Origin of the sequence: Streptomyces sp. NPDC046862, assembly GCF_040704615.1 — a bacterium.
In the GTDB taxonomy this organism is placed as follows: Bacteria; Actinomycetota; Actinomycetes; order Streptomycetales; family Streptomycetaceae; genus Streptomyces.
Genome location: NZ_JBEYXP010000070.1, coordinates 1 through 55492 on the forward strand (window position 1 = coordinate 1; position 55492 = coordinate 55492).

Annotated in this window: 32 protein-coding genes, 1 tRNA gene and 1 pseudogene; 26 read left to right on the top strand and 8 right to left on the bottom strand. The window is 71.2% G+C overall.

Annotated features, from left to right (window positions below; all coding sequences use genetic code 11):
* Positions 1–78: 78 nt before the first annotated feature.
* From AB0959_RS46650 to AB0959_RS46660, 3 genes are read right to left on the bottom strand one after another with little or no spacing between them, the layout of a single operon-like run.
* Positions 79–471: a hypothetical protein gene (locus tag AB0959_RS46650; protein WP_366833015.1), complete on the bottom strand. Its 393-nt coding sequence runs from the start codon at positions 469–471 to the stop codon at positions 79–81.
* The gene (locus AB0959_RS46655) at positions 471–899 is read right to left on the bottom strand and encodes an ATP-binding protein (protein WP_366833016.1); all 429 of its coding nucleotides are present in this window, start codon (positions 897–899) and stop codon (positions 471–473) included. Before AB0959_RS46655 ends, AB0959_RS46650 begins: the two co-directional genes overlap by 1 nt.
* A 46-nt stretch (positions 900–945) precedes the next feature.
* Positions 946–1353: an NUDIX hydrolase gene (locus AB0959_RS46660; protein ID WP_366833045.1), complete on the bottom strand. Its 408-nt coding sequence runs from the start codon at positions 1351–1353 to the stop codon at positions 946–948.
* A 107-nt stretch (positions 1354–1460) separates the two neighbouring features.
* On the opposite strand from AB0959_RS46660, the gene AB0959_RS46665 reads away from it, so the two are divergent.
* Positions 1461–2249 carry a GntR family transcriptional regulator gene (locus tag AB0959_RS46665; protein WP_366833017.1) on the top strand — a complete coding sequence of 263 codons (789 nt, stop codon included), beginning with the start codon at positions 1461–1463 and terminating at the stop codon, positions 2247–2249.
* A 25-nt stretch (positions 2250–2274) separates the two neighbouring features.
* Here AB0959_RS46665 and AB0959_RS46670 read toward each other — a convergent pair whose 3' ends face one another.
* The gene (locus AB0959_RS46670; RefSeq protein ID WP_366833018.1) at positions 2275–2643 is read right to left on the bottom strand and encodes a hypothetical protein; all 369 of its coding nucleotides are present in this window, start codon (positions 2641–2643) and stop codon (positions 2275–2277) included.
* 193 nt (positions 2644–2836) lie between these two features.
* On the opposite strand from AB0959_RS46670, the gene AB0959_RS46675 reads away from it, so the two are divergent.
* The 9 genes and pseudogenes from AB0959_RS46675 (at position 2837) to AB0959_RS46715 (ending at position 8771) form a co-directional block, all read left to right on the top strand.
* Positions 2837–3193, top strand: a complete 357-nt coding sequence (locus tag AB0959_RS46675) for a hypothetical protein (protein ID WP_366833019.1) — start codon at positions 2837–2839, stop codon at positions 3191–3193.
* Positions 3193–4570: pseudogene (locus tag AB0959_RS46680) on the top strand (FtsK/SpoIIIE domain-containing protein). The gene AB0959_RS46675 and the pseudogene AB0959_RS46680 overlap by 1 nt, the downstream one beginning before the upstream one ends.
* Positions 4571–4658: 88 nt before the next feature.
* Positions 4659–5300 carry a DUF2637 domain-containing protein gene (locus AB0959_RS46685; protein ID WP_366833020.1) on the top strand — a complete coding sequence of 214 codons (642 nt, stop codon included), beginning with the start codon at positions 4659–4661 and terminating at the stop codon, positions 5298–5300.
* Between the two features lie 11 nt (positions 5301–5311).
* Positions 5312–5503, top strand: a complete 192-nt coding sequence (locus AB0959_RS46690) for a mobile element transfer protein (RefSeq protein ID WP_366833021.1) — start codon at positions 5312–5314, stop codon at positions 5501–5503.
* Between the two features lie 15 nt (positions 5504–5518).
* Entirely contained in the window at positions 5519–5713 is a 195-nt protein-coding gene (locus tag AB0959_RS46695; RefSeq protein WP_366833023.1) for a hypothetical protein, read from the top strand.
* A 25-nt stretch (positions 5714–5738) separates the two neighbouring features.
* Positions 5739–5981 carry a SpdD protein gene (locus AB0959_RS46700; protein WP_366833024.1) on the top strand — a complete coding sequence of 81 codons (243 nt, stop codon included), beginning with the start codon at positions 5739–5741 and terminating at the stop codon, positions 5979–5981.
* Between the two features lie 159 nt (positions 5982–6140).
* Positions 6141–7445, top strand: a complete 1305-nt coding sequence (locus AB0959_RS46705; protein ID WP_366833046.1) for a replication initiator — start codon at positions 6141–6143, stop codon at positions 7443–7445.
* Positions 7438–7620 carry a helix-turn-helix domain-containing protein gene (locus tag AB0959_RS46710; RefSeq protein ID WP_366833025.1) on the top strand — a complete coding sequence of 61 codons (183 nt, stop codon included), beginning with the start codon at positions 7438–7440 and terminating at the stop codon, positions 7618–7620. The genes AB0959_RS46705 and AB0959_RS46710 overlap by 8 nt, the downstream gene beginning before the upstream one ends.
* Positions 7620–8771, top strand: a complete 1152-nt coding sequence (locus AB0959_RS46715) for a site-specific integrase (protein WP_366833026.1) — start codon at positions 7620–7622, stop codon at positions 8769–8771. The genes AB0959_RS46710 and AB0959_RS46715 overlap by 1 nt, the downstream gene beginning before the upstream one ends.
* A 68-nt stretch (positions 8772–8839) precedes the next feature.
* Here the strand turns inward: AB0959_RS46715 and AB0959_RS46720 are convergent.
* A tRNA-Arg gene (locus AB0959_RS46720) sits at positions 8840–8915 on the bottom strand.
* 84 nt (positions 8916–8999) lie between these two features.
* Entirely contained in the window at positions 9000–9755 is a 756-nt protein-coding gene (locus tag AB0959_RS46725; protein WP_366833027.1) for a TetR/AcrR family transcriptional regulator, read from the bottom strand.
* A 446-nt stretch (positions 9756–10201) separates the two neighbouring features.
* Between AB0959_RS46725 and AB0959_RS46730 the strand changes: the two genes are divergently transcribed.
* Positions 10202–11677, top strand: a complete 1476-nt coding sequence (locus tag AB0959_RS46730) for a serine hydrolase domain-containing protein (protein ID WP_366833028.1) — start codon at positions 10202–10204, stop codon at positions 11675–11677.
* Between the two features lie 342 nt (positions 11678–12019).
* Here AB0959_RS46730 and AB0959_RS46735 read toward each other — a convergent pair whose 3' ends face one another.
* Entirely contained in the window at positions 12020–13918 is a 1899-nt protein-coding gene (locus AB0959_RS46735) for an acyl-CoA dehydrogenase (protein ID WP_366833029.1), read from the bottom strand.
* A gap of 321 nt (positions 13919–14239) precedes the next feature.
* Between AB0959_RS46735 and AB0959_RS46740 the strand changes: the two genes are divergently transcribed.
* The 3 genes from AB0959_RS46740 (at position 14240) to AB0959_RS46750 (ending at position 17728) form a co-directional block, all read left to right on the top strand.
* Complete coding sequence (locus AB0959_RS46740) at positions 14240–14932, top strand: ScbR family autoregulator-binding transcription factor (protein ID WP_366833030.1); 693 nt, start codon at positions 14240–14242, stop codon at positions 14930–14932.
* Between the two features lie 761 nt (positions 14933–15693).
* A complete protein-coding gene (locus AB0959_RS46745) occupies positions 15694–16926 on the top strand; it encodes a cytochrome P450 (protein ID WP_366833031.1) in 1233 nt (410 codons plus the stop codon).
* 166 nt (positions 16927–17092) lie between these two features.
* Positions 17093–17728 (top strand): ScbR family autoregulator-binding transcription factor, encoded by a 636-nt coding sequence (locus AB0959_RS46750; RefSeq protein ID WP_366833032.1) that lies wholly within the window; start codon positions 17093–17095, stop codon positions 17726–17728.
* Between the two features lie 398 nt (positions 17729–18126).
* On the opposite strand, the gene AB0959_RS46755 is transcribed toward AB0959_RS46750, so the two are convergent.
* The gene (locus AB0959_RS46755; RefSeq protein ID WP_366833033.1) at positions 18127–18819 is read right to left on the bottom strand and encodes a ScbR family autoregulator-binding transcription factor; all 693 of its coding nucleotides are present in this window, start codon (positions 18817–18819) and stop codon (positions 18127–18129) included.
* A gap of 523 nt (positions 18820–19342) precedes the next feature.
* Here AB0959_RS46755 and AB0959_RS46760 point away from each other — a divergent pair.
* From AB0959_RS46760 to AB0959_RS46815, 12 genes are all read left to right on the top strand, one after another.
* Positions 19343–20497, top strand: a complete 1155-nt coding sequence (locus AB0959_RS46760; protein WP_366833034.1) for a hypothetical protein — start codon at positions 19343–19345, stop codon at positions 20495–20497.
* A gap of 361 nt (positions 20498–20858) precedes the next feature.
* The gene (locus AB0959_RS46765; RefSeq protein WP_366833035.1) at positions 20859–21671 is read left to right on the top strand and encodes an alpha/beta fold hydrolase; all 813 of its coding nucleotides are present in this window, start codon (positions 20859–20861) and stop codon (positions 21669–21671) included.
* A complete protein-coding gene (locus tag AB0959_RS46770) occupies positions 21668–25537 on the top strand; it encodes an SDR family NAD(P)-dependent oxidoreductase (protein ID WP_366833036.1) in 3870 nt (1289 codons plus the stop codon). Before AB0959_RS46765 ends, AB0959_RS46770 begins: the two co-directional genes overlap by 4 nt.
* A 129-nt stretch (positions 25538–25666) precedes the next feature.
* Positions 25667–26743: a condensation domain-containing protein gene (locus AB0959_RS46775; protein ID WP_366833037.1), complete on the top strand. Its 1077-nt coding sequence runs from the start codon at positions 25667–25669 to the stop codon at positions 26741–26743.
* Positions 26744–27232: 489 nt separating this feature from the next.
* The gene (gene glyA / locus AB0959_RS46780; RefSeq protein WP_366833038.1) at positions 27233–28687 is read left to right on the top strand and encodes a serine hydroxymethyltransferase; all 1455 of its coding nucleotides are present in this window, start codon (positions 27233–27235) and stop codon (positions 28685–28687) included.
* Positions 28684–34089, top strand: a complete 5406-nt coding sequence (locus AB0959_RS46785) for an amino acid adenylation domain-containing protein (RefSeq protein WP_366833039.1) — start codon at positions 28684–28686, stop codon at positions 34087–34089. The genes glyA and AB0959_RS46785 overlap by 4 nt, the downstream gene beginning before the upstream one ends.
* A complete protein-coding gene (locus AB0959_RS46790; RefSeq protein ID WP_366833040.1) occupies positions 34086–50357 on the top strand; it encodes an amino acid adenylation domain-containing protein in 16272 nt (5423 codons plus the stop codon). Before AB0959_RS46785 ends, AB0959_RS46790 begins: the two co-directional genes overlap by 4 nt.
* Positions 50358–50372: 15 nt before the next feature.
* Positions 50373–51056: an FMN-binding negative transcriptional regulator gene (locus AB0959_RS46795; protein WP_366833041.1), complete on the top strand. Its 684-nt coding sequence runs from the start codon at positions 50373–50375 to the stop codon at positions 51054–51056.
* 108 nt (positions 51057–51164) lie between these two features.
* On the top strand, positions 51165–52475 hold the full coding sequence (locus tag AB0959_RS46800) for a SidA/IucD/PvdA family monooxygenase (RefSeq protein ID WP_366833042.1): 1311 nt from the start codon (positions 51165–51167) through the stop codon (positions 52473–52475).
* Between the two features lie 73 nt (positions 52476–52548).
* Positions 52549–52761, top strand: coding sequence for an MbtH family protein (locus tag AB0959_RS46805; RefSeq protein WP_152771935.1), 213 nt, complete (start codon positions 52549–52551; stop codon positions 52759–52761).
* Between the two features lie 317 nt (positions 52762–53078).
* Positions 53079–54326 carry a cytochrome P450 gene (locus AB0959_RS46810; RefSeq protein WP_366833043.1) on the top strand — a complete coding sequence of 416 codons (1248 nt, stop codon included), beginning with the start codon at positions 53079–53081 and terminating at the stop codon, positions 54324–54326.
* Positions 54327–54626: 300 nt separating this feature from the next.
* Positions 54627–55112, top strand: coding sequence for an ATP-binding protein (locus tag AB0959_RS46815; RefSeq protein WP_366833044.1), 486 nt, complete (start codon positions 54627–54629; stop codon positions 55110–55112).
* Positions 55113–55492: the final 380 nt, after the last annotated feature.

A 55492-nucleotide genomic window follows, 5' to 3' on the forward strand; every position in this document is an offset into this window, starting at 1 on the left:
CCACACGCCGCAACGACGTGCACAGAAAAGCCGATCACGGCCCCCGTCAACCATCAGCTGGGATCGAACTGTCAAGCATCACCCGGGATCGGACACGGTCTGCTGGGGCTTGAAGTCATGTGCGCAGGCTGGCAGTTCGGCGCCCTGACGGTGTGCGAGTGGCAGGAAGAGCACTGGCCGGATCGTCCACGTGATGCGGGTGTTGTCGTGGCTGATCGTCACGGTGCTTGGCTCGGAGCGTAGGAGGGCCCGCCTCGTGTCCGCGCGGCCTTCGTACAGCCAGGTCCATGCCTCGTCGCAGGCGTCGGCGTCCAGTGCCGGTGTGATGGTCCTGAGTGCGACTGCGACCCACCTGTCTGCCTGGGGCGCCGCGTACGCGTCGAACGATCCGTGGAGGGTCGGCTGCTCGGTCGTGTCGGTGAGGTCTTGGGTCCAGCACTCGCACCAGTAGCCCCAGCGTGGCTTGTCCATCAGCACGGGCGGTCTCCTGGGCGGGTGTTCGCGAAGAGCTCCGCGGTGACCGTGTAGCCGCCGTGGGTGGCGTGGACGACGACTCGGTGGGCGAGTGCGGTGACCATGCTCAGTCCCCGGCCGTGCTCGGCGTCCTGGTCCTGGTGCTCGACCTTGGGGGCGGTGCCGTTGCCGCCGTCGTCAGTGACCGACAGAGCAACCGCCTGCGGGGAGACCGCCAGGGCCAGGTGGAAGCTGCCGCGTTCCATGCCGCTGGCGGTGTGGAGGATCGCGTTCGCGCTGAGCTCGCTCACGATCAGCTCGGCGTCGTCGGCGAGTGGTGATCCGCGCAGGATGTCTCTCGTCCAGCGGCGGGCCCGGCTGACCTCTTCGGGAAATCCTGGGCAAGTGATTCCCCAGACCCGGGCGGTGCTCGTATACTCGTGCATACAAGTTCCTTCGTGCTGGTAGGCCGCCATGTGCAGCGGGTTCGGGCTAGACGAGTTTCACGCCGTTGTGGGCGCGGATGGCCGGCGGGGATGCCGCGTCCAATGCGTCCAGGACGCGGATCGCGTATGCCTCGTCGGCGAGTTCGATGACTTCTTCGCGGGTGGCCCAGCGCAGTGCGCGGGTCTCGTCCCCGGTGGTGGGGGTGCCGTCGGCGGCCTGGCAGCGGAAGACCAGGGAGACGATCAGGCCCTTCATGTTCTTGTAGACGCCGGTCAGGGTCGCTGGAAGTGCGATCTTGATGCCGGTCTCTTCGAGAACTTCGCGCTGGAGGGCCTCGGGGATGGTTTCCTCGCGTTCGAGGACTCCGCCCGGTGGTTCCCAGTGGCCGTTGTCGCGACGTTTGATCAAGAGGGCGCGTTCCTGGTCGTCGACGATGACTCCGGCGACGCTCACGGAGTGCGGACGGTCGGTGCTCACGTTCCTCTGCCCTCTCGGCTGGCTAGGCTCTCCACCGTAGCAACAACGAATGCCCACTCGTCTAGATATCTAAAGGAGTACATGTGTCCTCCCTTTCTTCCGGCCTCCTCGGCGATCTCGACCCCACGAGTGATCGTGCGGTCTTTCGGCAGATCGCTGATCAGCTGCGCGAGGCCATCGACCGTGGGCGGTTCAAGGAGGGCGAAAAGCTGCCCTCGGAGGCTGAGCTCGTCGATCACTACGGGGTTTCCCGTATGACGGTCCGAAACTCCTTCTCCGTCCTCCAAGGGGAAGGGCTCGTGCTTGCCGAGCACGGCAAGGGTGTGTTCGTGCGACCACGGCCGCCTGTGCGGCGACTCGCCTCCGACCGGTTCGCCCGGCGGCACCGGGACCAGGGCAAGTCCGCGTTCATCGTGGAGGCGGACGCTGCGGGAAGTCATCCGCAGGTGGACAGCCTGGAGGTCAAGGAAGAGAAGGCCAGTCAGGATGTCTCCGCGCGGCTCGGGTCCGTTCGGCGGGTGCTGGCTCGTCGGCGGCGGTATCTGCTGGACGGGCGGCCGGTGGAGTTCGCCACCTCGTATCTACCGCTCGACATCGCGCGGGGGACTCCCATCGCCGAGCCCAACCCCGGGCCCGGCGGCATCTACGCCCGGCTGGAAGAACTGGGGCACCGCCTCGACCACTTCGAGGAGGAGATCCGGGCCCGGATGCCCTCGCCCGATGAGGTCAGGACGCTGCGGCTCGCGTCCGGCGTCCCCGTGATCCACCTGATCCGGACGGCGTACGACACCGAGGGGCGGGCCGTGGAGGTGTGCGACACGGTGATGGCTGCGGACGCGTATGTGCTGTCGTACCAGCTCCCGGCGATGTGATCACATGGCCAGGAGAGGGCTGACCTTAGCGAGCTGGCTGGTGCGTGTGCTCGGGGGCGGGTGGCTCGAACATGGAGCTGATGTTGTTCCACATGAAGTCTTCTCGCCAGTCCGATGTGCCGGCTGCCCAGCCGAGCAGCGCTCGGAGCACCTTCTCCTGCGAGACGGTTTGTGTCTGGTAGTGCTCCGCAGCAACGCCGTCCCGGTATTCCAGTTGGTACGTGTTGTTCTCGCGCAACAAGACCTGGATGTACCAGTCACCTGCGAGGTCCTCGTCTTGGCGTTCGAGGACCATGTGCTCGTTGTCGCGTCTCAGGTTGGCGAGCATGGTGCCTATCGCAGGCTTCGAAGGGCGCTTCACGGTGTGACCTCGGGCGTTCGTGGCAATCAGCATGCCCAGATCCTGCCGGACGGGTCTGACAGTCAAGTGCCCCGAGGGCGGTGCGCGGGGACGCTTCCGAACTCGTACACCCCAACAGGGCTACTCGTATAGACGAGTGGGCAAGTGGTGTGGCAAGGTGGTCGTCGTTCCCGGAGGTCGGGTTCGAACGCTGCATCTTGTATAGACGAGTAGATAGGAAGAAGCCTTGCGCACCATCCGTGTGGAGACCTCGGCCGCGACGATCCTGCTGACCGAGGCGCCCGAGCCCAAGGTCCGTGACCGGCAGACCGGCGAGATCGCCAAGGACGCTGTCAGCGGCGAAGCGCTGATGACGATCGGCGTCGTTCACATTGAGGAAGGGGAGTCGTCGCTGTTCAAGGTCACCGTCCCGGAGAGCGGTGTCTCCGAGGGGCTCGCCCTCGGGGCGCCCATTTCGCTGCCGGGGTTGGTTGCCCGGCCGTGGGAGAGCGTGTTCAACGGGCAGCAGCGCCACGGCATCGCCTTCCGCGCCGCCGCCGTCACCCCGGCTGCCTTCCCGGCCGCCATCGGAGCCACGGCCTGATGACCGACCTGACAACGCTCCTGGAGGAAGGTGGTCCTGTCGCCGCGCTCGGCGGCGGGGCTGCCTACGCCCGGGCCAAACACCCGGGCGTTTACTGGTCCACGGTCGGCCTGCCGATATCCACCGCCAGGCTGCTCAGCTCGTACGGCTCGGTCATGGAGGCCTGCGGCCTGACCGTGGCTCCGTCCCGGCTGCGGGTCCTCGCGGTCAAGGCCACCACCCGGCGGGAGGTCCGGCCAGTGCCTCCGCGTCGGGGCGTCATCCGGCCCACCTCGACCGGGCTGCGGCTCCGTCTGCGGCTCGCTCCTGGGCAGGAGCCCGCTGACGTCGCGGCTTCGGCGGAACGGCTGCGGCACGCGTGGGGCGTTCACGCCGTGTACGTCTCGACCGTCAAAGCCGGGTGTGGTGGAGCTGCGGCTGGTCGGCTTCGACGTGCTGCGGCGGGTACGGATGCCCCGCAAGATCGAAACCGGGTTCCTCAAGGTGCCCGTGGCTCTGCGGGAGGGCGCCACGCCCTTCGTACGTGACTACCGCACCATCCCGCACCAACTCACCCTTGGCGCAACGCTGTCCGGCAAGTCCATGTACCTGCGCCACCTGATCGCTGGACTTGCCCGTCAGTCGGTCGCCCTGGTCGGGATCGACTGCAAGCGGGGGGTGGAGCTGGCACCGTTCGCGTCCCGGCTGTCGGCGCTGGCGACCGATCCGGAGCAGGCGGCCGAGCTGCTGCCCGTGCTCGTGAAGGAAATGGAGGACCGCTACGACCTGATCAAGGCCCGACAGGGCATCGCCCCGGACACCCCGGACGAGGAGATCACCTCCGACATCTGGGGACTGCCCGAGAGCGAACGGCCCACTCCCGTCGTGCTGTTCGTCGACGAGGTGGCCGAACTCTTCCTCGTCGCGACGAAGAAGGAAGAAGAGCGGCGGGACGAGATGGTCACCCAGCTCATCCGGCTCGCCCAGCTCGGCCGAGCCGCCGGGATCTACCTGGAGGTGTGCGGGCAGCGCTTCGGTGCCGAGCTCGGCAAGGGTGCCACCATGCTGCGAGCTCAGTTGACCGGCCGGGTCTGCCACCGCGTGAACGATGAAGCCTCCGCCAAGATGGCGCTCGGCGACATCGCACCCGAAGCGGTTGCGGCAGCCTGCGCCATCGCTCCCGAACGGCCTGGCCTGGCTGTCGCCGGTGACACCTCCGGTGGCTGGTCCCGTATCCGGACGCCGTACCTCTCCCTTGGCGACGCCGCCGAGCTCTGCCGCGAGTCCGCACACCTGTTGCCTGACCTGGCCGCGCTCAAGCCCTTCCGGCCCGACGTGCCCGTACGGCCGGTCGAGACCCCGGCCCCGGTCGTCGAGCCGCGCCCGGTGACCGACTGACCCTCGTTCCCGCCCAAGACCGGTCGGCGTGACCGTCTCGCGCCAACTCCCTACCCCTGCCATGCCTGAACCCGGAAGGAGCCGCATCATGCGCGCCCAACTGGCCCGCGTTGACGCGGTGCTCATCCAAGCGGTCATCGCCGCCGCGCTGTCCTTCGCCCACCTCCACGACATCGCCATGGCGGCCGGACAGGACGGGTGGAAAGCCTGGGCCTATCCCGTCTCGGTCGACCTGCTGCTCGTCGCTGCCTGGCGTCGACTGCAGTCCGGGGAGGCGAAAGCGGCCGGGTGGTGCTGGTTCGTCATCGCCCTCGCCGCTTCCCTCGGGGCGAACGTCGCCACCGCCGGCCTTCTCGACCTGGGCGACGTACCGGCCTGGCTGCGCATCCTCGTCGCCGGATGGCCCGCCGTTGCCTTCCTCGGCGGAACGCTCCTCGCCCACTCCGCGCCGACCACGGCTAACCCTGACGCCGAACCCGGTGAGGACATCGACGGCCAGGAGGACGAGCCCGAACCCTTGCCTCCAGAGGAACTGCCCACGCGACCGGCCGTCATTGAGTCGCCGCCCGAGCGACCCGCCATGCCCGTTCCGGCTGCCTTGGTCGAGCACGCCCGCAAGGTTGCCGCCGAGCACCACACCCGCACCGGAACACCCATCGACACCCCGACTCTCCGTGCTCGCCTCGGCGTCCCCGCGCCCATGGCCGAAGCCATCGCCACCCACCTCTGAAGGGAGCACCCGTGACCGCCCATCGCCGCTTCCGCTCCGTCACCCGCATCGGCCCGGTTCAGGTCGGCACGTCCTACGACAGCCGTGGCCGTGAGAAGCACACCGCCGCCTGCACGGCCCCGCGCTGCGGCTTCTCCGCCGACTACGACAGCCGCGCCGCCGCCGAACTGGCCGCCCGTACCCACCGCTGCCCCGTTCGCTGAAGGGACCTGCCCCACATGACCGTCAGCCTGCCCCTCGTCGTCGTCCTCGGCTTCTTCGCCTGGGGAGCGGTCAAGTTCCTCGGCGTCCGTACCTGGATCGTCGTTCTGATCGCGCTCTTCGGCTTCTGGCTCTCGCACACCTTCATGGCCCCCGCCATTGAGTCCGGCACGCGCTCCGGCGTGGACGTCATAAACAGCCAACACGCCTAGACGAGTAGATAAGAAGGGTCCTGCTGTGTTCCTGCCCAAGTACCCCGACAACCCCACCCCGGCGTCCGTGCAAACCCACAGCCCGGCTGATCCGGCGCCCGTGCGGAGCTCTCTGCCGCAGGTCTCCGTCAGTAGTGGAGCGGTCGCGGCCGTCGTCGTGGGTGGTGTCGTCCTCACCGCGCTCCTGGCCGCCGTCGCCGTCTCGGCCATCTCCGTGGCCATCGCCGCCGTGGTCCTGCGCTCCCTCCTGCGCGACCAGCGGCGCTGAACGGCGCCTTACTCCCGGGGCGGCCCGATACCGCCAAGCATCCGCCGCCCCGGGAGCTCTTCCCTCTCGACCGAGCCCAGTCAGAAGGAGACAGCCATCTTCACCGGCACCACCCCGCCCCCGCTCCCGGAACTCGCCAAGCTGGCCCAGCACGGCACCCTGCCGGGTATCCTCCGCCAGCTCTCGGGGCTCGGCGGCTGCACCAACCCCATCCGGCTCGACGGCCACCGCACCGAGTACGACGTCGACACCCGTACTGGCGAGATCGGCCGCGTCCTCCAGCACCTCGACTCCAGCGACCTCCCGAGCGGACAGCTCCTCGTCCGCTGCAACAACCGCCGTACAACCCGCTGCGCGGCCTGCGCGGAGGTCTACCGGCGCGACACCCTCCAGCTGATCACGTCCGGCCTGCGCGGCGGCAAGGGCGTCCCGGAACAGGTGGGCGCACACCCGCGCGTCTTCGCCACCTTCACCGCGCCGAGCTTCGGCCCGGTTCACAACCGCCCCACCGGCCCGGCCGGAACCATCCGCCCGTGCCGCTGCGGCATCCGCCACGACCAGGAGGACGCCCTACTCGGAACACCGCTCGATCCGGACAACTACGACTACGAAGCGGCCGTTCTCTGGAACGCCCACGCCGGTCCGCTCTGGCGGCGTTTCTCGACCTACCTGCGCCGAGAGGTCGCCAAGCGTGCGGGTCTGTCACAGCGACGGTTCCGCGAGCACGCCCGGGTGTCGTTCGCCAAGGTCGCCGAGTACCAGAAGCGCGGCGCCGTCCACTTCCACGCCGTCATTCGCATCGACGGCCCGACCGGTGGTGACACCTCGCCCCCGGCCTGGGCGACCGCCGAGCTGCTCACCGACGCCATCGGCACCGCTGCTGCCAGGGTCCAGGTGGATGGCCCGGTCATCGACGGACGCGCCCACGCCTTCGGCTTCGGCGGTCAGCTCGATGTCCGCACGATCCGCTCGGCCGACTTCAACGGCGGCCAGGAACTCACCGAACGGGCCGTCGCCGCGTACATCGCCAAGTACGCCACCAAGGGCGCCGAGACAGCCACGGGAGCCCTCGACCGACCGCTCAAGTTCGCCGCCGAGCTCGCCCAGCTCGACATCAGCGACCACGCCCGCCGCCTGATCCGAACCGCCTGGGCCCTCGGCGCACGCAAGGAACTGGAAGAGCTCCGGCTCCGGGCCTGGGCTCACATGCTCGGCTTCCGAGGCCACTTCTCCACCAAGTCCCGTCGCTACTCCACCACCCTCGGTGCCCTCCGCGACGCCCGCGCCGAATGGCGCCGCGCCCAAGCGGCTGCCGCAGCAGCAACGGACGAGCGCGCCACCGACACGACGTACGTCCTCGCCCACTGGGTCTTCGCCGGAACCGGCCTGTCCGACACCGAGACCTGGATTGCCGCATCCCTCGAACCCGCCCCTGGAACGGAAGGAGAGCCAACCCATGCATGACGACGAGTTGTTGACCGTGCCCGACGTCATGAAGCGGCTGAAGCTCGGCCGGTCCACGGTCTACGACCTGATCCGCTCTCGTCGCCTGCCCTCGATCACCATCGGTCGGTGCCGTCGCATCCCGGCGCGGGCTGTCCGCGAGTACATCACCCACGAACTGAAGGTGGCTGCCTGATGGCCCAGCAACGCAAGCGGAACCCTAACGGTGCTGGCACCATCACCAAGCGCAAGGACGGCCGCTATCAGTGCGCGGTCTACGTGCTCCAGCCGGACGGTACCCGGGCCCGCAAGTTCGCCTACGGCAAGACCTGGGCCGAGTGCGACATCAAGCGCCGCGAGCTGCTCGCCAAGGTCGACCAGGGCGTGCCCGTACCCACCAAGTCCGCCAAGCTCTCCGAATGGCTGCCGTACTGGCTGGACAACGTCATCAAGCCCGGGCGGAAGCTCAGCACCTTCGACAAGTACGAGGCGCACGTCCGGCTCTACCTCGTGCGTCTGCTCGGCGCCAAGCGGCTGGAATCCCTCGGCGTCGCCGACGTTCGCCGCTTCCTCGTCCGCCTGGAGAAGGAGACCACTGCCGCAACCGCCAAGGAATCGCACCGAGTTCTGCGCTCGGCGCTGTCCTCGGCCTGCCGCGAGGAACTGATCACACGGAACGTGGCCAAGCTCGTCGAGCCACCCCGCACCGACAACCGCGAGCTGACGCCATGGACTCTCGACGAGACGCTCGACTTCCTCGCTGCCTCACGAAGGGACCCGCTCTACGCGGCCTTCGTCCTCGCCATCGCCATGGGCCTCCGACGGGGAGAGATCGTCGGTCTCCGGTGGTCGGACGTCGACCTCGACAACCGCGTCCTCTACGTGCGTCAGCAGATGCAACGGCGCCGTGGGGTCCTGTATGACGACGACCCCAAGAGCCGCCGACGCCGTGCCGTATCTCTGCCCGCCCTCTGCATCGCGCCCCTCCGCTGGCACCGGATGCGGCAGTCCGCTGCACGAGTCAAGGCGGGGGAGCGGTGGCAGGAGTCGGCCTACGTCTTCACCACTCGCACCGGCCGCCCGGTCGAGCCGCGCAACCTGTACCGCTCTTTCACCCGCGTCGCCCAGTCCGCTGGCCTCCGCGTGATCCGGCTGCACGACGCCCGGCACGGCACCGCCACCCTCCTCACGGCGGCCGGAGTCGCGCCCCGCGTGGTGATGGAGATCCTCGGGCACAGTCAGATCAGCATCACGATGGACGTGTACACGCACGTCGTGCAGGACACGCAGCGTGAGGCCATGAGCCACATGGACCGGCTGCTCAGGAGGCGCCCCGGTCGTCAGTGACCGTGCCCGTTGATGTCAAAGGTGGATGTCAAAGGCCCCGGACCATGATCGGTCCGGGGCCTTTTGGCTGGTGCCCCCGGCAGGATTCGAACCTGCGACACCCGCTTTAGGAGAGCGGTGCTCTATCCCCTGAGCTACGAAGGCGGGGTTCGGCTGTGGTGTGGCGGCCGACCTGTGACAGCGTAGCGGATGGGGTGTGGGGTGGTCGCGCGGGTTGAGGATGGACGGTCAGGGGAGGCGGGTCTGGAGGCCGTCGAGGACGCGGTCCAGGCCGTACTGGAAGCCCTCCTCGCGGGCCGCGCGGGGGTCCTTGCCGCGTTGTTCCGCGTAGCCCTCGCGCAGGTGGGGGTAGGACTGGGCCGCCTGTTCCGCGGCCGGCCAGACGCGTTCCATCCACTGCTGTTCGTTCTGTCCGCTGCGGGACAGGACCGTCAGCCAGGCCGCCTCGCTGGTCGCCATGCCCGTGACGTAGGCGATGAGCGTCGCCACGGCCGGGTCGGCCTCGTCCGCGGGGAAGCCCGCCTTGGTGAAGACGCCGAGCATGCCCTCCGCCAGGCGCATCCAGTTCGGGCCCAGGTACGACATGCCCATCTCGCCGAGGACCGAGGCGATCCACGGGTGGCGCAGCATCGTGGCGCGCAGGCTGTGGGCGCAGCGGGACGCGTCCTCGCGCCAGTGTGAGGGGTCCGCGGTCTCGGGCACCTCGATCTCGCCGTAGATCTCGTCCACGGCCAACTCGATGAGCTCGTCCTTGTTGGCCACGTGGCGGTAGAGCGAGGTCGCTCCCGCACCGAGGCGGTTGCCCAGCTTGCGCATGCTGAGGGCGTCGATGCCCTCCGAGTCGAGCAGGCGCAGTGCCTCGGCGACGATCTGTTCCCTGCTGAGCGCCGGCTGCTCCCGTCCGCCCCGTGGACGCGTCCACACGGACGGGATCGCCTGCGGCTGGGAGGGGGGCGTGGGTGTGGGTGTGGATGCGGGTGCCATCTGGGGTTCTCCTCCTCCTCGGCCGTCCGGAGTGGCTGTGTTGACTGAGGGCGACTGGAACGCGTCATGCGGCAGGAGGCGTGAGTCAGGCGTGGTGCGTGGCTGTCATGCGTCCTGCTTGTGCGCGTTTCTCCGCGCGCGTTCGTCTGTCCAGTCGCTGCAGTCGATCACCGGGCGGTGTCCTGTCGCAAGCGTAGCGCACAGCATGCGCATCTGCGTACGGGGCGATAGTGACGCGTACGGTGTTCGCGTTCAGGGAGTGGTGTACGCCCTGCCTGGTCTTCGTCAGGGCGTTGCCGCAAGGTGGCCTACCAGTGCTCTGTCCGTGGCTGAGAGTTGCCTGTTGCGCACGATGCGTTGACATGCGTACAGTGTTCGCGTCTTGAGCACGTTGTACGCAGGGTGCGGTACGGGTGTACCGCACCGCCGTCGCCGATGGAGGGGTCATGCCGCAGATGCAGAAGGAGCTGGAGAACGGGCAGGTCAGCTGGGACGACCAGGGAAACTGGGAGGCCAGCGGCGGTTGGGGTGCCGCGGACTCCAAGAAGAGGAGCTTCTATCGAGGCCACTGGCAGTCCCGGCTCGACCGGTTGCGCGAGGCACATCATGTGCCCGGCGCCTCCCTGGCCGTCCTCGCCCGGGGCCATGTGCACGAGCTGGCCAGCGGCGTGCTGCACCGCGGTACCGGAGTGGAGGCGACCAGCGACTCCGTCTTCCAGCTGGGCTCGCTCGCCAAGATCTACACGGCCAGCCTCGTCATGCAGCTCGTCGACGAAGGCCGGCTCGACCTCGACGCGCCCGTGAAGAACGTCCTGCCCGACTTCGCCGTGGGGGACCCCGAGGCGACCGAGACGATCACCACTCGTCAGCTGCTCTCCCACACCAGCGGGCTCACCTGCGACTTCACCTACGACTCCGGGCGCGGTGACGACTGCCTCGCCCGCTATGTCGAGGCCGCCAAGGACGTCGGGCTCGACTGCCCCACCGGCACGGCGGTCTCGTACAGCAGCCTCGGGTACAACGTGCTCGGCCGCATCGTCGAGGTCCTCACCGGGCTCACGTGGGACGAGGCCCTCAAGGAGCGGCTGCTCACGCCGCTCGGGCTCACGGGAACCATGACCCTGCCCGAGGAGGCGCTCGCGCACCGTACGGCGATGGGGCACCTCGGGGATCTCGGCCAGGAGCCCGATCCGGCGCCCGCCTGGGATCTGATGCCGCGCTCGGCGGGGCCGTACGGGCGGGTGCTGGCGACGGCCGGGGATGTCGTACGACTCGCCCAGATGCACCTCGACGGCGGGCTCGCCGCGGACGGGACACGCCTGCTCACTCCCGCGAGCGTGCGCGCGATGCAGCGGCGCGAGGTCGACGTGCCCGACAAGTGGACCGTCAGCGCGGACGGGTGGGGGCTGGGGTGGACCCTCTACGACTGGTTCGGCACCCCGGGCTTCGGGCACGACGGTGCCTCGATCGGACAGTACGGGTTCCTGCGGGTGGTGCCCGAGGCGGGTGTCGTCCTGGTTCTGCTCACCAACGGTGGTGACGCGCGCCGGCTGTACGAGGACCTGTTCGGAGAGCTGCTGCGCGACCTCGCCGGAGTGCGGATGCCGGAGCCGTTCGGGCCGCCCGCGCAGCCGCCGGTGGTGGACGTCGCGCCGCTGGTCGGCACCTACAAGAGGGAGGGCGTGCTCATCACCGTCACCGAGCGGGACGGCCAGGGGCATCTGGTGTACGAGTTCGTCGACGGGATGAAGGACTTCTCGCCGCCCCTGGAGATGGACCTCGTGCCCGTCGCGCCGAACGTGTTCGCGGGGGCCGGCTCCGGGGCGTACAGCGCCGACTGGATGCCCGTGGTCTTCTCCACGCTCGTCGACGGCACCGGGTGCGTGTACATCGGGATGCGGGCCGCGCCGAAGGTGGCCTGAGCGGGAGTGGGAGCGGAGCGGGAGCGGGGGCGGGACGGGAGCGGGAGCTGACGAGGGCGGTAGACGCAGTGCGGGTGGCACGGGCAGCGGGGTGCGGCACGCGCGGTGGGGAGTGGTGGAGGAAGGAGGGACAGCAACCGGGCAGGGTGACCAGAGTGACGTGAGCGACCAGAGTGACGTGAGCGACGAGAGTGACGTGAGCGACGAGAGTGATGTGAGCGACGAGAGGGTCCGTCCAGGTGTGAGCTGGACGGGCCCTCCCGTCGTTCGACTACCGTCGTTCCGTGCCGGATGGGCGTACCCCGTCCGCCGGTGACCGGCGTCCGGTGCGCCCTGGGTGGCTCAGCACGACGCCCCCACCAGTTCCTCCTCCCTCTCCATGGTGCGGGCGATGGACCCGCCGCTGGCGATCGGGATGGCGGAGAGCATCTCGGCCGGGAAGTCGAAGGCGTCGACCAGGGTCAGCATGTGCGGGGCGAGGTCGGCGACGACCGCGTCCAGGGCCGGCGGCAGGGCACGCACCTGGTCCGGAGTGAGGTGGCCCTCGGCGAGCAGGTCGCCGGTGTGTTCGCGGATCTGGCGCAGGAGGAACAGGCGGCACAGGGAGCGGAGGAGGAAGCGGGCCTGGGGGTCGACGGCCCGTTCGGCGGCGGAGGCGAACGCGTTCGCGGCCTGGAGGCGGGCGTGGGCGGAGACCATCTCCAGGGCGGCGGCCGAGGTGACGTTCCAGCGGCCGACCGGGTCGCCGGACGGGCCCTCGCGCAGGGCCGTACGGGCCCGGGCCTGCCAGATCGACTCGACCTGGGCGAGCAGTCCCTGGAGGAAGGGCAGGTCCGTGAGGTCCCCGGGCGGCAGGGTGTCCGGCTTCGCCGACTGGTGGCCGAAGACCATCTCGGAGGCGGCCTTCACCCAGATCACCAGGTTGTCGCCCTCCGCGGTGATGCCGCCCTCGATGTTCGCCGACAGGTCCGAGATGCCGTTGGCGGGGAACAGGCCCTGCGCGCCGCAGCGTTCGCGGCACTCGGTGGTGATCGCCCGCGCCTGCCAGGTGATCCAGCCCTTGGCGACCGCCGAGAGCCGCTCGACCTCCTCCCGGTCCTCCTCGGTGTGCTCGGCGAACCGGTCCACCACGGTGCGGTGCAGGAACGTCATCGCGTACGCCGTCGCCAGCCCGTCGAGCAGACGGCTGTGGTGGCTGCGGTGAGCGGCGATGGGCATGCGCTCGCCCGACTTGGGGCCCGCGATGAGGCGGCTGTGGGCGTAGCGGACCGCGATGGTGAGTGCGGCGCGGGTCATGCCCAGGGTGCCGGCGCTCATGCACAGCTTGCCCATGGTGACGCGGTTGATCGAGCGCAGGAACCGCTTGCGCTTGTTGCCGAGGCTGCTGGTCAGCGTGCCTTCGTGGTCGAGGCGGCCGTGCTCGGCCTCCAGGAGTGCCTCGCGCGGCAGCCACTTGTGGTCGAAGGAGGTGAGGGAGTGGTCGACCGGGGTGCCGGTGCGCTCCGGAAGCCGGCGGACCTTCACTCCGGGCAGATGACCGGTGTGGTCGCTGAGCGGCGTGAGGAAGAGGAAGACGCCCTGGTCCTCGTTGTCCACGATGAGCCGGGCGGCGACGACCGCGGTCTTCGGGCCGCCGGTCAGGCTGGTGTTGGGCATGAACTTCTGCGCGCCGGGTGTCGGGGTGTGGAGGTAGAAGCCGCCGCTCGTACGGTCGAATATCGCGACGGTCTCCATCGCGGCCACGTCGTTGCCGTGCTCCAGCTCCGTGCACAGAAACGTTCCTGTGCGCTGGAGCGAGGTGAAGGCGGACAGGTCGCGCCCCTCGCGGTCGTGGTCGACGAGGCTGCCGAGGAACAGGTTGTAGTGGATGCTCGCGAGGGTGGTCAGCCCTCCGTCCACCGGTCCGATCCACTCGTGCAGCGCTGCCAGCCGGTGCGGGTCCGCGGCGAAGTGCTCCGGGTCGTCGAGGCATTTGTTGAGGAGGCGCAGCCGGTCGTACGACAGTGAGGCCCGCTCGGTCGGGGACAGGCCCGGCCGGTACGCGAACTCGGGGCCGGAGATCATCCCGCGCCAGGTGCCGTGCGAGCGCTCGCGGCGCGCGCCCTCGAAGAGGAGGTGCGTCAGTTCGCCGGCGACCGGGTGTCCCGTGGCGCAAGGTGCCTGGTCGGACGGGACCTGGTCGGACGGGGCGGTCTGGTCAAGAACTTCCGTCCACAAGGCCTCGGACGTCATCACAGTCATCGAGCTTCCCCCTGGTGTGGGACCGGATAGGTGTGAACCACGGCCATGAATATACGTACCAACCGGTTTTCTTTTCAAGGCCTTTCTCTCATGCAACTCACGTCATTGCCTGTTCTTGGTGGATGATTTGCCCTGTATGGGCGTTTTGGAGGGGCTGAACGGGAGGGTTGAAAAACCGTTCGGCTGGTTTTATTCTGCTGGAGCAGCGACTGAGTGCGCGGGTTTACGTTCCGCGTCACCGCCCTGCGGCAGCGCCGCTGTTAGGGTGCGAACCGTTCGGTCTCTTTTTCCCGCGGCGGCGGGTTGGTACGGAGGGTGCTTGTGGCACGGCAAGAGCGGGCCATCCGGACGCGGCAGGCGATCCTGTACGCCGCGGCCGAGGTGTTCGACGAGGTCGGATACGAGGCGGCGACGATCTCCGACGTACTGAAGAGGTCGGGGGTCACCAAGGGTGCCCTCTACTTCCACTTCACATCCAAGGAGGAGCTCGCCCAGGCGGTCCTGGCCGAGCAGGTCGCCTCACTCCCGCGCGTCCCGGAGCGGGAGCTGAAGCTGCAGCAGTCGCTGGACGAGGCACTGTTGCTGGCGTACCTGCTGAGGAAGGACACCGGTGACCCGATCGTCCAGGGCAGCGTGCGTCTGACGGTGGACCAGGGGTCGCCCAAGGACCACCTCAACCGGCGGGTGCCGATGCAGGCCTGGACCGAGCACACCGAGGCCATCTTCGAAGAGGCCAAGCAGAAGGGCGAGATACTGCCCCACGCCGATGTCGCCGCGCTCGCGAAGCTGTTCGTCGGCGCGTTCACCGGCGTCCAGGTCCTGTCCCGGATCATGACCGGGCGGGCGGACCTGGCCGAGCGGGTGGCCGACCTCTACCGCCACCTGATGCCGTCCGTCGCCGTACCGGGAATCCTGGTCCGCCTGGACTTCTCGCCGCAGCGCGGGCCCCAGGTGTACGAAGAGGCGGTGCGGCAGCGTGAGTTGGAGGCGGCGGTGGCGGGCGCGGGGGAGTGACGCGCGGTAGCTGGACGGGCTTGCGGGAGTGAGGCTGTAGGGGACTTCTGCTGGTGGGGCCCCTGAGGGTGGAGCCTGCCGGTGGTTCGCCGGTCGAGCGCCCTGAGGTCCTCGGGTCGTCCGACCTGAGGTTCGCCGGGGGTTCGCCCCGAGGTCCCTGGTGGTTCGCCGGGGTGCGCCCGGGCCCTCCGGGACATCTCCCGGCGAGCGGAAATCCCTCCGGAAACACCCTCGGTGAACCGACGGGCGCGGCGCGGTGGGAACGCCTCCGGTGGGCCGACCGTTCGCTGGAAGGCGGGCGCGCGCCGGGGCCGTAGGTGAAACGTCACGGCGCGCACCGCTGTACGACTGTACGACGCGGGGAGCGCCTCCGGCGGGACCCGTACGGCGGCCGGGAGTTCCCGACGGGTCGCCGGCCGGTGGTCGGAAGCGCCCATGCTGGGGCCCCGACCGGCGGTCGGAACAGTGACCTTGACGTGCACCGGCCAACAATGCGGGAGGCTTGGCCTCGACGGGCGGCGCCCCGCAGCCGGACAGAGTGACCCTGGCGGATCGCCCGCCGGTGGTCGGAGCGGTGGCCCTTACGGGCGGCTCCGGCCGGCGGTGGTGTGCGCGCCGGGTGTGTGTGGGGGGAGTCGTGGGAGCGGCTTCCAACGGGAGGGGGATCCGCGTCTCCTCTGTGTGCGATGAGTTCCACGTGGGTGCCGTCCGGTGCCCACGCTCAGTGCCGAACGGAATGACCAACCGAACGGAGTGCACGGATGGACATGACTGCGTGCCCGTACGCCCTCGACGTGACCGGGCGTGACCTGGCGGGCGAGACCGCGAAACTGCGGGCGCAGGGACCGGCCGTCGAGGTGGAGTTGCCGGGCGGAGTGTGCGCCTGGGCCGTCGTACGGCAGAAGTACGTCAAGCAACTCCTCACGGACGGGCGGGTGTCGAAGGACGCGAGACGTCACTGGCCCGACTTCGTGGCGGGCCGCATAGGTGAGGACTGGCCGCTGTATCCGTGGGTGGCCAACGAGAACATGCTCTTCGCGTACGGGGAGAGCCACGCGCGGCTGCGCCGGCTGGTCGCGGCCGCCTTCACCGCACGGCGCACGGAGGCCCTGCGGCCCCGCGTGGAGCAGCTCACCGAGCAGCTGCTCGACGAGCTGGCCGCCGTCCCGGACGGTGAACGGGTCGACCTGCGGGCCCGCTTCGCCAAGGTCCTGCCCATGCGGGTGATCTGTGAGCTGTTCGGTGTCGCCGAGGGGGCGCGCGAACCGCTGTGCGCGGACCTGGACGTGGTGTTCGGGACCTCCGTGTCCGGAGAGGAGATGGCCGCCGCGCAGGTGAGGGTCTTCGGGATGCTGGCCGAACTGGTCGCGGAGAAGAGAGCGAGACCCGGCGACGACCTGACGTCCGCGCTGATCGGCGTCCACGACAGCGACGACGGCCGGCTCACCGAGCAGGAACTCCTCGGCACTCTCTACCTGATGATCGCCGCCGGTCAGGAGACCACCTGCACCCTCATCACCAACGCCATCGCCGCCGTGTGCGCCCACCCGGAGCAGCGCGCGCACGTGGTCGAGGGCCGCGCGGACTGGTCGGACGTGGTGTCCGAGACGCTGCGCACGCACGCCCCCGCCGCGTACTCGCCGATGCGGTTCGCCGTCGAGGACATCGACCTGGACGGCACACACATAGAGAAGGGCGACCCGATCCTGGTCTCCTTCGCCGGTGCGGCCTCCGACCCCGGGGCGTACGGGGACGACGTCGGTGTGTTCGACGTGCTGCGGCCCGGCCGGCGGGATGACCTGGGCTTCGGATTCGGGGTCCACCGCTGCCTGGGCGCGCCGCTCGCCAAGCTGGAGGCGACCTCCGCTCTGGCAGCGCTCTTCACCAGATTTCCGGATCTGGAGTCCGTACTTCCGGCGGACGGGTTGGAGCCGATGCCGTCCTTCATCGTGAACGGGCATGCCGCCCTGCCCGTAGTGCTTCAGCCGAACTGACCTGGGTTTTCCGCCAGTTCCTACGGAACCCCACGGTCTTGGGACTGTGGGGTTCCGTTTTTTGGGCACCATGAGGGTCTCGGGGACATCAGTACACCTTCTCCCTAGAAACCGCGTGTGCGGTTTGTTATGCTTCCTCGAACCCCGAGCAGTAACGGAGCGCCCGATGGCCAAGCAGGAACGTGCGGTACGAACGCGCAACGCCTTGATCGAGTCCGCCGCCGAGCTCTTCACCCGGGACGGCTTCGAAGTGGTCTCGCTGTCGACGATCAGTGCCAGAGCCGGGGTCAGCAACGGAGCGCTGCACTTCCACTTCGCCAGCAAGGCCGCCCTCGCCACGGCCGTGCGCGAGGCGGCGGCACAGCACTTCGCGCGCATCACCTCCGCCGATCCGCCGCCGCCGCCGCGGGGCGGGGGGTCGCTGCAGACGCTCGTTGACACGAGCCACGCGCTGCTGCGATGTCTCAGCCGTGACGTCATCCTGCGCGCCGGGTTCGACCTCAGTGACAGCGCGGAGGGGGCCGGCGAGGGCGAGGACCTGTTCGAGCTGTGGAGCGCGTGGGTCGAGGACGCCGTCGCCCGGTCCGCCCGGGAGGGGCTGCTCGCCGACGTGGCGCCCCGGGACCTCGTGACCACGGTGGTCGGCGCGACCGTCGGCTTCGCCGCGCTCGGCGGCCACGACGTGCACTGGCTCTCCCGCACCACACTCACCCGTTTCTGGTCGCTGCTCCTGCCGCGCGTCGCCTCGCCGCACGCACAGCCGGGACTGGTGGCGGCGGGTCGGTGGGCGGAGGCGAGCTGACACGGGTCGGTGCGGTCGGCTGCGGCGTGGCGCCGCGCCGGGCACCGTGTGGGAATCACCCGTGAGCCGCCCTGTCGCGTGAGCCGCTCTGTCGCGTGAGCCGTGTCTGGTGTGCGCCGTGTCTGACGTCAGCCGTCTGTTGCCCGAGCCGCCCGGTGCCCGCCGCGTGTCGCGTGAGCCGCCCCGGCACGTCCAGCCGTGTCTGACGTCAGCCGTCTGTTGCCCGAGCCGCCCGGTGCCTGAGCCGCGTATCGCGTGCGTCGTTTTGAACGAGTCCCGGCCGCGTGTCACGTGGAGTCCTCTCGACATGAGTCGCTTGTGAGGAGGGCCGGCGAAAACGCCGGCCCTCCTTCGTTCCTGTCGCCGCCGGTCCTCCCGCTGCGCGGTCCGCGCGCCGGTCACGGAGGCGCCGCCCCGGTCGCCTCCAACTCGGCCTGTACGACGCCCCCTTCGGTCTCTCGGCGTGTCGGCCGGATGCCGGTGCCGCCCGGGTCGAGGTCACCCAGGGCGTCCGGCGTGGCCAGACCGGGCAGCACCACCCGCCAGAAACCGGTGAGCGTCCGGTGCGAGAGCCACTCCGGGTCACGGCGGCCCAGTACCTCGAAGCCGATGGTCGCCGCGACGATCGCGGCCACCACGTCGGCCCGTGAGGCCCGACGGGTGATCAGCAGACCGTCGGCGGCGGCCTCGGCGAGCAGTTGCTCGACACAACCGCGCCATTCCTGGCGCAGGTTCAGCCCACCGCCGCTGACCGCCTCGCAGTTCAGCCGGAAGCCCGCGCGGGCCACGACATCGGTGCGCAGCAGTCCGGCCAGGGCGTGCGAGGCGTTCGCGAGCCGTTGCAGGGCGTTGGTGTCCGGGGGCTGGGCCAGCCAGGCCGCGCGGCGCAGACTCACCCCGGCCGTCGACTCGACCGTCCGGGCCACCGCCGCCTTGCTCTCGAAGTGGAAGTGCAGGGCCCCGGGGCTCACGCCGGCGCGGGCGCTGATGTCCGCCAGTTTCGCCTGGGCATAGCCGTGCAGCTCGAAGGCCTGGGCCGCGGAGCGGATGAGCGCGTGGCGGGTGCGGACCGCACGTTCCTGTTTTGTCACCGGGGGCTCCTCACTGAAGGCGAATTGAGCGATGGGCGAGCATTAGGAAACCAGCATAGCGGTTTGTTTTATCCCTCGCCAAGCCCACCCGGAGTGAGGTTCGAAGCAAAGAGCCTGTTCATCGCGTGTCGGCGGCTCGGTGGTGGCTTAGCTGCGATCAACTGCCCACCCGATGTCGTGCCAAAAAACCGGCATGGCCGTATGTTCTTCAGGGAAGGTCGTTCGCTGGTGATGCTCGGCGGGGCGGTCGGAGTGTTCGCCCGAGGTGGCCATGGCTCATCATTTGTGCAGGTCAAAGTGGTTGCAAGGGAGGTGGTCGGCTCTACGGTCCTCCCGGGCCCGGGTGTCCCCGGCGGCGCGGCGTCAAGGCTGTTCAGTACGCGGATTCGCCGAAGGGGTCGTAAAAAAACCAGGTGACTGGTATGTTTCATGCTCGAAGGTTGATGGGGCTCGCCACCTGACCCATGCGTGCCGTCGGCCGTCAGTCCGTGCTGGTAGTCACAGGGGGAGGAACCACCACGTCATGAACGTCCTCGACGCTTCTGCCGAACCGGCCGCCGACCTGGTGCTCGCCACCAGGGCCGTCACCGGGGCCGTCACCGGCACCGGCACCGCCACCAGGGCCGTCACCGGCACCGTCACCGGGACCGTCACCGGTGCCGTCACCGGTGCCGTCACCGGGACCGAGAAACCGCCGGCCAGGTCGACCGGGCCGACCGGGCCGACCGGAGAGCGCGCCAGCGTCGCCCTCGGCGCGCTGCTGGCCTCCGACTCCCCGCGGGTCGACGGCGAGAGTGACGCGCACGTCAAGGCCCTGGCCGAACTGGACGCCCCTCTCCCGCCGATCCTCGTGCACCGCGAAACCATGCGGGTCGTCGACGGAATGCACCGGCTGCGGGCGGCCCGGCTGCGCGGTGACGCGGAGATCGAGGTCGAGTTCTTCGACGGCTCCCAGGAGGACGCGTTCGCGCTGGCCGTCAAGCTGAACGTGACCCACGGACTGCCGCTGACCCAGGCGGACCGTACGGCGGCGGCGACCCGGATCCTCATGGCCCGCCCCTACTGGTCGGACCGGCGGATCGCGGCCACCACCGGACTCGCGGCCAGTACCGTCGCGGCCGTCCGGCGCCGTTCAACTGACCAGAACGAACAGTCGAACACCGCGCGGATGGGGCGTGACGGGCGGGTCCGCCCGCTGCACGCGGCGGAGGGCCGGTTACGCGCCAGCCAGGTGATCGCCGCCCACCCCGACGCCTCCCTGCGCGAGATCGCCGCCCGCGCCGGCATCGCCACCGCCACCGCGAAGGACGTACGCGACCGCATACGCGCCGGTCAGGACCCGGTGCCGAACCGGGCGCGGCCGGCGACGCGGGAGCAGGAAGCGGTGCAGGCTCCGATAGCCGTGCGGCGGCCCGCCGGCCGGCCCCCGACGCGTACGTCGGCCGCGGCGATCGCGCTGATGCTGCCGAACCTCCGCAAGGACCCGTCGCTGCGCACGGAGTCCGGGCGGCTGCTGCTGCAGATGCTGAGCCTCCACGCGATCGGCGACGAGGCGAAGTGGCGCCGCCTCGCACAGAGCGTCCCGGCCCACCGCGCCGGCACCCTCGCCCAGGCCGCGCGCCGCTGCGCGGACCACTGGCTCCGCCTGGCCCACGAGCTCGAGATGCGGTGCCCCTGAGCATGGAGCCCCTCCCCACCCTCCTGACCCTCTGCCGCAAGCGGCTGCACAACCGCCTGATCCGCCTGAGTCACCTGATCCGCCTGAGCACCCGTCTGAGCCACCTGATCCGCCTGGTCCGGCTGACCCGCCTGATCCGGCCGCGGCGACCGGGCGCCCCCGAGCCCCACGCGTCCGGCGGCACCGCCGGTCACCCGCACGGTCACCCGCACGGCCATCCGGGTCACCCCCGCACGGCCACCCGAGGCGGCGCCCCCACGGTCACCCGAGTCACCACTCGTCCCGCCACCCCTGTCACCACCCTCCCTGTCACCACCCTCCCTTTCACCACCCTTACCGAGAACTGCCCTGGAGGACCTGCATGACCGTCGACACCCTTGGCACCGTCGGCACCGTTGGAACCGTCGACCTGGTAGCCGAGACCCCTTACATCTGGCGGGCCCGGCGCGGCGACCACCGTCACCGGCTGATCTGCTTCCCGCACGCGGGTGCCGGCGCCGGTGCCTACGCCGAGTGGGCCGCGCTGCTGCCACCGGAGATAGAACTGGCGGCCGTCCAACTGCCCGGCCGCCAGAACCGCATCGCCGAGGACCCCGTCACCGAGGTCGCCCCTCTGGTCAGAGTGCTGACCCAGGCGCTGCGGCCCGTCATGGACGGACCGTTCTCCTTCTTCGGGCACTCCGGCGGCGCGATCCTCGCCTTCGAACTGGCCCGCGCCCTCAGGGACAAGGGCGGCCCCCAGCCGAGCCACCTCTTCCTGTCGGCCCAGTCCGCACCCGGACAGCGGGGCGCCATACAGCGGTTGCACCACCTCTCCGACGAGGAGCTGACCGCCGAGGTGGTCCGCCTCGGCGGTATCGAGCCGGAGATCGCCGAGGACGAGGACGTCATGGACGCCCTGCTGATGACCCTGCGCGCGGACTTCGAGCTCTGGGAGAACCACCACATCGAACCCGGCGCCCCCCTCGACGTCCCGATCACCGTCCTGAGCGGCGACACCGACCCCCGCGCCCCGCTGGACACGCTCGACGCCTGGCGCGAGCAGACCCGGGCGCGCTTCGAGACGCGGCTCCACCCGGGCGGCCACTTCTACTTCCTCGGCCAGGCGGCCGAACTGACCGGACACATCAGCCAGACACTGCTGGCGCCCCAGATGGCAGGGAGGACCTCATGACCACGTCCGGAGCGATCGACCCGGCCCTGATCGACGGGCTGGCCGCGGCCGCCCGCTCGGTCCCGGGGGTACGGGAGGCCGTCGCCGTGGTCCGCCAGGGCACCCGTACCGCCGTGTCCGACAGCCCCGAGGCACCGGCGCACGAAGCACCCGAGGCCGAGGCCGAGGCCGCGGCCGGGGCGGACGGCGGCGGCAAACCGTCCTCCCAGACCCACGGCGGGCCGGTGCGCATACCCGACGGCGCGGCCACCACCCTCCAGGAGGCGCTGCGCCAGGCCGCCGAACTCACCCCCGAGAAGGGCACCACCTTCCTGCGCCGGGGCAGCGAACCCGACCTGCAGACCTACCCGGAGCTGCTCGCCGAGGCCGAGCGGGTGCTCGCCGGCCTGCGGGCGGCCGGGCTGGAGCCGGGGGACGCCGCGCTGTTCCAGTTCGGTGACCACCGCGGCTACATGACCGCGTTCTGGGCCTGTGTGCTCGGCGGGTTCGTGCCGACACCGGTCGCGGTGGCGACGACGTACGCCGCGCACAACGAGGCCAACCGCAAGCTGCGCGGCGCCTGGAACCTGCTCGGGCACCCCGTGGTGCTCACCGACGCGGCCACCGCGCCCGCGCTGAGCGCGGTGCGCGACCTGTGGGGCGAGTCGACGGTGCGCATCCTGACCGTGGAGTCCCTGGCGGAGTACGACCGGGACACCGACTGGTACGCGACCACGCCCGACACCCCGGTGATCAACCTGCTCACCTCCGGCAGCACCGGCGTACCGAAGTGCGTCCAGCACACCAACGCCAGTGTCGCCCGGCGCAGTTGGGCCGTCGCGCAGGGGCGCGGCTACACGTCCGACGACGTCAGCCTGATCTGGATGCCGCTGGACCACGTCACGATGGTCTTCTACAACATCCGCGACATGTTCCTGCGGTGCAGCCACGTCAACGGTCGCATCGACGACTTCCTCGCCGATCCGCTGCTGTGGCTGGACTGGCTCCAGGAGTACGGGGCGACGAACACCTGGGCGCCGAACTTCGCCTTCGCGCTGATCAACGAGCACGCCGACGACATCGCCCGGCGCTCCTGGGACCTGTCCCACGTCAGGGAGTTCGCCAACGGCGGCGAGCCCGTCATCGCCGCCACCAGCCACCGTTTCCTCGAACTCCTCGCTCCGCACGGGCTGCCCGCGGACGCGATGGCGCCGGCCTGGGGCATGTCCGAGACCTGCTCGGGCGTCACGTACTCGACGCAGTCCCGCACCGACCGCACCGCCGGCACGCTGGTGGTCGCGCCCTCCTCCTTCGACGGCGACCTCCGCTTCCTCGACGGGCACGAGCGCGGCGGAAAGGACGCGGTGGCGTTCTCGACCGTCGGCGGGCCCCTGCCCGGCGTGACGATCCGGGTCGTCGACCCCGAGGGGAACGTGCTGCCTCAGGACCGGATCGGCGAGCTGCAGATCCGGGGCGTGACGATGATGCGCGGCTACCACGGCAACGCCGAGGCGAACCAGGCCGCGTTCGACGCCGAGGGCTGGTTCCGCACCGGGGACCTGGCGTTCGTGCACGACGGCGCGCTCGTCATCGCCGGGCGCAAGAAGGACCAGATCGTCGTCCGCGGCGCCAACTACATCGCGCACGAGCTGGAGAACGTGGTCGAGGAGGTCGAGGGCGTCCGCGTCACCTTCTCGGCCGCCGCCGGCGTCCGTGAACCGGGAGAGGGGTCGGATCGCCTGGTCGTGTTCTTCGTGCCGGTCAAGTGGGACGCCGAATCGCTCCGGCGCACCTGCCGGGACGTACGCACCCGGCTGGGCAGGGAAGCCGGGCTCGCCCCCGACCTGCTGGTCCCGGTCACCGAGGCGGAGTTCCCGAAGACCGCCAGCGGCAAGATCCAGCGGGCCGCGCTCGTCGCCGACCTCAGAGCCGGACGGTTCGCGGACCGCGTCGAGCGGGAGGCCGAGGAGGACGAGTCGGCGGACACCGGGTTCGTGGCCCGCCGGTGGGCGCGGCTCGACGCCGTGGACGGCGACGGGAGCGGCGGCGTACGGGTCGTCTTCGCCGAGGAGGAGCAGGTCGGCCGACTCGGGCTCGGCGGCGACCGGTTGGTGGTCGTCGGCCAGGGGGACGCGTACGTCCAGGAGGGGCCCGGGCGCTTCCGGGTCGTGCCCGGCGACGCCGAGCAGATCCGGCGCGTGCTCACCAGGGTCGCCGCGCGGTACGGGGCGATCGACTCCGTGGTGTACGGCTGGCCGCTGCCCGGCCCCGGCGACCCTGCCGATCCCGCCGGATCCGCCGATCCCGCCGGATCCGCCGATCCCGCCGTACGGCTCATCGAGGTCACCACGCGGTTCACCGCGCTCGTCCGGGCCCTGGAGGGCGACGAGTTCGGGCGGCCGCTGCTGCTCCTGCTCACCGAGGGCGCCGTGCACGTACGCCCCGGCGACCACGTCGACCTCGGCGTGTGCGCGCTGCCCGGGCTGGTGCGCACCGCCGTCAGTGAGCTGCCGCACCTCACCGTCCGCCAGCTCGACCTGCCCGCCGACCCCGTCAAGTGGGCGTCCGCGGTGCGCGGGGAACTCGCCGACCGCGCCCAGAGCGGTGTGGTCGCCGTCCGCGAGGGACTGCGCTGGCAGCCTCGCCTGCGGCCCGTGCCCGAGGAGGAGACCACCACCGGGGGAGCGCCCTTCGTACCCGGCGGGCTCTACCTGGTCACCGGCGGCCTCGGCGGCATCGCCCACGACCTCGCCGGCTATCTGCTCGCCGCCTACGGCGTCCGGCTGCTGCTGGTGGGCCGCTCCCCGGCCGAGGGCGAGAGGGCGGAGGCGCTCGCCGACCTCACCGCACTCGGGCAGGTGACGTACGAGCGGACCGACGTGGCCGATCCGCTGCGGCTCGGCGCGGCGGTGGCCGCCGCCGAGGAGCGCTACGGCCGCACCCTCGACGGGGTGCTCCACCTGGCCGCCGCCGACGTCAGCGACCAGTGGGCCAACCTGGAACGGCACACGCTGGCCCGCGAGACCGAGGCCGCCTTCAGCCGGCAGTACGCGGCGAAGGTGGCCGGCACCCTGGCGATCGCCGAGCTGCTGGAGAGCCGGCCGGGAGCCTCGCTCACCCTGTTCGGCTCGGTCAACGGCGAGTTCGGCGGGCACTCCTTCGGCGCGTACGCGGCGGCCAACACCTTCATGGTGGGCTTCGCCGACCACTGGCGTCACGAACGCGGCCGTGACGTGCGCTGCCTGGGGTGGAGCGTGTGGGAGAACACCGGCATGAACCGAGGGCAGTCCACGACGGCCGCCCGCCGCCGAGGATTCCGCTCCATCGACCCCGACGACGGACTGCGCGCCTTCCTGACGGCGAGCGCGCTGCCGCACCACTACCTGCTCATCGGCCTCGACCTCGACAACCCGGTGATCGTGGCCGAGTTGGCGACGGACGAGCTGAACGCCCGCGAGGTCCTCGTCGCCTACACGGCCGACGGCGCCGACCCCGACACCGTGCGCGCCGCGCTGGAGCCGGTGCTCGCCGAACTGTCCGTTCCCGTACGGCTGCTGGAGGTCGGCAGCATCCCGACGGACGCGGCGGGCGGGATCGACACCACCCAGCTGCTGCTGGACGCGGCACCGCAACCGACCGGCAGTGCACGGGAGTTCGAGGAACCGGTCGGTGACCTGGAACGGCAGATCGCCGACATCTGGTCGGAGGTGCTGGGCCGGCCCGCCGTCGGTCGCGGCGACTCCTTCTTCGACCTCGGCGGCAACTCCCTGCGGGCGACACGGCTGCTGGCCCGGATCGGCGACGAACTCACGGTGCGGCTCACCACGCACGAGCTGTACGAGAACCCGACGGTCGCCGGAATGGCGGCGGCCATCTCGTCGGGCTGATCCGACACCCCCGGCGGCCGTGAGGCCGCCGGGGCAACCGGACGACATGCGCAACTGGCCGACCTGAACAGTCGAACAGCTGAATCGCCGGACAAGAAAACAAAGGAACGAGAAACGGGGGCGAAGAAATTGATTGCGAGGCTTGCGGGGAATTTCCAGACCGTCGTCCACCTCGTCGGCGTCGTCGACGCCGACCGACTGCACACCGCGGCCCAGGCCCTGCTCGACCGGCACACCCACCTGCGCACCACCCGCGACGGACGGGTCCTCGACGGCGTACGACTGCCGTGGCAGGTGCGGGACTTCACCAGGCTGACCATCGGAGAACGCAGCGAGGGCCTCGACCGCCTCCTGTACGAGGACCGGCGCACCCCTCTGGGCCCGGGACCGCTGTTCCGGCTCACCCTGGTCCGGCTCGGCTGGGAGCACCACGACCTGCTGGTCACCGCCCACCCCGCGCTGCTCGACACCGAGTCGGTGCGCCTGCTGACCGATGACCTGCTGCGTCTGTACGCCACCTGCGGCGATCCCGGACTCCTGCCCCGCCGGTACGGCTTCACCGGACCCGTGGGGCCGCCCGCGGAGCCGCCCGACACCGGCAGCGTGGAAGCTCCGCTGCCGCCGCCGGTCGCCCGCCAACTGCCCATCCGGGCAGCCGAGTCGGGCGTACCGGTGGGGATGCTGGTGCAGGCGGCCTGGGCCGTCGCACGGGCGGAGACGGCCGGCGGGCGCGATGTCGTCCTCGGGGTCACCGTGCCCGGGCGGCCGCCGGACGCCGGGGCACTGCTCGGGCCGTTCGCCCGCACCGTCGCCGTACGTGCCGTGTGGGGGCCGCTGGACACCGCCGCCGACCTGCTGACCCGGCTGCACCGGGCGCCGGTCGTGTCCGCGCCGTACGACACCGTCGTGGACTGCGGGCCAGAGCCACGGCCGGCGCCCTCCGCGGCGGGTGTCACCGTCGCCGCGTTCCGTGCCTTCCCCGACCGGCCCCAGGCGCTGACCGTGGTGGCCGACACCGGGCCCGGCTTCCGGGTCCGGATCGAGTACCACCGCACCGCTGTCGACGACGCCTCGGCCCACGCGCTCGCGGCCCGGCTGGCGCGCGTCCTGCGGCATTTCGCCGCCGATCCCCACGCGTCCCTCGGGCGCGTCGACGAGCTCGCGGTCCTTCCGGGTTCCCTTTCCCGGCAGCTCGTCAATTCCTGATCGACTGCGTGAATTCCGGCCGCCGTTGAACGGTTGTAGGACGCGTGGCGGGAAAGTTACGGTCTTTCCCATCGCAGGAAATCGAAAGCAGTCCGAACGGATAAAAACGCTCCACTCGCGAGAGTCGACGGAATCCAGGAAACGGACTGATTCCGAAAGGCAAGTGAAGGGCCGGGCACAGGAGAAGGCCCCGAGCAAGAAGCGGGCCCAACCGAAATGCGGCCCGCAGGCGAGAAGCGCACCCAAGGCGCGACACGCACTCAAGGCGAGAAGCGCACTCAAGGCGAGACACGCGCCGCAGGCAACCAGCGCATCCAAAGCGCAAGAAAGCCGCAGCCGCGAAGCGCAGCCAAGGCGCAAGAAAGCAGTTGGGGCGTGAGGGGCGAGCCGGGTCCGGGAGACGGACCGAATCCAAGAAGCGGGCCGAAGAGATTCCGTTCTTCCGGGCTCATTCATCAGCGACATTCATCGAGAAACGAGGTGGACGACATGGCCGGGCATTGGAGCACCGACCTGGTGGAGACGGCCCGCAAGAACGCAGGGGCCGGCGTCGAGGGAACCGGGACGGGTGAGCAGGCGGCCCTTCTGGCCATCGGCATGGAGGCCCTGCACCACGGCGATCCGGAGCTGGCACGGATGCTCGACGCCGAGGTGCGCCACCAGGGCACGACCCTGGCGATGATCGCCTCGGCCAGCATCGCCGACCCTTCGGTGCTCGCCGCCGGCGGAGCGGCGCTGTCGAACGTCACGGCCGAGGGGTACCCAGGGGCCCGCTACCATCCGGGGGCCGTCCACTTCGACGCGGTCGAGCGACTCGCGGTGGAGCGGGCCAAGGACCTGTTCGGGGCGCGCTACGCCAACGTCCAGCCGCACTCCTGCTCGTCGGCCAACCTGGCGGTGCTCGCCGCCCTGGTCCCGTCCGGCGGCACGATCCTCGGCCTGGACCTCGACGCCGGGGGCCACCTCACCCACGGCTCCCCGGCCTCGGTGACCGGCCGCCAGTACAAGGCGTTCCACTACGGCCTCGACATCACCGGACGTATCGACTACGACCAGGTGGAGGAGCTCGCCCTCCTGCACCGGCCCTCGGTGATCATCGCGGGCGCGAGCGCCTACCCGCGGACCGTGGACTTCGCCCGGTTCCGCGCGATCGCGGACACGATCGGTGCCTATCTGCTCGCCGACATCTCGCACATCGCGGGCCTGGTCGCCACCGGCCGGCACCCGAGCCCCGTCGATGTCGCCCACCTCACGACGACCAGCACGTACAAGCAACTCGGCGGTCCCCGTGGCGGGTTGATCCTCAGCGGTGCCGAGTACCGCACACCGGGCCCCGACGGGCGCACCCCGCTCTCGCGGCTGATGCAGCGCGCGGTGTTCCCGCAGTCGCAGGGCACCCCCAGTCCGGCCACCATCGCCGCCAAGGCCCGTGCCTTCGCGGTCGCCGCCTCTCCCTGGTTCGCCGAGACGACGCGGCTGATCGTCGAGGACGCGAGCGCCCTGGCCGCCGAACTGGCCGTGCTCGGCTACCGGATCCTCACCGGCGGCACCGACAACCACATGGTCCTGATCGACGTGCACGACCGAGGCCTGACCGGAGTCGTCGCCGAACGGGCCCTGGAGGAGTGCGGGATCCTCGCCAACCGCAACCGCATCCCCGGCGACACCAAGCCCCCGCTGGTCACCAGCGGACTGCGCCTGGGCACCAACATCCTCGCCCAGCGCGGCATGCGCCCCGAGGACATGGCGGACTGCGCCCGGCTGATGCACACGGTCCTGGAGGGCACCGCCCCCGTGACCGACACCGAGTACGTCATCGACCCCGCCCTCGTCGCCCGCGTCCGTGGCGCCGTACGCGACCTGTGCGTGAGCAACCCGCTGCCCCTGGGGCAGACCACGACCCCCGCGACCGAGACCGCGATCCTGATGGGAGCCGGACAGTGAACCACGACCACCTCCAGGACACCGACGAGCAGTGGCCCCCCGTGCTGCTGCCGGCCGACCGGCCCCGCCGGCCGGGCGCCGTGTCCCGGTGCACGGCCGCGGTCCACGCCGCCTTCCGCACCTCCACCGGCACCTCCGCCCGCCCTGATCTGCTGACAGCCGCCCTCGCCGCCGTACTGTTCCGCTACACCGGCCAGGACCGCGTCGCCGTCGACACCGCCGAGGGGACGGTGCGGTTCCGCGTCAGTGGCACCTCGACCCTCGGCCGGCTGGCCGAGGAGGCCGCCCCCGGCGACGGCCCGGCCCCCGTCGGCATCCGGTTCGACGAGGCCTCCGACACCGACGACACCGACGACACCGAAGGCACCGAACTCCAGCTCGTCGTCCACGACGGCTCCCTCGAACTCCGCTACGACACCGGGCTCTTCGACGAGGCCACCGCCGAGCGTCTCCTCGCCCACTACCGCACCCTCACCGAGGACGCCGTACGCGAGCCGTCCACGCCCGTCTCCCAGCTGCGCCTGCTCACCGACGCCGAGCTGCACCGCACGCTCGTCGAGTGGAACGCCACCGACACCGAACTGCCCCACGGCACCTGCCTGCACGAGGCGTTCGAGGCACGCGTGGCGGAGCAGCCGGACGCGGTCGCGGTCGTCCACCCGGGTGGGCGGCGCACCTTCGCCGAGGTCGACGCGGACGCCAACCGGCTCGCCCACGAGCTGCGTTCGCTGGGTGTCGGCCCGGACGTCCGGGTCGGTCTGTGCCTGGACCGCTCACCGGCACTGCTGGTCGCGATCCTCGGCATCCTCAAGGCGGGCGGCGCCTACGTGCCGCTGGACCCGGAGTACCCGGCGCAGCGCATCGCCGCCATGGCGGAGGGCACCGCCTGCGCGGTGATGGTCAGCCGCGCGGACCTGACCGGGAACCTCCCCGAGGACGCCGGCCGGAAGCTGGTGCTGCTGGACCGCGACGGCGGCGGACTCGCCGACCGGCCCGCCCACAACCCGGGCGTCACCGTCTCCCCGGAGAACCTCTGCTACGTCATCCACACCTCCGGCTCCACGGGCAAGCCCAAGCCGATCGCGCTCCAGCACCGCGGCGTGATGAACAATCTCGCCGACCTCAACTCCCGTTTCTCGGCGGGCCCCGGCGACAAGGTGCTGTCCCTGTCGTCGCCCAGCTTCGACATGTCGGTCTACGAGTACCTCGGCATCACCACGGCCGGCGGCACCGTCGTCGTCCCCTCGCCCGAGCGCACCAAGGACCCCGCGCACTGGCACGAGCTGCTGACCGCCGAGGACGTCACCGTCTGGAACACCGCCCCCGCCCTGCTGGAGCTGCTCGTCGACCACCTGGAGCAGACCGGCGCCCAGCCGCTGCCGCACCTGCGCGCGGCGATGCTCGGCGGCGACTGGATCCCGGTGCCGCTGCCGGACCGGGTCCGAGCCCTCGCCCCCAACCTGCGGCTGCTCACGCTCGGCGGTGTCACCGAGGCGTCCATCCACTCCACGATCTACGAGGTCGGTCAGGTCGACCCCGAGTGGGCGAGCATCCCGTACGGCCGCCCGATGGCGAACCAGCACACCTACGTCCTCGACGACCACCGCCGGCCGGTCCCGCCCGGCGTCGCCGGAGAGCTGTACGTCGGCGGCATCGGTGTGGCCCGCGAGTACCTCGGCCAGCCGGAGAAGACCGCCGAACGGTTCGTCGACTGGTCGCACGCCGGGGTCACCGACCGCGTCTACCGCACGGGTGACCTGGCCCGTTTCACCCCCGACGGAATGATCGAACTGCTCGGCCGCATCGACTTCCAGGTCAAGCTGAACGGGCTGCGCGTCGAACTCGGCGAGATCGAGGCCGTGTTGCGCTCCCACCCGGCCGTCCAGGCGAGCGCGGTGGTCGCGCACCGCAACCGGCTCGTGGCATACGTGGTCACCGAGGACGCCGGGAACCCCGAGAACGGCGGGAACGCCGGGAACGGTGTGGACACCGGCGAGCTCGTGCGGCTCGCCGCCGCGAAGCTCCCCGCGTTCATGGTTCCCGCCGCGATCGTCCCGCTGGAGCGGCTGCCGCTCACCCCGAACGGCAAGGTCGACCGCAAGGCGCTGCCCGAGCCCGACCTGACCGGAGGCTCCTACCGGGCGCCCGGCGGCGAGCGCGAGGAGGTCCTGGCCGCAGTCTTCGCCGATGTCCTCGGTGTCGAACGGGTCGGCGTCGACGACGACTTCCTGGCCCTCGGCGGCGACAGCATCCGCGCCATCAAGGTCGTCACCCGGGCCCGCGCCCGGGGCGTCGAGATCACGCCGAAGCAGGTCCTGCAGAGCCGTACGGTCGCGGTGCTGGCCGCCGCGGCCGGCGAGGCCGCAACCGCCGGTGAGGAGAGCGCGGCGGACAGCACCCCGCTGGTCGCCGTGGGGGTCGACGACCTCGACACCTGGCGGCGGCGCTACCCGGGCCTCGCCGACGTCTGGCCGCTCACCCCGATGCAGTCCGGCATGCTCTTCGAGTCGATGCTCAGCGACGGCGGCCACGACGCGTACCAGATGCAGACGCTGTTCACGCTGACCGGCGAGGTCGACGCCGACCGGTTGCGCGCGGCCGGGCAGACCCTGCTCGACCGGTACGCCAACCTGCGCACCGCGTTCGTGCCCGATGTCTCCGGCACCCTCGTCCAGCTGGTCGTGGACGGTGTGACCCTGCCCTGGCGGGAGATCGACCTCAGCGACCTGCCGGACGCCGAACAGGCCGAGGCCCTGCGACGGTTCCTGACCGAGGACCGCACCGCCCGGTTCGACCGGTCCGTGCCGCCGCTGCTCCGCCTGACCCTGGTCCGGCTGAGCCCGGTCCACAGCGAACTGGTCCTCACCTCCCACCACGTCCTGCTCGACGGCTGGTCCGAGCAGGTCCTCGGCCAGGACCTGCTGCGCCTGTACGCGGCCGGCGGCGAGGGAGAGCTGCCGGCCGTGCGGAGCTTCCGGGACTTCCTGGCCTGGCTCGACCGCCAGGACCAGCGGGAGAGCACCCGCGCCTGGGCCGACGAACTGGCCGGCGTCGACGAGCCGACCACACTGGTTCCGGCCACCGCGCCGCGCGCCGAGGCCGGAGAGGTCGCGGAGGTGGCGCTCCGGCTCACCCCGGAGGAGGGCCGCCGGCTCGCCGCCCGCGGCTCCCAGCTCGGCGTCACCCTGAACACGCTCGTGCAGGGCGCCTGGGCGGTGCTGCTGGGCGGGCTGACCGGGCGGGACGACGTGGTGTTCGGCGCCGCGGTCTCCGGGCGGCCCGCGGACCTGCCCGGTGTGGAGTCCATGGTCGGGCTGTTCATCAACACCGTTCCCGTACGGGCCCGGTGCGCGCCCGACAGCACCCTGGCCGAGCTGATGACCGGCCTCCAGGAGCGCCAGACGGCCCTCCTCGACCACCATCACCACCCCCTGACGGAGATCCACAAGGCGGCCGGTCTGGACGCCCTGTTCGACACGCTGGTGGCGTTCCAGTCCTACCCGGTGGACCGCGCGCCCGGCGGTGGACTGGAGATCACCGGCGTCCGCTCGGTCGGCGGCGCCAACTACCCGCTCGCCCTGATCGTCGAGTCCGACCCCGAGGTGCGGCTCACGCTCCAGTACCACCCGAGCCTCTTCGAGCGGGGCACGGCCGAGGACATCGCGGCCCGGCTGCGGTCGGTCCTCGGTCAGGTCGCGGCCGACCCCGACGAACTGATCGGCGGTGTGGACCTGCTGCTGCCGGACGAGGAACAGCGGCTGACCGGACCGGTCGAGGACCTGCCGGCCCAGACCGTCACCGCGCTCTTCGACCAGCGGGTGGCGGCCACCCCGGACGCGGTCGCGGTGAGCCGCGGGGGTGAGTCCCTCACCTACGCGCAGCTCGACGAGCGGGCCCACCGGGTCGCCGCCGCCCTGGCCGGGCGCGGCGCCGGACCCGAGACCGTCGTCGGGCTCCGGCTGCCGCCCTCCGTCGACCTGGCAGTGGCCCTGATCGGCACGCTGCGGGCGGGCGCCGCGTACACGGTGCTCACGTCCGGACAGCACGGGCCCGAACTCACGCTCACGACCCTGGAGTACGCCGACCCGGCCGCCCCTGCCCCCGCCCGCGTCGGGCCGCAGCAACTGGCCTGCGTACGCCCCGGCGCTGTCGCGGTCGGACACCGCGCGCTGGTGAACGGCCTCAAGAACTACGCGGACAGCGCCGGCCTCGCCCCCGGCACCCGGCTGGTCGCCGCCTCACCGGCCGGGGACCCGGCGGCCTTCGAGATCCTCGCCGGACTGTGCGCCGGGGCGGGCATACGGATCGGCACCGACGACGGCTGGGGCGCGGACGTGATCAGCACGGTCGCGCCGGTGCTGGCCGCGGCCCTCGACGGCCACCCGGAGATCGACGCCGCCACCGTCGTCCTCACCGGAGACGTCCTGCTGGGCTCGCTGGTGCAGCGCCTGCGCGAGACGGTCCCCGGGGTGCGGATCGTGACCGCGTACGGCCCGACCGAGACCATCCGGGCCGCCGCGCTCACCGCCGCCGAGGGCTGGCAGGGCGACGGTCCGGCCCCGCTGGGCTCCGTGCTCGGCAACATGCGGGCCTATGTGCTGGACCCGTTCCTGCGGCAGTCCCCGGCGGGCGTCACCGGCGAGCTGTACATCGCCGGAGAGCTGGCCCGCGGCTACCAGGACCGACCGGTCCTCACCGCCCAGCGGTTCGTGTCGGACCCGTACGGGCCGCCCGGCTCACGGATGTACCGCACCGGCGACCTGGTCCGCTGGGGCGCCGGGGGCCGGCTGGAGTACGCCGGCCGGCTCGGCGCGTGGGCCAAGGTGCGCGGGCACCACTTCCAGACCGGCGACATCGAGGCCGTACTGGCCGCGCACCCCGAGGTGTCCCAGGCGGCGGTCACGGCCGACGGCGAGCAGATCGCCGCGTACGTGGTCGGCACCCCTGCGGCCCACGACACGGACGAGCTGCGGGAGTTCACGGCCAAGCGGCTGCCGGACTACATGGTCCCCACGGCCTTCGTGCCGCTGACCGCGCTGCCGCTCACGGCGGACGGCACCGTCGACCGGGAGGCGCTCGCCCCGCCGGAGCCCGTCACGGCCGACGACGGGTACCGCCCCGGCCGCACCCCCCAGGAAGAGGCCATGTGCGCCCTCTTCGCCGAAGTCCTCAAGGTCGACCGCGTCGGGATCGACGACAACTTCTTCAACCTCGGCGGCAATTCGCTGACCGCCACCCGGCTGATCGGCCAGATGCGCAGGCGGCTCGGCATCGAGACGTCCATCCGCACGCTCTTCCAGCACCCGTCCATCGCGGAGCTCTCGGGCCGGGTCACCACGGCCAAGGCCGGCAGCACGAACCGCCCCCGCCTGCGCAAGATGACCAAGGAGCAGTCCCAGTGATCCCCCTGTCCTACGCACAGCGCCGGCTGTGGTTCCTCGACCGTTTCGAGGGCCCCTCCGCGACCTACAACGTCCCTCTCGCGTTGTGGCTGACGGGCGACCTGGACACGGACGCGCTCGCCGCGGCGATCCAGGACGTGGTCGGCCGGCACGAGAGCCTGCGCACGATCCTCTTCGAGGAGGACGGCGTCCCCTACCAGCGGATCCTCGAACCCGGCCAGGCCCGCGTCGACGTCCCCGTCCACGCCGTGGCCCCCGAGGACGTACGGCACGCCGTCGACGAGGCCATCTCCTACGAGTTCGACCTGTACGCCGAGATCCCGGTCCGGGCGTGCGTCCTGCGGCACGCCCCCGACGAGCACGTACTCGTCCTGCTGTTCCACCACATCGCCGCCGACGGCGAGTCCGGCGTCCCGCTGCTGCGCGACCTCCAGACCGCCTACACCGCGCGTCACGAGGGCCGGGCGCCCGAGTTCGAGGAACTCCCCGTCCAGTACTCCGACTACGCGCTCTGGCAGCGCGAGATGCTCGGCGACGAGAACGACCCGGACAGCGTCCTGGCCGGTCAGCTCGCCTACTGGTGCGAGCAGTTGGACGGCATGGAGCAGCCGCTGAACCTGCCGCTCGACCGCGTCCGCCCGTCGGCCGCCAGCCACCTCGGCGACCACGTCGAGTTCCGCCTGGCCCCCGAACTGCGGGCACGCGTCGAGGAGTTGGCGGCCGAGCGCGGGCTGACCATGTCGATGGTGCTGCAGTCGGTGCTCGCCGTGCTGCTGCACCACCTGGGCGCGGGCGACGACGTCCCGATCGGCGCGCCCATCGCGGGCCGCGTCGACGAGGACCTCGCCGACCTGGTCGGTTTCTTCGTCAACACCTGGGTGCTGCGGGTGCGGCTGCCCGGCAACCCCACCTTCGAGGACCTCCTGGAACAGGTGCGGGACAGCGCGCTCGGCGCGTACGAGAACCAGGACGCGCCCTTCGAGATGCTGGTCGACCAGCTCAGCCCGGAGCGCTCCACCGCCTACAACCCGCTCTTCCAGGTGTTCTTCGCCTGGCAGAACCTCACCCGCGCCGACATCGACCTGCCGGGCCTGACCACCCGCCTCGACTTCGAGCAACTGGGCACCAAGACCGCCAAGTTCGACCTGGAGTTCAACGTCGCACCGGACGAGGGGGACGGGGCGCGCGGCACCATCGAGTACGCCACCGACCTGTTCGACCGCGAGACCGTGCAGGCCATCGGCGACCGCTACGTCCGCGTGCTGGAGCAGCTCGTGGCCGACCCGGCGAAGCCGGTGGGCGCCCTGGACGTGCTGGCGCCGGCCGAGCGGGAGCGGCTCGCCGAACTCAACGCCACCGCCGCCGAGTTCCCCGAGGCCACCGTCCCGGCGCTCTTCGAGCAGCGGGCCGCCGAGACCCCCGACGCGGTCGCGGTGGTCTTCGAGGGCGAGGCGGTGACGTACGGCGAACTCGACGCCCGCGCCAACCGCGTCGCGCACGAACTGGTGGACAGGGGAGTGGGCCCCGAGTCGGTGGTGGCGCTGTCGCTGCCGCGTTCCGTGGACCTCGTCGTCGGCATGCTGGCCGTGCTGAAGGCCGGCGGCGCCTATCTGCCGATCGACCCCAAGTACCCGAGCCACCGCCTGGAGTACATCCTCGGCGAGGCCCGCCCGCAGCTGGTGCTCAGCGACGCGGACACGGCGTCGGTGCTCCCGGGGACGGACACGCCCCGCGTCCTCATCGACGAGCTGCCGACGGAGGGACCGACCGACAACCCCCGGGTCGCCCTGGAGCAGGACCACCTGGCGTACGTGATGTACACCTCGGGCTCCAGCGGCACCCCGAAGGGCGTCGCCGTCACCCACGGCAACGTCGTCAACGGCATCACGCACCTCGCCGAGCGGATCGCCGCAGGACCGGGCCGCACGGCCCTGGCGAGCACCTCGGTCAACTTCGACGTGTCGGTCTTCGAGATCTTCACCAACCTCTGCCACGGCGGCACGATCGAGATCGTCGACGACGTGCTCGCGCTCAGTGAACGCGACGGCTGGGACGGCCACATCATCTCCACCGTCCCCTCCGCGTTCGGCGAGCTCGTCGAGCAGATCGGCGACCGCATCCGCCCCGACACCCTGGTCTTCGCCGGGGAGGCGCTGCCCGCCGCGCTCGTGCACAAGGTGCGGGCCGCCTTCCCGGGTGTGCGGGTCGTCAACGCCTACGGGCAGACCGAGTCGTTCTACGCCACCACCTTCACCGTCGGCGACGACTGGGAGGGCACCGGCAACGTGCCCATCGGCACCCCGCTGGGCAACATGCGGGCGTACGTCCTCGGCCCCGGCCTGAAGCCCGTCGCCCCCGGTGTCGCCGGTGAGCTCTACATCGCCGGGAACGTGGCCCGCGGCTACCGCGGCCGTCCCGACCTGACCTTCGAGCGCTTCCTGCCCGACCTGTTCGGCGGAATACCCGGCGCCCGTATGTACCGCACGGGCGACCTGGCCCGCTGGAACAACCAGGGACAGCTGGAGTACGTCGGGCGCGGTGACGCCCAGGTCAAGGTGCGCGGCTTCCGTATCGAGCCCGGCGAGGTCGAGGCGGCGCTGACGGCGCACCCCGGGGTGGCCCAGGCCGCGGTGGTGGCCCGGGACAGCCGTGGCGGCAAGCAGCTCGTCGGCTATGTCGTCCCCGCCTTCACCAGCGACAACGACAGCCACGACTTCCGTTCCGGCATCGAGGCCACCGACCTGCGGGCCTTCGTCTCGCAGGCCCTGCCCGACTTCATGGTCCCCTCCGCCTTCGTGATCCTGGACCGGCTGCCGCTGATGCCCAACGGCAAGCTGGACCGCAAGGCGCTGCCCGAGCCGGAGTTCGCCGGCAGCGAGTACCGCGCCCCGAGCACCCCCGAGGAGCGGGTCCTGGCCTCGGTGTACGCCGAGGTGCTGGGCCTGGAGCGGGTCGGCGTCGACGACGACTTCTTCGCGGTCGGCGGCGACAGCATCCGCTCCATCCAGGTCGTCTCGCGGGCCCGCGCCCAGGGCGTGGAGGTCACCCCCCGGCAGATCTTCGAGCGGCGCACGGTCGCCGAGCTCGCGACGGTCGCCACCAGCGCCGGCACCGCGGTCGTCCTGGAGGAGTTCGAGGGCGGCGGCACCGGTCTGCTGCCGCTGCTGCCCATCACCGAGTACATGCTGGAACTGGGCGGCTCCCACCGCCGGTTCTCCATGTCGCTGCTCGCCGAACTGCCCGAGGGCATCGACGCCTCCGGACTGACCGTCACCCTGGACGCCGTCTTCGACCGGCACGACGTGCTGCGCTCACGGCTGGTGCAGGGCGAGGGCCTGTACGTGGAGCCTGTCGGCTCCGTCGACACGTCCGCTCTGGTCCGCCGGATCGCCTGCGACGGCGACTGGGAGAGCGACGCCTGGGAGCAGCTCGCGGAGGACGAGCTCGACGCGGCGGCGGGACGACTCGACCCGGCGGCCGGGGTCATGGCCCAGTTCGTGTGGTTCGACCCGGACCGCGGCCCCGGACGCCTGATCATCGTGCTGCACCACCAGGTCGTGGACGGCGTCTCCTGGCGCATCCTGCTGCCGGACCTCGCCGAGGCGTGGAAGGCGGTGCGGAAGGGTCGTACACCCGAACTCGGGGCCGTCGGCACGTCCGTACGGCGCTGGACGCACGCCCTGATCGAGGAGGCGGGCAGCGAGTCCCGCACGGCCGAGATGGAGCTGTGGCGTTCGGTCCTGGACGGGCCCGACCCGCTGCTGGGCTCTCGCGCCCTGGACCCGGCCGTCGACACCCGCACCGCCCTGGAACACCTCCCCGTGCGCCTCCCCGCGGACGTCACGGAGGCCCTGCTGACGACCGTTCCCGCGGCCTTTCACGGCGGGGTGAACGACGGTCTGCTCGCGGGGCTCGCCATCGCGGTCGCCCAGTGGCGCCGTACGCGCGGTGTGGCGGAGACCTCGACACTCATCAAGCTGGAGGGCCACGGCCGTGAGCAGGACGTCGTCCCCGGCGCCGACCTGTCCCGCACCGTCGGCTGGTTCACCAGCCTCTTCCCCGTCCGCCTGGACACGGGCGGCCTCGACCTGGACGAGGCCCTCGCGGGCGGCCCGGCGGCCGGCGCCGTCGTCAAGGCGGTCAAGGAGCAGCTGCTGGCCATCCCCGACAAGGGACTCGGCTACGGGCTCCTGCGGTACCTCAACCCCGGGACCGCCGAGGAACTGAGGCAGCACTCCACCGGCCAGATCGGCTTCAACTACCTGGGCCGTTTCTCCTCCGCCGACATGCCCGAGCACCTGCGCGGCCTCGGCTTCACCCAGCTCCGCGAGTTGGCGGCACCCCTGGACGCCGACATGCCGGCCATGTCCGTCCTGGAGCTCAACTCGGCCGTCATCGACACCGACGAGGGCGCCCGGCTGGACGGCGTGATCTCCTTCCCGCCCGGTGTGCTGGACCGCGCGGAGGTCCAGGAGCTGGCCGACCTGTGGTGCGCGGCGCTCGGCGCGCTGGCCCGGCACGCGAGCCAGGAGGGCGCGGGCGGGCTCACCCCGTCCGACCTGCCGCTGGTGAGCGTGAGCCAGCGGGACATCGAGAGCTGGGAGCGCCGCCACCCCGGTCTCGTCGACGTGTGGCCGCTGACCGCCCTGCAGTCCGGTCTGCTGTTCCACACGATGCTGGCGGACGCCACCTTCGACGCGTACCAGATGCAGCTCGCCTTCCGGGTGGAGGGCCGCGTCGACCCGGCGCGCATGCGGGCCGCCGGGCAGGCGGTGCTCGACCGGTACGCCAACCTGCGCACCGCCTTCGTCACCGACTCCGAGGGCACCCAGGTGCAGCTCGTGATCGACGGGGTCGAGGTGCCGTGGCGGGAGATCGACCTCAGGGACCTGGAGGAGTCCGCGCGCCAGGAGGCGTACCGGCAGTTCCTCGCCGACGACCACGGCACGCACTTCGACCCGCTGGTGCCGCCCATGCTGCGGCTCACCCTGGTCCGCATGAGCGAGGACCACTCGGAACTGGTCCTCACCGCCAACCACGTCCTCTTCGACGGCTGGTCCTTCCCCGTCCTGATGCAGGACCTGCTGCGCCTGTACGGCTCGAACGGCGACACCTCCGTGCTGCCGCGCGTCCGCTCCTTCAAGGACTTCCTCGTCTGGCTGTCCCGCCAGGACCACGCGGAGACGGCCCGCGTGTGGGCCGAGGAACTGGCCGGCGTGGACGAGCCGACGCTGCTGCTGCCCGGCGCCCGCGCCGAGAAGGAGAGCACCGGCATCGGTGGCGTCCAGGTGCCGCTGCCGCTCGACGACGTCCGCGCCCTCAACCGGCGCGCCTCCGAACTCGGCGTCACCGTCAACACGCTCGTCCAGGGCACCTGGGCGCTGCTGCTCGGCCAGCTCACCGGCCGGCAGGACGTCGTGTTCGGCGCCACCGTCTCCGGGCGGCCGCCGCAGGTCAGCGGCGTGGACTCCATCGTCGGCATGTTCATCAACACGCTGCCCGTACGCGTCGAGTACGGCCCGGCCGACACCCTCGCCGAGGTCCTCACCCGGCTCCAGCACCGCCAGGCCGGCCTGCTGGAGCACCACCACCACGGGCTCAGCGAGATGCAGCGGGCCACCGGGCTGAAGAAGCTGTTCGACACCCTGGTCGTCTTCGAGTCGTACCCCGTGGACCGCGACGGCCTGACCGACGCCAACACGGCCGCCGGGATCGCCTTCACCGGCATCCGCCCCACCACGGGCACCCACTACCCGCTGACCGTGATGGCGGACGCCGACCCGCACCTCAGGCTCACCCTCAACTACCAGGAGGGCGTCCTCGCCCCCGAGGCCGTCGAGGCGATCGCCGCCCGCTTCGGACGCGTGCTGAAGCAACTCGCCGAGGACCCGGAGACCCCGGTCGGCCGCGTCAACCTGCTGGAGCCCGCCGAGCGCGACCGGCTGCTCGCCCTGAACGACACGGCCGCCGAGACCCCGGACGTCACGATCACCGAACTGTTCGAGCTCCAGGCGACGGCCACGCCCGACGAGGCCGCCGTCGTCTTCGAGGGCGAGTCGGTGACGTACGCCGAGCTCAACGCCCGCGCCAACCGCCTGGCCCGCGACCTGACCGCGCTGGGCGTCGGCGGGGAGTCGCTGGTCGCGGTGTCCCTGCCGCGTTCGGCGGAGCTGGTGGTCGGCCTGCTGGCGGTGCTGAAGGCGGGCGGGGCCTATCTGCCGGTGGACCCGAAGTACCCGAGCCACCGTCTGGAGGCGATCCTGAAGGAGGCCGCCCCGCAGCTGGTCCTCACCGACACCGCCATGGCGGGTGTGCTGCCGCCCACCGAGGCACCCGTCCTCCACCTCGGCGACCTGGCCGACGGCGACGGCTCCAACCTCGAACTGCCCCGCAGCGCACAGCAGCTGGCGTACGTCATGTACACCTCGGGCTCCACGGGCAAGCCCAAGGGCGTCGCCATCACCCACCACAACCTGGTCAACGGCGTTCTGCGCCTGGCCCCGACGGTGGGCATGGGTCCGGGCAAGCGGCTGCTGGCCGGCACCTCGATCAACTTCGACGTCTCCGCCTTCGAACTGTTCACCACCCTCACCAGCGGCGGCACCGTCGAGATCGTCCGTGACGTACTGGTGCTGGGGGAGCGGGCCGAGGGCTGGCGCGGCAGCGTCATCAGCACCGTGCCGTCCGCGTTCGCCGAACTCGTCGACCAGATCGCGGACAAGACGCAGGTGGACACCGTCGTCTTCGCCGGTGAGGCCCTGCCCGCCTCCCTCGTCGAGAAGGTCCACGAGGCATTCCCCGGCGTCCGCGTCGTCAACGCCTACGGCCAGAGCGAGTCCTTCTACGCCACCGCCTTCACCGTCTCCGGCGACAGCGACGGCGACGACGAGTGGATCGGATCCGCGCCCATCGGCTCCCCGCTGGGCAACATGCGGGCGTACGTCCTCAGCCCCGGTCTCACGCCGGTGCCGCCGGGCGCCGTCGGCGAGCTGTACGTCGCCGGCAACGTCGGCCGCGGCTACCACGGCCGCCCCGACCTGACGGCCGAGCGGTTCGTCGCCGACCCCTACGGTCCGCCCGGATCACGGATGTACCGCACCGGCGACCTGGCCCGCTGGAACGAGAACGGCCGCCTGGAGTACGCCGGCCGCGGCGACTCCCAGGTCAAGGTGCGCGGCTTCCGCATCGAGCCCGGCGAGGTCGAGGCGGCGCTGACGGCCCACCCCGAGGTGGACCAGGCCGTCGTGATCGCCCGCCCGGGACCGGGGAGCGGCAAGCAACTCGTCGCCTACGCGGTCGGCGAGGCGGACGTGGACGAGCTGCGCCGGTTCGTCTCCGAGCGGCTGCCCGAGTTCATGGTCCCCTCCGCGTTCGTCGCCCTGGACCGGCTGCCGCTGATGCCCAACGGCAAGCTCGACCGGGCGGCCCTGCCCGAGCCCGAGGTCACCGGCACCGCCTACCGGGCGCCGCGCACCACGGCCGAGGAGACCCTGGCGGAGCTGTTCGCCGAGGTGCTGGGCGCCCAGCGGGTCGGCATCGACGACAACTTCTTCGCGCTCGGCGGCCACTCGCTGCTCGCCACCCGTCTCACCAGCCGCATCCGTACCGTCCTCGACGCGGAGATCCCCATCCGGGTCGTCTTCGGCTCGCCGACGGTCGCGGAGCTCGGCGCCCATCTGACCGGCGACCTCAAGGTGCGGCCGCCGCTGCGCAGGCTCGCCGAGTGCCCGGAGCGGATGCCACTGTCGTTCGCCCAGCGCCGGCTGTGGTTCATCGACAAGTTCGAGGGGCCGTCGGCGACGTACAACATCCCGATGGCGCTGCGGCTGACCGGGGCGCTGGACGCGCAGGCGCTCGTCGCGGCCATCCAGGACGTGATCGACCGCCACGAGAGCCTGCGGACCGTCTACCGCGAGGACGAGGAGGGCGTCGCGTACCAGCTGGTGCTGCCGGTCGAGGAAGCCCGACTGGTCGTCCCGGTCGTCGAGTTGTCACCCGAGGACATCGAGTCCGCCGTCGCCGACGCCGGTGGGTACACCTTCGACCTGGCGACCGAGATCCCCGTACAGGCCCGCATCCTGCGGGCCGGGCCCGAGGACCACGTCCTCACCCTGGTGATCCACCACATCGCGGGCGACGGCGAGTCCATGGCCCCGCTGATCCAGGGCATCTCCCAGGCGTACGCCGCCCGGCGGGAGGGCCGGGCCCCCGAATGGGCCGAACTGCCCGTCCAGTACGCCGACTACGCCCTGTGGCAGCGCGACCTGCTCGGCGACGCCGACGACGCCGACAGCGTGCTCTCCGAACAGTCCGCTTACTGGCAGGAGACCCTTCAGGGCGCTCCGCAGCCGCTGCACCTGCCCACCGACCGGCCCCGGCCGCCGCGGGCCAGTTACCGCGGCGACATGCTGGAGTTCGCCATCGAGCCCGAACTCCTCCTCGCCGTCGAGCGGTTGGCGCAGGAGCGGGACCTCACCGTGTCGATGGTCATGCAGTCCGTGTTCGCGGTGCTGCTGCGCCAGCTCGGCGCCGGCGACGACATCCCGATCGGCTCCCCGATCGCCGGCCGCACCGACGACGCCCTCGCCGACCTGATCGGCTTCTTCGTCAACACCTGGGTGCTGCGCGCCGAGATGTCCGCCCACCTGAGCTTCGACCAACTCGTCGAGCAGGTACGGGAGAAGGCGCTGTCGGCGTACGGCAACCAGGACGTGCCCTTCGAGCGGCTGGTCGAGCTGCTCAACCCCGACCGCTCGACCGCCTACCACCCCCTGTTCCAGGTGATGTTCGCCTGGCAGAACTTCACCCAGGCCGACTTCGACCTGCCGGGCCTCGGCGTCGGCATCGAGCCGATCGCCACCGGCACCGCCAAGTTCGACCTGTTCCTCAACCTGACGGAGGTCACGGACGCCGATGGACGAGAGGTCCAGGGCCTGCTGGAGTACGCCACCGACCTGTTCGACCGCGAGACGGCCGAGACGATCGCGGCCCGGTTCGTGCGGGTGCTGCGTCAGGTGGTGGCCGACCCCGGGCGCCCGATCGGAGCGGTCGACGTCCTGGACGCGGCCGAACGCGAGCAGGTGCTGTACGGCTTCAACGACACGGCGGTGCCGACACCCGAGGTGACGCTGCCCGAGCTCTTCCGGCAGCAGGTGGCGGCGTCCCCCGACGCGGTCGCGGTGGTCTTCGAGGGTGAGTCGGTGACGTACGCCGACCTCGACGCCCGCGCCAACCGGCTGGCCCGCGAACTGGCCGGCCGGGGAGTGGGGCCGGAGTCGGTGGTGGCGCTGTCGCTGCCGAGGTCCGTGGAGCTGGTCGTCGGCCTGCTGGCGGTGCTCAAGGCGGGCGGCGCGTATCTGCCGATCGACCCGAAGTACCCGAGCCACCGCCTGGAGCACATCCTCACCGAGGCGCGCCCGCAGCTGGTGCTCACCGACTCCGAGACGGTGTCGGTGCTGCCGGAGAACGACATCCCGGCGCTCTTCGTGGACCAGTTGGACCTCGACGCCCACCCGGCGGACGATCCCGAAGTCCCTCTTCACCCGGGCAACTTGGCGTACGTCATGTACACCTCGGGCTCCACGGGCACTCCCAAGGGCGTCTCCCTCACGCACCACAGCGTCGTCAACGGCGTCCTGCGCCTGGTCAACCGACTCGGCATGGAGCCCGGCTCACGGACCCTGGCGAGCACGTCCGTCAACTTCGACGTGTCGGTGTTCGAGCTGTTCACCACGCTCAGCAGCGGCGGCAGCGTCGAGATCGTGCGGGACGTGCTGGTCCTCGGCGAGCGCGGCGGCTGGGACGGCACCATGATCAGCACGGTCCCGTCCGCCTTCGCGGAACTGCTCGACCAGCTCGCCGACCGCATCGACGTCGACACGGTCGTCTTCGCCGGCGAGGCCCTCCCCGCCACGCTGGTCCAGCGCATGCGCGAGGCGATCCCCGGTGTCCGCGTCCTCAACGCCTACGGGCAGACCGAGTCGTTCTACGCCACGACCTTCGCCGTCTCCTCCGACAAGGGCGAGGTCGCGGGCAGCGCACCCATCGGCTCCCCGCTCGGCAACATGCGGACCTACGTACTGGACGCCTACCTGCGGCCCGTCCCGGTCGGTGTCACCGGCGAGCTGTACGTCGCCGGCGACGTGGCCCGCGGCTACCTGGGCCGCCCCGACCTCACGGCGGAACGATTCGTCGCCGACCCCTACGGTCCCCCCGGCTCCCGCATGTACCGCACGGGCGACCTGGCCCGCTGGAACCGCCACGGCGCCCTGGAGTACGCGGGCCGAGGCGACGCCCAGGTCAAGGTGCGCGGCTTCCGCATCGAGCCCGGCGAGGTGGAGGCCGCGCTGGTCGCCCACCCCGAGGTGGCGCAGGCGGCGGTCGTGGTGCGCGAGACGCGCGGCGGGGCCAAGCAACTCGTCGGGTACGTCGTGCCGGTGGGCGCGGGCGGCGAGGGCGACGGCGTGAGTGGGCTCGGCGACATCGACGTCGACCTCACCGCCGGGCTCACCTCCCGCGACCTGCGGACCTTCATGACGAGCCGGCTGCCGGAGTTCATGGTCCCGACGGCGTTCGTGATCCTGGACCGGCTGCCGCTCACCCCGAACGGCAAGCTCGACCGCAAGGCGCTGCCCGAGCCGGAGTTCACCGGAGAGACCTACCGCGCCCCGCGCACCCCCGAGGAGCAGGTCCTCGCCGCCGTGTACGCGGACGTGCTGGGCCTGGACCGGGTCGGCATCGACGACGACTTCTTCGCGGTCGGCGGTGACAGCATCCGCTCCATCCAGGTCGTGTCCCGCGCCCGTGCCCAGGGTGTGGAGGTCACGCCCCGGCAGATCTTCGAGCAGCGGACCGTCGCGGAACTCGCGACCGTGGCCACCAGCGTCGGCACGGGCGTCGTCCTGGAGGAGTTCGAGGGTGGGGGCACCGGTGTGCTGCCGCACCTGCCCATCACCGAGTACATGCTCGAACTCGGCGGCGGCTACGACCGGTTCTCGATGTCCATCGCGCTGGAACTCCCGGCCGGCATCGACGCCGGCGGCCTGGCCGCCACCCTGAACGCGGTCTTCGACACCCACGACATCCTGCGCTCCCGGCTCGTTCCCGAGGAGGGCATGCACGTGGGGCCCGTGGGCTCGGTCGACGCGGCGACCCTCGTGCACCGCGTCCCGTGCGACGGGACGTGGGGCGACGCGTGGCAGAGGCTCGCCAAGGACGAGCTGAACGCCGCGACGGGCCGGCTGGACCCGGCCGCCGGGATCATGGCCCAGTTCGTGTGGTTCGACGCGGCCGAAGGGCCCGGACGCCTGATCATCGCCCTGCACCACCTCGTGGTAGACGGTGTCTCCTGGCGCATCCTCGTCCCGGACCTCGCGGAGGCGTGGAAGGCCGTACGGGAGGGCCGCTCGCCGGAGTTGCCCGAGGTCGGCACGTCCGTACGGCGCTGGACGCACGCCCTGATCGAGGAGGCGGGCAGCGAGTCCCGCACGGCCGAGATGGAGCTGTGGCGTTCGGTCCTGGACGGGCCCGACCCGCTGCTGGGCTCCCGCGCGCTGGACCCGGCCGTCGACACCCGCTCCACCCTCGACCAGTTGCAGATGCGGCTGCCGGTGGACGTCACCGAGGCGCTGGTCACCAGGGTCCCGGCCGCCTTCCACGGCGGTGTCAACGACGGTCTGCTGGCCGCGCTGGCCATCGCCGTGGCCAAGTGGCGGCGGGCCCGTGGCGTGGAGGAGTCGTCGACGCTCATCAAGCTGGAGGGCCACGGCCGTGAGCAGGATGTCGTCCCGGGCGCGGACCTGTCGCGCACGATGGGCTGGTTCACCAGCATGTTCCCGGTCCGTCTGGACACCGTCGGGTTCGACGTCGAGGACGCCTTCGCCGGCGGCCCGGCGGCCGGCGGGATCGTCAAGGCGGTCAAGGAGCAGCTGCTGGCCATCCCCGACAAGGGACTCGGCTTCGGTCTGCTGCGGTACCTGAACCCCGGGACCGCCGAGGAGCTGAGGCAGCACTCCACCGGTCAGATCGGCTTCAACTACCTGGGCCGTTTCTCCTCCGCCGACATGCCCGAGAGCCTGCGCGGCCTCGGCTGGACCCAGCTGACCGACGCCGACGGCCTGGACGCGGACCTCGATGCCGACATGCCCGCCATGTCCACCGTCGAGATCAACTCGGCGGTCATCGACACCGACCTGGGCGCCCAGCTCGAAGCGGTCGTCGGCTTCCCGGCCGGCGTGCTGGAGGCGGCGGACGCGCAGGAGCTGATCGACCTGTGGGCCGACGCCCTGGCGGCTGTGGCCCGGCACGCGAGCCAGGAGGACGCGGGCGGGCTCACCCCGTCCGACCTGCCCCTGGTCGAGGTGGGCCAGGACGAGATCGAGGCCTGGGAGCAGAACTACCCCGGGCTGGCGGACGTCTGGCCGCTCACCCCGCTGCAGTCCGGGCTGCTGTTCCACACGCTCGTCAACGACGAGGCGATCGACGCGTACCAGATGCAGATCGCCTTCCACGTCTCCGGGCGCGTGGACCCCGTACGGATGCGGGCCGCCGGGCAGGCCATGCTCGACCGGTACGCCAACCTGCGCACCGCGTTCGTCACCGACGCGCACGGCCGTCAGGTCCAGCTCGTCCTCGACGACGTCGAGATCCCCTGGCAGGAGCTCGACCTGCGCGAACTGCCGGAGGCCGAGCGGGAGGAGGCCTTCGAGCGGTTCCTCGCCGAGGACCACACCGTCCACTTCGACCCGGTCGTCCCGCCGCTGCTGCGGCTCGCCCTGGTCCGGATGACCGACGAGCGCTCCGAACTCGTCCTCACCGCCCACCACGTCCTCTTCGACGGCTGGTCGTTCCCGCTGCTGATGCAGGACCTGCTGCGGCTGTACGGCACGGCCGGCGACCTGACGGCGCTGCCGAGGATCCGCGGCTACCGCGACTTCATGGTCTGGCTCTCGCAGCGCGACCAGGACGAGACGGCACGGGCCTGGGCCGGGGAACTGGCCGGAGTGGAGGAGCCCACGCTGCTCGGTCCCTCCGCCGACGACGTCCACGACGACCACGAGGACCAGGGCGTCGGCCAGGTGGACATCCAGCTCCCCCTGGAGGAGGCCCGCGGCCTCAACCGGCGCGCCTCCGAACTAGGGGTCACCGTCAACACGCTCGTCCAGGGCGCCTGGGCGCTGCTGCTCGGCGAGCTCACCGGACGGCAGGACGTGGTGTTCGGCGCCACGGTCTCCGGCCGGCCGCCGGAGCTCCAGGGCGTCGACTCGATCGTCGGCCTGTTCATCAACACGCTGCCGGTGCGTGTCGAGTACGGCCCCGGCGACACCCTCGCCGACGTGCTCACCGGACTCCAGCGCCGCCAGGCCGCGCTGCTCGACCACCACTACTACGGGCTGACCGAGATCCAGCAGGGCGCGGGCCTGAAGAAGCTGTTCGACACCCTCGTCGTGTTCGAGTCGTTCCCCGTGGACAAGGAAGGCCTGAGCGACGCCAACACCGCCTCCGGGATCGCCTTCACCGGCATCCGGCCCTTCTCGGGCACCCACTACCCGCTGACCCTGATGGCGGCGGCCGACCCGCACCTGATGCTCACCCTGCAGTTCAAGCAGGGCGCCTTCGAGCGGGCCACGGTCGAGGAGTTCGCGGCCCGGCTGGTGCGCATCCTGCGGCAGCTGGTGGCGGACCCCGGTACGAAGGTCGCCGCGGTCGACACCCTGGAGCCGGCCGAACGCGACCGTCTGCTGGTGGAGTTCAACAGCACGGCCGCCGAGACCCCGGACCTGACCATCACCGAACTCTTCGAGTTCCAGGTGGAGCGGACGCCGGACGAGATCGCGGTGATCGCCGAGGACCGGCAGCTGACGTACCGCGAGGTCAACGCGCGGGCGAACCGGCTGGCCCGGGCGCTCACCGCCCGCGGTGTCGGACGCGAGTCGGTCGTGGCGGTGTCGCTGCCGCGCTCCACCGACCTGGTGGTGGGCCTGCTGGCGGTGCTCAAGGCGGGCGGCGCCTATCTGCCGATCGACCCGAAGTACCCGAGCCACCGGCTGGCGGCCATCCTCGACGAGGCCCGCCCGCAGCTCGTCCTCACGGACTCGGAGACCGTCTCCGTCCTGCCCGGGATTCAGGCGCCCGCGCTCTTCGTGGACGAGCTCGACCTCGGCACGGGCGACGGGGACAACCTCGAAGCGGCCGTGCACACAGGTCAGTTGGCGTACGTGATGTACACCTCCGGTTCCACCGGCAAGCCCAAGGGCGTCGCCATCACCCACAGCAACGTCGTCAACGGCGTGCTGCGGCTGGCCTCGCGGATCGGGATGGAGAAGGGACGGCGGCTGCTCGCGGGCACCTCGATCAACTTCGACGTCTCCGCCTTCGAGATCTTCACGACCCTCACCACCGGCGGCAGCGTCGAGGTCGTCCGGGACGTCCTGGTCCTCGGCGAGCGGGAGGGCTGGCACGGCAACGTCATCAGCACCGTTCCGTCCGCCTTCGCCGAACTCGTCGACACCATCGCCGACAAGACGAGCGTGGACACCCTCGTCTTCGCCGGCGAGGCGCTGCCCGCCTCCCTGGTGGACAAGGCGCGCGAGGCCTTCCCGGGCGTACGGATCGTCAACGCCTACGGCCAGAGCGAGTCCTTCTACGCCACCACCTTCTCCGTCCCCCAGGGCGGGGAGTGGAGCGGCAGCGCACCCATCGGCGAACCCCTGGAGAACATGCGGGCCTACGTCCTGGGGCCGGGGCTGAGGCCCGTACCGCAAGGTGTGACAGGGGAGTTGTACGTCGCCGGCAACGTGGGCCGCGGCTACCACGGCCGCCCGGCCCTCACGGCGGAACGGTTCGTCACGGACCCCTTCGGGCCACCCGGCTCCCGGATGTACCGCACCGGCGACCTGGCCCGCTGGAACGCCGACGGGAAACTGGAGTACGCGGGCCGCGGCGACGCCCAGGTCAAGGTGCGCGGCTTCCGCGTCGAACCCGGGGAGGTCGAGGCCGCGCTCACGGCCCATCCGGGGGTGGCCCAGGCGGCCGTGGTGTCCCGCGACAACCGCCTGGTCGCCTACGTCGTGCCCGTGGACGACCTCGAAGCCCCCGACACGGGTCTCGACACGGGCCAACTGCACCGGTTCGTCTCCGAGAAGCTGCCCGACTTCATGGTCCCGGCGGCCTTCGTCCTCCTGGACAGGCTGCCGCTCGCACCCAACGGCAAGCTCGACCGCCGTGCGCTGCCCGAACCGGACTTCGTCACCGAAGGCACCTACCGGCCACCGGGCACACCCCGTGAGGAACAGCTGGCGGCCGTCTTCGCCGACGTCCTCGGTCTCGAACGCGTCGGCGTCGACGACGACTTCTTCGCCCTGGGCGGGCATTCCCTGCTGGCCACCCGGCTCGGCAGCAGAATTCGTACGCAGCTGGGCGTGGCACTGCCCATGCGTGCCGTTTTCCAGTCGCCCACGGTCGCGGAACTGGCGGCCTACATGGATTCAGGGTCCGCGTCCCGTGAGAACGCCGATCCGTTCGCCCGGCTGCTGCCCATCCAGACGCGTGGTGACGGGGAACCGCTGTGGTGGATCCACCTCGCCGGCGGTCTGGCCTGGCCGTATCTCAACTTCACGGCGCACCTGTCCGAGGACCGTCCGTCGTACGGAATTCAGGCGCGTGGATTCAATGGAGAGAATTGCGAAAATTCCATTGAATCCATGGTGTCGGAATACCTCGACCAGGTATTCTCAATTCAGAGCGAAGGCCCCTTCCACCTCGTCGGCTGGTCCTTCGGTGGAGTCGTCGCCCACGCGATGGCCGCGGAACTCCAGCGCCGGGGGCACGAAGTGGCCCTCCTGGCCCTGCTGGACGCGGCTCCCAGCGGGCACTTCGCGGACGACCCGGACCTCGAACTCGCCCAGGTCCGCGCCCTCCTCAAGGACCACGTCGGCGATCTGGCCGGCCGGGACGAGGAGCGGCTGCTGGAGATCTCGTCGGACTTCGTCGTCAACAACGTCGAGATCCTCAAGAAGTTCCAGCCGCCGGTGTTCGACGGCGACGCCCTCTTCTTCAACGCCACGCTCAACCCGGAAGCCCCGTACATGGACCAGTGGGCCCCGCACATCAGCGGCGAGCTGCACGTCCAGGACGTACCGAGCACACACCACGAGATCTGCCGGCCCGAGTTCGCGCCCGACATCGCGGCGGCCATCGCGGCGGCCGTCGACAGCGCACTCGACCGCACGCGCGGCCGCGCCCTCAACCGCACGCTCGACCCGAAGTGAGGATGTGCATCCACCATGTTCGTCCCTGCCCCCTACCGAACACCCGCCACGTCCTGGATGGTGGACATCCTGCGCGGCAACCCGCTGGCGCTGATGACGTCCAACGGCCCGGCCACCGCCGGCCCCTGGGCCACGCACCTGCCGGTCATCCCGGACTCCACGACGAGCGGGGAGTGGACGCCGGACCTCTCCGGCGCCAGGCTCCTCGGCCACATGAACCGGGCCAACCCGCACTTCAAGGCCCTGGACGACGGCGCCGTGGTCCTGCTGACCTTCACCGGGCCCCACGGCTACGTCTCCCCGACGGTCTACGAGAAGACGCCCGCGGCGCCCACCTGGGACTTCACCTCCGTCCACGTCCACGGCACGCTGACGAAGATCGAGCCGGACGAGGCGGGCGAGGAGTCACTGGAGCTGGTGTGCTCCACGGTCCGCGCCTTCGAGGGTGACTTCGGCGCCGGCTGGGACATGCGGGAGTCCCTCGACTACTTCCGCAAGATCCTCCCCGCGGTGGGCGCCTTCCGCGTCGACGTGACCGGCGCGGAGGGGATGTTCAAGCTCAGCCAGGAACAGGACCCCGACGTCCGCGAGCGCGTCCGGGAGTCCTTCGCCGGCCGCGACTCCACCCGGCACCGGGAGGCGGCCGGGCTCATGGACCGGCTGCCCAGGCCGGACATCGGCTGCCCGCACGCCGCCTGACCCACGGACACCACACCGGCCCACCACAACCGGCCCCCAGCACGGCTCGCCCACGAAGCGACAGCTCATCACCAGCCCCTCAACAGCCCACGAAGGCGGGAGAATCGCATGGAACAGCACCGTGACGTCCACGAGGTCGTCGGCATCGGCTTCGGCCCCTCCAACCTGTCCCTCGCCATCGCCCTGGAGGAGCACGAGGCCAAGCGCGACGGGCACCCGATCTCCGCGGCGTTCTTCGAGAAGCAGCCCACGCTCGGCTGGCACCGCAACATGCTGCTGCCGTCGGCGACCATGCAGATCTCCTTCCTCAAGGACCTGGCCACCTTCCGCAACCCCGCCTCGCAGTTCAGCTTCGTCAACTACCTGCACGCGGCCGGACGCCTCGCCCAGTTCGTCAACAACCAGAGCTTCTTCCCGACCCGCGAGGAGTTCCACGACTACCTGGAATGGGCCGAGTCCAGCTTCTCGGACCGCGTCAGCTACAGCTCCGAGGTGACCTCCGTGCGGCTGCCGCGGGACGGCGGGCCCCTCGACCACGTCGAGGTCGCGGTCCGCGGCACGGGCCCGCGCGGCGCGACCCGCGTGGTCAAGGCCCACAACATCGTGGTGTCGACCGGACTGGTGCCGCGCATGCCCGCCGGCATCGACCGCGACCAGCGCATCTGGCACAGCTCGGAATTCCTCGAGAAATTCCGCAAACTCACCCAGGATTCGGTGAAGAGGGTCGCCGTCATCGGCGCCGGCCAGAGCGCCGCCGAGATCGTCCGCTTCGTCTACGACTCGATCCCCGGCGCCACGGTCTCCGCGATCATGCCGTCGTACGGCTACTCCATCGCGGACGACACCCCCTTCGCCAACAGGATCTTCGACGCCTCCGCCGTGGACGACTACTACAACGGCGGCGAGCGGTCGAAGGACGCCTTCTGGCGCTACCACAGGAACACCAACTACGGCGTCGTCGACGACGAGGTCATCCGCGACCTCCACCAGCGCGCGTACGACGACGAGGTGCGCGGCACCCCCCGCCTGGACTTCGTGAACCTGTCGAAGGTCGACAGCGCGAAGCAGACCGGCGACAAGGTGCGCCTCACCCTGCACTCCCTGCGCAGCGACGAGACGTCCGACCTCGACGTCGACGTGCTGATCTGTGCGACGGGCTACGACTCCATGGAGCCGAGCGAGCTGCTCGGCGAGCTGGAGCCGCACTGCCTGCGCGACGAGCAGGGCCGGTTCCGGGTCGAGCGGGACTACCGTCTCGCCACCGGACCGGACGTCACCTGCGGTGTCTACCTCCAGGGCGGCACCGAACACACCCACGGACTCGCGTCCTCACTGCTCTCCAACATCGCCGTACGGAGCGGGGAGATCGCCGACTCGATCGCGGAGAGGAGGACGAACCGGCAGTACAGCACGGCGTGACCACACCACGCGGACTTCCCCCCACGGCGGGCGAACCCCGCACCGGGAGGTCCCGACCAGATTGGAGTTGCCCATGACCACCAACCCGTTCGACGACAACGACGGCCGGTTCTACGTGCTGGTGAACGACGAGGAGCAGTACTCGCTCTGGCCCACGTTCACCGACGTCCCCGCCGGCTGGCGGGTCGCGTTCGGAGAGGACGGCCGCAGGCCGTGCCTGGACTACATCGAGCAGACCTGGACGGACATGCGCCCCAGGAGCCTCCGCGAGGCCATGACGGGTTAGCAGACGGTCACCGACCAGCGCCGCACCACCCCGCACCGAGCAGGACACCGGCGCCACCCGCACGCCGGCCCTGTACGTGAGCGCCCGCCCCCTTACCCGGGGGCGGGCGCTCACGCGTGTGCGGGGCCCTCGCGGCCGACGTTCAACTGTCCATGTTCTTCCCCTCCTCACGACCAGGGAGCGGCGATATCGCCTGGTCAGAGGCTGTGCCTCGGCATCCGCGCGGCAGTCGACCGGCCTTGAGCGGGCCGGAGAGCGACGCCACTGTGGCGCACGGAGACACGGATGCCGAGATCCCCGCGCCAAGGAGAGACCTCATGACCACCATGGAGACCGAGCCGCTCGTCCAGCTGACGTCGGAACTCGTGAGCGACCCGGTACGCGGCTACACGGAGCTGCGCCGCCAGGCCCCCCTCGTGCGGGTCACCCTGCCGGGCGTGGAGACGCCGGTGTGGCTGATCACCCGCTTCGAGGACGCCAAGGAGGCGCTGTCCGACCCCCGTTTCGTCCGCGACCAGGAGAAGATCCCCGGCTTCGCGAACGACGGGCCGTCCATCGCCGAGCAGATGATCGAGGCGTACGGGCTGCCGATGGAGTACCGCGACTACCTCGGGATCATGGTCCTGGTGGACGGCCCCGAGCACACCCGGCTGCGGCAGCTCGTCACCAAGTCCTTCACCGCGCGCCGCATCAACGAACTGCGCCCGCGCATCGAGGAGATCACCCGGAACCTGATCGAGCCGCTCGCCGCGAAGCAGGAGGCCGAGCTGCTGGAGGACGTCGGCTACCCGCTCGCCTCCACCGTCATCTGCGCCCTGATCGGCATCGACGAGGCGGACGTGCCGGACATGCGCCGCTGGATCCGCGAGTACGCCTCCGGGGACCTCGACCTGGTCATCCCGGCCCTGCGGAACATGGTCGACCACTCCAAGGACCTCATCGCCCGCCGCCGGGCCGACCGCCGCGACGACCTGGTCTCCGGGTGGATCACCTCGGGCGAGGGCGCCCCGGACGGGCTGACGGAGACCGAGATGGTCGCCCTGATCCTGCTGCTCATCAACACGGGCATCACCCCGCCGGCGCTGTTCATCGCCTCCGCGGTGCTCGCCCTCCTCGACCACCCCGAGCAACTGGCCCGGCTGCGAGCCGAACCGGAGCTGCTGGGCCGGGCGGTGCCCGAACTCCTGCGCTTCACCTCGCCCGTGCCGATGGGCGCGCCCCTGTACGCCACCGAGGACCTGGAGTTCGCCGGCATGCCCGTACGGAAGGGGGAGGCCGTCACGAGCGCGCTGCTGGCGGCCAACCACGATCCGGACGAGTTCCGGGCGCCCGAGGCGCTCGACGTCACCCGTGAACTGGGCCGCGGAGTCGGGCACGTCGCCTTCGGCCACAGCGCGCACTACTGCATCGGCGCGGCGCTGGCCCGCGTCGAGGCGGAGGTCGCCCTGCACGAGATCCTGATCCGGCACCGCGGGACGGCGCTGGGCGTGGCCCGCGACGAGCTGGAGTACTTCGACCTGCCGGGGGAGGGCCGTCACCTGCGGGGACTGCCGGTGCGGTTCTGAGAGCCGGGCGGTACGAGCGGCACACCGGGACGGGGCGCCCGGACGGGGAGACCCGTCCGGGCGCCCTTCGCCGTGCGGGGCGGCACGGGTCTCCTCCGCCGCTTTTCCGCCAGCGGCGCACCCGCACGGATACGTGGTCACTGCACGTTCCGGGGGACTGTGCGGTACAACGAGCTGACGCCCCTTCACAGGACCCGCACGGGAGATCACCGTGCGCATCCGGAGTCCGCCTGGCATCGGTTGACGTCCCTGGCCTCCGTGGTCCCCCCGAACCCACCCTCACCGCAAAGGAGACGACCCGTGTCCGACACCGCCATCCCCGGGCCCGTGCTGGTCGTGCTGCTCGGCGCGGCCGGCAGCGGCAAGAGCACCGTGGCCGCCGACTGGCCGCCGGGCAGCGTGCTGGAGCTGTCCGCACTGCGCGAGCTGATCTGTGACGACGCCGTGGACCCCGCGGCCACCGACGAGGCGGTGTACACGCTGGGCACGATCCTGGAGGGGCGCCTGGCGCGCCGGCTGACCACGGTCGTGGACGCCGACGCCAGCACCGATCCGGTGACCCGCGCCAAGTTCCTGGAACTGGCCGAGCGCTACGAGGTCCCGGCCGCGGCCTTCGTGATGACCACCCCGCTGGACGTCTGTCTGGAACGCAACGCGATACGGCCCCCGCGGCGCCGGGTGCCCGAGGACGTCCTGCGGGAGCAGTACGCCCAGGCGATCGACGCCACGCCGAACCTCCGCGCCGAGGGCTTCGACCATGTGGAGGCGCTGTACGGGGGTGGGTGACGGGCGGAGCCCCCGGTGCGGGTTGGGTGTGGCTGGTCGCGCAGTTCCCCGCGCCCCTAAAAGCCTTGGCCTGGCCGGAGAAGAAGCGGCGGCCCGCACGATTCAGCGCTGGCCCGCACCATTCAGCCCCTCCGGCGTTTGAGGAGCGGGGGTCCGGGGGCCGGCCCCCGAAGCGGGGTCCGGGGCGGAGCCCCGGGGACGGGTAGGGGCGGCGGGGGCGCCCCCCCCGCGGGCCCCCCCCCCCCCCCCCCCCCCCCCCCCGCCCCCCCCCCACCCCCCCCCCCCCCCCCCCCCCCCCCCCCCCCCCCCCCCCCCCACCCAACCCCCCCCCCCCCCCCCCCACCACCCCCACCCCCACAAACACAAAAACACCAACAAAC

Bases quoted from the DNA above. Each gene is read 5' to 3' on its own strand.
- AB0959_RS46735 (WP_366833029.1), bottom strand. From the start codon at position 13,918: ATGACTGTGATGACGTCCGAGGCCTTGTGGACGGAAGTTCTTGACCAG.
- AB0959_RS46730 (WP_366833028.1), top strand. From the start codon at position 10,202: ATGCCGCAGATGCAGAAGGAGCTGGAGAACGGGCAGGTCAGCTGGGAC.
- AB0959_RS46685 (WP_366833020.1), top strand. From the start codon at position 4,659: ATGCGCGCCCAACTGGCCCGCGTTGACGCGGTGCTCATCCAAGCGGTC.
- AB0959_RS46765 (WP_366833035.1), top strand. From the start codon at position 20,859: ATGACCGTCGACACCCTTGGCACCGTCGGCACCGTTGGAACCGTCGAC.
- AB0959_RS46760 (WP_366833034.1), top strand. From the start codon at position 19,343: ATGAACGTCCTCGACGCTTCTGCCGAACCGGCCGCCGACCTGGTGCTC.
- AB0959_RS46725 (WP_366833027.1), bottom strand. From the start codon at position 9,755: ATGGCACCCGCATCCACACCCACACCCACGCCCCCCTCCCAGCCGCAG.
- glyA (WP_366833038.1), top strand. From the start codon at position 27,233: ATGGCCGGGCATTGGAGCACCGACCTGGTGGAGACGGCCCGCAAGAAC.
- AB0959_RS46810 (WP_366833043.1), top strand. From the start codon at position 53,079: ATGACCACCATGGAGACCGAGCCGCTCGTCCAGCTGACGTCGGAACTC.
- AB0959_RS46710 (WP_366833025.1), top strand. From the start codon at position 7,438: ATGCATGACGACGAGTTGTTGACCGTGCCCGACGTCATGAAGCGGCTG.
- AB0959_RS46750 (WP_366833032.1), top strand. From the start codon at position 17,093: ATGGCCAAGCAGGAACGTGCGGTACGAACGCGCAACGCCTTGATCGAG.
- AB0959_RS46670 (WP_366833018.1), bottom strand. From the start codon at position 2,643: ATGCTGATTGCCACGAACGCCCGAGGTCACACCGTGAAGCGCCCTTCG.
- AB0959_RS46770 (WP_366833036.1), top strand. From the start codon at position 21,668: ATGACCACGTCCGGAGCGATCGACCCGGCCCTGATCGACGGGCTGGCC.
- AB0959_RS46695 (WP_366833023.1), top strand. From the start codon at position 5,519: ATGACCGTCAGCCTGCCCCTCGTCGTCGTCCTCGGCTTCTTCGCCTGG.
- AB0959_RS46800 (WP_366833042.1), top strand. From the start codon at position 51,165: ATGGAACAGCACCGTGACGTCCACGAGGTCGTCGGCATCGGCTTCGGC.
- AB0959_RS46655 (WP_366833016.1), bottom strand. From the start codon at position 899: ATGCACGAGTATACGAGCACCGCCCGGGTCTGGGGAATCACTTGCCCA.
- AB0959_RS46795 (WP_366833041.1), top strand. From the start codon at position 50,373: ATGTTCGTCCCTGCCCCCTACCGAACACCCGCCACGTCCTGGATGGTG.
- AB0959_RS46715 (WP_366833026.1), top strand. From the start codon at position 7,620: ATGGCCCAGCAACGCAAGCGGAACCCTAACGGTGCTGGCACCATCACC.
- AB0959_RS46650 (WP_366833015.1), bottom strand. From the start codon at position 471: ATGGACAAGCCACGCTGGGGCTACTGGTGCGAGTGCTGGACCCAAGAC.
- AB0959_RS46805 (WP_152771935.1), top strand. From the start codon at position 52,549: ATGACCACCAACCCGTTCGACGACAACGACGGCCGGTTCTACGTGCTG.
- AB0959_RS46745 (WP_366833031.1), top strand. From the start codon at position 15,694: ATGGACATGACTGCGTGCCCGTACGCCCTCGACGTGACCGGGCGTGAC.